The 40,593-nt window shown below is 69.3% G+C and carries 32 protein-coding genes and 1 pseudogene; 11 read left to right on the forward strand and 22 right to left on the reverse strand.

Going from position 1 to position 40,593, the window contains the following annotated elements; all coding sequences use genetic code 11:
* Positions 1 to 160: 160 nt before the first annotated feature.
* The 5 genes from ALI22I_RS06265 to ALI22I_RS06290 form a co-directional block, all read right to left on the reverse strand.
* On the reverse strand, positions 161 to 1,633 hold the full coding sequence (locus ALI22I_RS06265) for a leucine-rich repeat protein (protein WP_179118119.1): 1,473 nt from the start codon (positions 1,631 to 1,633) through the stop codon (positions 161 to 163).
* Complete coding sequence (locus ALI22I_RS06275; RefSeq protein ID WP_077004562.1) at positions 1,630 to 1,962, reverse strand: TetR family transcriptional regulator C-terminal domain-containing protein; 333 nt, start codon at positions 1,960 to 1,962, stop codon at positions 1,630 to 1,632. Before ALI22I_RS06275 ends, ALI22I_RS06265 begins: the two co-directional genes overlap by 4 nt.
* Positions 1,959 to 3,437 carry a cellulose binding domain-containing protein gene (locus tag ALI22I_RS06280; protein ID WP_077004563.1) on the reverse strand — a complete coding sequence of 493 codons (1,479 nt, stop codon included), beginning with the start codon at positions 3,435 to 3,437 and terminating at the stop codon, positions 1,959 to 1,961. Before ALI22I_RS06280 ends, ALI22I_RS06275 begins: the two co-directional genes overlap by 4 nt.
* A gap of 190 nt (positions 3,438 to 3,627) precedes the next feature.
* Complete coding sequence (locus ALI22I_RS50470; RefSeq protein WP_077004564.1) at positions 3,628 to 3,807, reverse strand: RICIN domain-containing protein; 180 nt, start codon at positions 3,805 to 3,807, stop codon at positions 3,628 to 3,630.
* Complete coding sequence (locus tag ALI22I_RS06290; RefSeq protein WP_077004565.1) at positions 3,804 to 4,490, reverse strand: glycoside hydrolase family 12 protein; 687 nt, start codon at positions 4,488 to 4,490, stop codon at positions 3,804 to 3,806. Before ALI22I_RS06290 ends, ALI22I_RS50470 begins: the two co-directional genes overlap by 4 nt.
* A 193-nt stretch (positions 4,491 to 4,683) precedes the next feature.
* On the opposite strand from ALI22I_RS06290, the gene ALI22I_RS50475 reads away from it, so the two are divergent.
* Positions 4,684 to 4,968, forward strand: coding sequence for a hypothetical protein (locus tag ALI22I_RS50475; protein WP_077004566.1), 285 nt, complete (start codon positions 4,684 to 4,686; stop codon positions 4,966 to 4,968).
* On the opposite strand, the gene ALI22I_RS06300 is transcribed toward ALI22I_RS50475, so the two are convergent.
* The gene (locus ALI22I_RS06300; protein WP_077004567.1) at positions 4,946 to 7,285 is read right to left on the reverse strand and encodes an ATP-binding protein; all 2,340 of its coding nucleotides are present in this window, start codon (positions 7,283 to 7,285) and stop codon (positions 4,946 to 4,948) included. The two genes, ALI22I_RS50475 and ALI22I_RS06300, sit on opposite strands and share 23 nt — an antisense overlap.
* Before the next feature lie 321 nt (positions 7,286 to 7,606).
* Between ALI22I_RS06300 and ALI22I_RS06305 the strand changes: the two genes are divergently transcribed.
* A complete protein-coding gene (locus ALI22I_RS06305; protein WP_179118120.1) occupies positions 7,607 to 9,940 on the forward strand; it encodes an ATP-binding protein in 2,334 nt (777 codons plus the stop codon).
* 150 nt (positions 9,941 to 10,090) lie between these two features.
* Here ALI22I_RS06305 and ALI22I_RS06310 read toward each other — a convergent pair whose 3' ends face one another.
* The 12 genes from ALI22I_RS06310 to ALI22I_RS06365 all read right to left on the reverse strand — a co-directional run bounded on the left by ALI22I_RS06310 (position 10,091) and on the right by ALI22I_RS06365 (position 25,233).
* Entirely contained in the window at positions 10,091 to 11,212 is a 1,122-nt protein-coding gene (locus tag ALI22I_RS06310) for an MSMEG_0565 family glycosyltransferase (RefSeq protein WP_077004569.1), read from the reverse strand.
* The gene (locus ALI22I_RS06315; protein ID WP_077004570.1) at positions 11,209 to 12,033 is read right to left on the reverse strand and encodes a carbon-nitrogen hydrolase family protein; all 825 of its coding nucleotides are present in this window, start codon (positions 12,031 to 12,033) and stop codon (positions 11,209 to 11,211) included. The genes ALI22I_RS06310 and ALI22I_RS06315 overlap by 4 nt, the downstream gene beginning before the upstream one ends.
* Positions 12,034 to 12,040: 7 nt before the next feature.
* Positions 12,041 to 12,886: a carbon-nitrogen hydrolase family protein gene (locus ALI22I_RS06320; protein WP_077004571.1), complete on the reverse strand. Its 846-nt coding sequence runs from the start codon at positions 12,884 to 12,886 to the stop codon at positions 12,041 to 12,043.
* Positions 12,883 to 14,409: an MSMEG_0567/sll0787 family protein gene (locus ALI22I_RS06325; RefSeq protein ID WP_083751476.1), complete on the reverse strand. Its 1,527-nt coding sequence runs from the start codon at positions 14,407 to 14,409 to the stop codon at positions 12,883 to 12,885. The genes ALI22I_RS06320 and ALI22I_RS06325 overlap by 4 nt, the downstream gene beginning before the upstream one ends.
* A complete protein-coding gene (locus ALI22I_RS06330; protein WP_077004572.1) occupies positions 14,406 to 15,479 on the reverse strand; it encodes an MSMEG_0568 family radical SAM protein in 1,074 nt (357 codons plus the stop codon). The genes ALI22I_RS06325 and ALI22I_RS06330 overlap by 4 nt, the downstream gene beginning before the upstream one ends.
* A 9-nt stretch (positions 15,480 to 15,488) precedes the next feature.
* Positions 15,489 to 16,001 carry an MSMEG_0572/Sll0783 family nitrogen starvation response protein gene (locus ALI22I_RS06335; protein WP_077004573.1) on the reverse strand — a complete coding sequence of 171 codons (513 nt, stop codon included), beginning with the start codon at positions 15,999 to 16,001 and terminating at the stop codon, positions 15,489 to 15,491.
* A 33-nt stretch (positions 16,002 to 16,034) separates the two neighbouring features.
* Positions 16,035 to 16,901 (reverse strand): amidohydrolase family protein, encoded by an 867-nt coding sequence (locus tag ALI22I_RS06340; protein ID WP_238598148.1) that lies wholly within the window; start codon positions 16,899 to 16,901, stop codon positions 16,035 to 16,037.
* Positions 16,864 to 18,198 carry an MSMEG_0569 family flavin-dependent oxidoreductase gene (locus tag ALI22I_RS06345; protein WP_238598149.1) on the reverse strand — a complete coding sequence of 445 codons (1,335 nt, stop codon included), beginning with the start codon at positions 18,196 to 18,198 and terminating at the stop codon, positions 16,864 to 16,866. Before ALI22I_RS06345 ends, ALI22I_RS06340 begins: the two co-directional genes overlap by 38 nt.
* Positions 18,199 to 18,623: 425 nt before the next feature.
* Complete coding sequence (locus ALI22I_RS53180; protein WP_238598150.1) at positions 18,624 to 21,362, reverse strand: ricin-type beta-trefoil lectin domain protein; 2,739 nt, start codon at positions 21,360 to 21,362, stop codon at positions 18,624 to 18,626.
* 1,008 nt (positions 21,363 to 22,370) lie between these two features.
* Positions 22,371 to 22,682, reverse strand: a complete 312-nt coding sequence (locus ALI22I_RS06355) for an AtuA-related protein (protein WP_077004575.1) — start codon at positions 22,680 to 22,682, stop codon at positions 22,371 to 22,373.
* Positions 22,669 to 23,940: an acyclic terpene utilization AtuA family protein gene (locus ALI22I_RS06360; protein ID WP_077004576.1), complete on the reverse strand. Its 1,272-nt coding sequence runs from the start codon at positions 23,938 to 23,940 to the stop codon at positions 22,669 to 22,671. The genes ALI22I_RS06355 and ALI22I_RS06360 overlap by 14 nt, the downstream gene beginning before the upstream one ends.
* Positions 23,941 to 23,949: 9 nt before the next feature.
* Positions 23,950 to 25,233: a CitMHS family transporter gene (locus ALI22I_RS06365; RefSeq protein WP_077004577.1), complete on the reverse strand. Its 1,284-nt coding sequence runs from the start codon at positions 25,231 to 25,233 to the stop codon at positions 23,950 to 23,952.
* An 84-nt stretch (positions 25,234 to 25,317) separates the two neighbouring features.
* Between ALI22I_RS06365 and ALI22I_RS06370 the strand changes: the two genes are divergently transcribed.
* Positions 25,318 to 26,262, forward strand: coding sequence for a LysR family transcriptional regulator (locus ALI22I_RS06370; protein ID WP_077004578.1), 945 nt, complete (start codon positions 25,318 to 25,320; stop codon positions 26,260 to 26,262).
* Positions 26,263 to 26,265: 3 nt separating this feature from the next.
* Here ALI22I_RS06370 and ALI22I_RS06375 read toward each other — a convergent pair whose 3' ends face one another.
* Entirely contained in the window at positions 26,266 to 27,636 is a 1,371-nt protein-coding gene (locus ALI22I_RS06375) for a phospholipase (RefSeq protein WP_077004579.1), read from the reverse strand.
* Positions 27,637 to 28,237: 601 nt separating this feature from the next.
* On the opposite strand from ALI22I_RS06375, the gene ALI22I_RS06380 reads away from it, so the two are divergent.
* From ALI22I_RS06380 to ALI22I_RS50480, 3 genes are all read left to right on the forward strand, one after another.
* Positions 28,238 to 30,295 (forward strand): PQQ-dependent sugar dehydrogenase, encoded by a 2,058-nt coding sequence (locus tag ALI22I_RS06380; protein ID WP_179118124.1) that lies wholly within the window; start codon positions 28,238 to 28,240, stop codon positions 30,293 to 30,295.
* Between the two features lie 109 nt (positions 30,296 to 30,404).
* Positions 30,405 to 31,376 carry an SMP-30/gluconolactonase/LRE family protein gene (locus ALI22I_RS06385; protein ID WP_238598151.1) on the forward strand — a complete coding sequence of 324 codons (972 nt, stop codon included), beginning with the start codon at positions 30,405 to 30,407 and terminating at the stop codon, positions 31,374 to 31,376.
* Between the two features lie 154 nt (positions 31,377 to 31,530).
* Positions 31,531 to 31,692, forward strand: coding sequence for a hypothetical protein (locus ALI22I_RS50480; RefSeq protein ID WP_179118122.1), 162 nt, complete (start codon positions 31,531 to 31,533; stop codon positions 31,690 to 31,692).
* Positions 31,693 to 31,741: 49 nt separating this feature from the next.
* On the opposite strand, the gene ALI22I_RS06395 is transcribed toward ALI22I_RS50480, so the two are convergent.
* Positions 31,742 to 32,764, reverse strand: a complete 1,023-nt coding sequence (locus tag ALI22I_RS06395; protein ID WP_077004583.1) for a S66 peptidase family protein — start codon at positions 32,762 to 32,764, stop codon at positions 31,742 to 31,744.
* Positions 32,765 to 33,277: 513 nt separating this feature from the next.
* Between ALI22I_RS06395 and ALI22I_RS06400 the strand changes: the two genes are divergently transcribed.
* The 3 genes from ALI22I_RS06400 to ALI22I_RS06410 all read left to right on the forward strand — a co-directional run bounded on the left by ALI22I_RS06400 (position 33,278) and on the right by ALI22I_RS06410 (position 34,851).
* Positions 33,278 to 33,637, forward strand: coding sequence for a hypothetical protein (locus ALI22I_RS06400; RefSeq protein ID WP_202970751.1), 360 nt, complete (start codon positions 33,278 to 33,280; stop codon positions 33,635 to 33,637).
* A gap of 44 nt (positions 33,638 to 33,681) precedes the next feature.
* The gene (locus ALI22I_RS48750) at positions 33,682 to 33,903 is read left to right on the forward strand and encodes a hypothetical protein (RefSeq protein WP_202970753.1); all 222 of its coding nucleotides are present in this window, start codon (positions 33,682 to 33,684) and stop codon (positions 33,901 to 33,903) included.
* Between the two features lie 204 nt (positions 33,904 to 34,107).
* Positions 34,108 to 34,851 (forward strand): aminoglycoside phosphotransferase family protein, encoded by a 744-nt coding sequence (locus tag ALI22I_RS06410; RefSeq protein WP_202970755.1) that lies wholly within the window; start codon positions 34,108 to 34,110, stop codon positions 34,849 to 34,851.
* A 160-nt stretch (positions 34,852 to 35,011) separates the two neighbouring features.
* On the opposite strand, the gene ALI22I_RS06415 is transcribed toward ALI22I_RS06410, so the two are convergent.
* Positions 35,012 to 35,581 carry a hypothetical protein gene (locus tag ALI22I_RS06415; RefSeq protein WP_143532002.1) on the reverse strand — a complete coding sequence of 190 codons (570 nt, stop codon included), beginning with the start codon at positions 35,579 to 35,581 and terminating at the stop codon, positions 35,012 to 35,014.
* A 180-nt stretch (positions 35,582 to 35,761) separates the two neighbouring features.
* Here ALI22I_RS06415 and ALI22I_RS55030 point away from each other — a divergent pair.
* Positions 35,762 to 36,436, forward strand: a pseudogene (locus ALI22I_RS55030) (AfsR/SARP family transcriptional regulator); the annotation flags it as partial.
* Positions 36,437 to 36,674: 238 nt separating this feature from the next.
* Positions 36,675 to 38,696 carry an ATP-binding protein gene (locus tag ALI22I_RS06430; RefSeq protein WP_338013466.1) on the forward strand — a complete coding sequence of 674 codons (2,022 nt, stop codon included), beginning with the start codon at positions 36,675 to 36,677 and terminating at the stop codon, positions 38,694 to 38,696.
* A 493-nt stretch (positions 38,697 to 39,189) separates the two neighbouring features.
* On the opposite strand, the gene ALI22I_RS06435 is transcribed toward ALI22I_RS06430, so the two are convergent.
* Positions 39,190 to 40,593 (reverse strand): RICIN domain-containing protein (locus ALI22I_RS06435; RefSeq protein ID WP_179118123.1); only part of this gene is annotated, 1,404 nt, incomplete at its 5' end.

Here is a 40,593-nt window from a genome sequence, read left to right on the forward strand (position 1 = left end):
CGGCCGGGGACGGGCATGTGCCGCACCTGGTCGACGGCATCAACGACCACCGCCGCGAAGAGTCACTTGGGCAGCCTGTGCCGCTCGAAAAGTCACCGTCGCCGGTAGAGCAGCGGGGCGCCACCGACGCGGGGACTGCTCCCCGGATCAGGGTGCGCGATCAGGGCTTGGGACGGACCGCGAGCCCGGGGTTGCCAGACGGCTTGAAGGTTGCCCACGCCACAGGATCGCCGGTGTGGTAGACCGTCGCCATCGGACTTCCGGTGAAGACGTCGGCCTCCTGCCTCGGCGGTGTCGAGCCCAGGTAGACCGCGGTCAGGGCCGGATTGCCCTGGACCGCGCCCGGTCCGAGCCGGGTGACGCCCGGTATGACCACTGTGGTCAGCTTCGCGTTGTTGGTGATGGCGTTGTGCCAGACCGTGGTCAGGCGAGGGGCGTGGACCCATCGCAGGTTCGAGAAGCCGGTGACCGCGTTCTTGTCCATCTCGGTGAGCGCGGGCAGGCGCAGCCCGATGAGCTTGTGGTTCAGGTCGAAGCAGTTGATGCCCAGGTACTCCAGCTTGGGCAGGTTGACCGATACCAGCTCGTGGCTGTCGTTCAACGCGTTGCGACCGAGCCGTCGCAGCTGAGGCGCGGTGAAGTACTGGAGACGGGAGGCGTCGTCGAACGCGAAGTCGTCGACTCGGGTCGCGTTCGGCAAGTTCACCTTGACCAGGTACTGGTTGCGGCGGAAGGCGTCGTGGGCGATGGTCTCGACGCTGGGCAGGTACAGGACGCTGAGCTTGGCGTACGGGGCGTGGCCGAAGGCCATGACGCCGATCGACCGGGCGCCGCGCAGGCTCACCTCGCTGAAGTTGTGGTTGCTGAACGCGCCGTCGGGCACTGCGTCCAGGTCGTCGAGGACGAGCTGCTTGACCCAGGTGTCCCACCAGCCGTTGTGCCAGAGGTAGGGGAACTTGCCGCCCCGGGCCTGCTGGCCCGCGCACGGCAGCCCGGATGCGGGAGTGCACTCCCGTCCACCCTGGATGCTGCGCAGGTTGTAGACGTAGAGCCGGCTGAGGTTGCCCAGGCCGAGGTCGCGGTGCACGCCCTGCAGTGCGGCGAGGTCGCCGTCGGAGAGCGCCGTGCCGCCGGTGAGGTACAGCGCGATCCCGGTCGCCTTGGCAAGTTCCGGTTTGCGTTCGGCCAGGCGGGCCTTGAGGGCGTTCGCGGTGACGTCGTACTGGAACGCGAGGGTCCCCTCGGCCAGTTGGTGGTCACCGGGTTTGCCGGCCCGATAGCTGTAACCGTCGTTGCGGCGCAGATCGGGGTCGTTGGCGAACACCGGATCCGGTCCGGGATCAGCGGTCGGATCCTCGGACAGCGCCCCTTCCGAGTACGGCAGGACTCCGTCTCGAACGGGTCCCCGCCCCACACCTGGAGTGGTGGATGTGGCGGAGACCTGCACCGACGTGCTCGTCGTGGTCGGTGCGCTCGATGCAGCGACATCGGGGGCGGGGGTGGCGAGGTCGTCGACGACGCCGACGGCGGCAGGCGGCTCGGACGAGGTTCCGCCCGAAATGAGGACGACCGCTCCGGCGCCCGAGACGGCGAGGACGGTTCCGACGACGGCAAGGATGGCTTTTCGCTTCACTTGAGCTTTTCCGCCCCTTGCGGTTGCGTGTCGCCGGGCTCGTCCGTCACACCCACGGGCGGCGTCAGCCAGGTTTCGTAGAAGGCGTCGAAGGCGGCGATCATGTCCACGTCGCGATTGTAGAGCCATTGGATCTGCAGGCCGTCCAGCAGCGCGAGAAGGACGGCGGCCGCTTGGCCGGGATCCCGGTCTGCGCGGATGCGGCCCTCCCGCTGGGCTCCACTCAGGTATTCGCCGACCTGCTTGCGCAGCCGTTCGTAGCGCTCGGTGACTCGGTGTGGTCGGAACCGGACCGAACCGGCCCGGTTCCGACCACCACCCCTGATCACCAGGCAAGCGGAAGAGCGGCGATGTAGTTGTTGAGCAATCCGGAGATGATCCGGTGGTCGCGGAGGGAGAAGTGCCAGTCACAGCCGAGCCGGTCGAAGCTCGGGTCTTCGTAGTACCAGTAGCGGACCCGGCTGTCGCCCTGGCTGTTGCGGTCCTTGACGACCTGTTCGGCGGCCTGCGCGAACGCCGGGGTGCTGGACCAGTTGAGGGCGCCGACCACGATGACCGTGTTGGAGCCGTAACGGGTGCGGAGCTTGTCGAGGAAGCCCTGGTACGCGGTCTTGTAAGCGGCGACCAGGCTCTCCGGGGTCCACCGCTCCCCCGGGTTGATGGCGGTCGAGAAGTCGTTGGTGCCCAAGGCGACCACGACCAGCTGCGGCCGCCACGTGCCGGGGTTCTGCCACACGTCGCCGGCGACGTGCTGCAAGCCCCGGTCGTAGAAGGTGCGGTAGTCCAGCTCCGGGCTGCCACCGTTGTAGTTGCGGACCATGCCGAGCCCGGACTGGGCGTTGATCTGGTAGTCGGCGTTGAGCGAACGCGCGGTGAGGGCGCCGAAGTTCTGACTGGCGTTGGTGTTCCGGGCGACCCCGCCGTTGTTCGAGCAGTCAGTCGTGGTGGACGTGTTGCCGTAGCCGACGGTGTTGGAGTCGCCGATGAACTCGATCTGCCGGGTGCGCGCGGTGGGCTTGGCGAGGATCTCGCCGCCCGTCGCGGCGACGAACCCGCCAAATTCGCCTGCGGCCCAGGTGCTTTCGGTGCGCTTGACCAGCCGGACGCTGTGCTCGGCGTTGGTCAGGTTGTTGACCCAGTGGGTGGTCCGGCCCGGCGTGACCAGGGTGGCTGCGGTCGTCCCGTCGATCTGGACTTCGTAGTCGTTGTTGGCGTCGTTGAGCACGACCCCGACCCCGGTGCCGCGGAAACGCCCTTCGAAGTAGACGCCGGGCCAGGTGTACTGCGCGGCGTTCGTGGTGGCCTTGACCCGGCCCGCCGTGTGCGCTCGGGCGAGCACGTCCGGCGGCGGTGTGGAAGTGGTCGTCGTGGTGGTCGTGGGGCCGACCGAACCGGTGCACACCGTGCCGTTGAGCGCGAAGTCGGTGGGCACCGGGTTCGACGCGTTGTTCCACGTGCTGTTGAAGCCGAACCCGGCGCTCGCGCCGGTGCCCAGGGCGCCGTTCCAGCTCACGTTGTCGGCCGTGACCTGCGCGCCGGACTGGGTCGCCTTGGTGTTCCAGTGCTGACCGATCGTCTGGCCCGCGGCGAACGACCAGGTCAACCGCCAGCTCGTGATCGGGTCGCCGAGGTTGGTGACGCTCACGTCCGCGCCGAACCCGCCCCACCACTGATTGGTCACCTTGTACGCGACCCGACACCCGGCAGCCGCCTGGGCGGGAACCGTGGTCGTGATGGCCGCGGCGGTCACCAGCGCGGTGACCGCGACGACGACCGCGGGCCGCACTTTGCCGATGGAGAGCATGAATACCGCCGCATCTGTGTTGATTGACGACAGGACTTTTACCGGACCGAAAGGCCGCGAGTCTCGGACCGCTCCCGGACGACTTTAACGAAGAGGTTGCGCGAGGTGAAGACCCGTTTGGGCCGCCGTATCAATTCGGGTATTCGGCAGCCGCCAAAGCGTCGGACGGTTGCCGAATACCCCGACCGAACTACACGTTCTTGCGTTGCCACTGCTGGTTGGTGCCACCGGTACAGGTCCACTGCACGAGCTTCACGCCGTCCGCGGTCGCGGCGTTGAGCGCGTCGAGGCACTTGCCGCTGTGCCGCGCCGCCGGACGACCCGGCGAAACCGTGCCGGCGGTGGCGACGACGGTGATCCGTGCCGTCACGTGGTGATCGAGAAGCTGTTGGAGACGAAGTCCATGCCACCCGACGCGGAGGTGATCTCGAACCCGAACTGCACGTCGCCGACCGTGACGTCGCCGTACCAGCCGCGTGCCTGGATCCACTTCAGCACCGCCAGCACGTCGACGGTGCCGGAGTTGGTGTTGCTCGTGCGCACGAACGAGAACACGGCGTTGGAGCCGTTCGAGCCCCGGTACACGTCCCACGTGTGGCCGCCGACGGTCGCCGTGGCCTCCTTGGAGCCGATCGGCCCGACCGCGCCCTGCTTGTTCACCCAGATCATGATCTCGTAGGCGTGGTTGTTCGCCCAGATGTCGTAGGCCGTCGCGTACGCGCCGCTACCGGGCCGGGACACGTTGAACGAACTGGAGAGCCTGCCCAGCGAACCGAGCGTGCGGTTGACCATCTTCGCCGAGTGGGGGTAGGACTTGATGCCGCCGGTGTTCGGGTGGTCGGCCCACACACCCCAGTTGCTGTAGGAGTTCGCCCAAATCGACTGCGGACCGACACCGGATCCCCAGACGTTGTTGCGCACGGTGTACCCGCCGTTGGACCACGTGCCCCATTTGTCATTGGACGACCAGGTCGCGGCCTGCGCGACCCCGCTCGTGCCGAGGAGGAATCCCACCAATGCGACCGCGATCGCGGCCGAACGCATCCTGTTCATGACGCTTCTTCCCGGGCGACGTTGCCCAAGTCACCGCACTCGCCCGTCGAAGCGCTTCGATGGCCGGGTGCGAATGTCCCTTGACATGATGTTGGCGTAGGGAACTATCGCAGCCCAATGGGCCGAAGGTCAACGATCGTCAGCCCATCCGGCCGAATGAGACGGACGTTCCCGCCGAAAGTGCGGGTATTCGATGAATTCGATCGCCCCATTCGACTGGCCATTCGACCGGCCATTCGACGGTCAGTCAGCCAGGATCGGCTGGCGCGAGTTCCTCACCGCCCAGGCCCAGGGCATCATCGCGGCGGACTTCCTCCGCCGCGACATCCTGGTCGGCCAACGGCTCCATGCGTCTGCCTTCCTCGAACACGGCACCAGGCGCTCGCGCATCACCGATGTCACCGCCCACCCGACGCGGGCCTGGGACAAGCCCACGCACGACACGTCCCCGCTCCCTAACTCTCTCGTTGTTCGGTGACCCATGTGGCCAGTTGGGTGCGTTTGGTGAAGCCGAGTTTGGTCATGATGTTCTTGACGTGGCTCTCGGCGGTGCGCTGGGAGATCACCAGCCGGGCGGCGATCCCCTTGTTGGTGAGGCCCTCGGCGACCAGGTCGGCAACCTGTTGCTCACGTTGGGTGAGAGTCGTCGTGGTGCCGGCGGGTGACCGCGCCGGCTGCGGCTTCTCGTCCAGGGCGTACCCGATCGCGTCTGTCAAGCCCAGGTCCACGCCGCGCTGGAAAGCGGCCTGGAATGCCTGCTCGCCCAGCGCGTGACGAGTCCGCTGCTCACACTCATCGTGGTAGCCGAGCAGGTGGGGGGACTTCGCCGGGGACGCGCCGATGGCCTGCCAGCACTCCTGCACGGCACCGAGGAGCGTGGCGGCGCGCCGGCGATCCGGCTCGCCGGCCGCGATCCAGGCCAGGGCCTCCAGACACCAGGCGAAGCCGAGCAGGTCGTTGAGCGGGAGTTTCAACCGCAGGCTCTCCCGCACCAACCCGGTCGCCCGCCGGAGGTCGCCCTGCTGCCACAGCGCCAGCCCGAGGACCCACAGCGAGATCGACCGGTACCAGACCTCGCCGCGGGGCTCGGTGATCGCCAGTGCTTCTTCGTGGCAGGCCAGCGCCCGGGCGGGGTCCCCGAGCCCTTCGCTGGCCAGCGCGAGCGCGAGGAGGGTTTCGAGCAGCCGGGGGATGTCGCCCTCGGCACGGTATGTGTCCAGGGCGGCGTCCAGCAGCGCGACCGCGTGGCGGAGGTCGCCCCGGTATATCGCCAGGTACCCGGAGGCGAGCGTGAACAGCGCGCGCATCGAGGCATCACCCAACTGCTCGGCGACCTGCTGTCCCTCGGCCACCAGGGTCGATGTGGCGGCGACGTCGCCCTGGTGCCCGGCCAGCATGCTGTCGACGTAGAGAGCCCGGCCCCGGTCCACGCAGGGCCGCGGCTGCTGGGCCAGGGCACGGTCGAGCCAGTGCCGGCCCTCGCTGAGCAGCCCCCGGCCGAACCAGTACAGGTACAACGATGTGGCCATCCGCAGCCCGACCCCGGCCTGGCCGGGTTCGGTGAGGCAGGACTCCAGTGCGGCCCGGATGTTCGGGTACTCCCGCTCCAGGCGGGCGAACCAGTCCACCTGCCGGGGGCTGATCCACTCGGCGTCCGCGCGCGCCACGAGCTCGGCGTACCAGTCCCGGTGCCGCCGGCGTGGTTCGGTGTTCTGGTCGGATTCCCGCAGCTTGTCCTGACCGTATTCGCGGATGGTGTCCAAGAGCCGGTACCGCACGACGGTGCCGTCGTCCTCGCAGACCAGGATCGACTTGTCCACCAGGGAGGTCATCAGCTCAAACACATCCTCCGACGCCAGGCCGTCCCCGGCGCAGATGCTCTCGGCCGCCACCGGCTCGAAGCTACCGACGAACACCGTCAGCCGAGCCCACAGCCGCTGTTCCGCGCGCGTGCACAGCTCGTAGCTCCACTCGATGCAGGCCCGCAGGGTCCGATGGCGGGCCTGCGTGCCGCGCAGACGAGTCTCCAAGAGCTGGAACCGGTCGGACAGGCGGCGCAGGATCTCCCCCGGCGACAGCACCGGCAACCGCGCCGCGGCCAGCTCGATCGCCAGCGGCAGCCCATCCAACCGGCGACAGATCTCCGCGACCGCGACATCGTTGTCGGCCGTGAGGCAGAACCCGGGCACCACCGCCACGGCCCGCTCCATGAACAGGGTCACCGCCTCGAACCGGGACAGCCCCGGCAGGCTGTGCGGCTGCCGGGGGTCCGGCACCGACAGCGGCGGCACCGGCAGCGTGATTTCCCCGCCGACACCCAGCCGCTCCCGGCTGGTGGCCAGCACCCGCAACCCCGGACAGGACCGCAGCAGCGCATCGACCAGCTTCGCGACCGCGTCCACCACGTGTCCGCAGTTGTCCAGCACCAGCAGCACCTGCCGGGCAGCGAGGTACTCCGTCAGCCTCGCGACCGGCGAGAGCTCCAGCTGCTCGCCCGGCCCCATCGTGGACTGCTCCCGCAACCCGAGGGTGTCGGCCACGGTGTGCGCCACCAGCTCCGGATCCTGCAGCTCGCCCAGCTCGACCAGCCACTCCCCGTCGTCGAACGCCCGCTGCACCTGCGTGGCCACCCGCAGCGCAAGCCGGGACTTGCCGACACCCCCGACCCCCGTCAACGTCACCAGACGGGAGGCCGACAGCACCCGCTTGGCCTCGGCCACCTCGCGCCGACGGCCGACAAAACTGGTCAGCTCCAGGGGCAGATTCCCGACCCTGCCCGGAGCGGTGAGTGACATGACACCTTCACACCGCAACCCACGGCTGCCGCTCGATCTTCAGTGCTCAACCGAACCCACGCTCTGCCACCACGTTAACCGCCGCAGCGCCGACGCACGAAGGGAAACTCCCAGCAGCGACCAAGCACTCCACTCATGTCGAGCCGGAACCATTCGGTTCCTGCATGATCGCGTAGCGGACGTGGCGAGCCTGGAAGTAGCCGCGGACGAGGTGCGGAATCTTGACGTCTCGCAAGTCGGCGCCGCTCCGGTGCCGGCGGTGGCCGAACCGTTGTGGGCACACCCTGCGCGGCGGAGCGCGTCGCACTACCGTTCGGTGGTGTGAGCTCCGTCGTTCGGCAGAGGACGTCGAGCCTTCCGCTGGAGCTGAGCAGCTTCGTCGGCCGTCGGCGCGAGGTGGACGAGGTCAGGCGCCTGCTGTCGTCATCCCGTCTGGTGACCCTCACCGGACCCGGTGGGGTGGGCAAGACGCGCCTCGCCCTGGAAGTGACCAACGCGGTGCGCAGGGCGTTCCCGGACGGCGTGGTGGTGGTCGAGCTGGACCAGCTGCGCGATCCCGAACTGGTGCCGAACTCGGTCGCGGTGGCCGTGGGCCTGCGGGAGAACGCGGACCGCACGACGGTCGAGCTGATGATCGAGTACTTGGCTTCGCGCCGGTTGCTGCTGGTCCTGGACAACTCGGAGCACCTGGTCGACGCGGTCGCCGAGCTGGCCGCCGAGTTGTTGCAGCGCTGTCGGGAGCTGCGGATCCTGGCGACCAGCCGGGAATGGCTGGGCATCCAGGGTGAGGTCGCCCTGCCGGTGCCGCCGCTGACGCTGCCCGACCCCGACCTGCCATTCGCCGACCAGGACCTGATCCGCGCCGAGGCGGTGGCCCTGTTCGTGGAACGGGCGGCGTCGATCCGGCCCGGTTTCACCGTCGGCGAGCACAACGGCGCGGCGATCGTGGAGATCTGCCAGCGCCTCGACGGCCTCCCGCTGGCGATCGAACTGGCCGCGGCACGCCTGCGCGCGCTGTCGGAGAAGGACATCCTCGCCAGGCTGGCCGATCAGCCGCACCTGCTGACCACCCGGCTGCGGCACGTGCCCGCGCGGCAGCAGACGTTGCGGGCGTGCATCGAGTGGAGCCACGGCCTGTGCTCCCCCGAGGAGCAGTTGCTGTGGGCGCGCCTGTCGGTGTTCGCGGGCGCGTTCGAGCTGGACGCCGTGGAAGAGGTCTGCGCGGGTGACGTGCTGGATGTCGGTGACGTGGTGGAGCTGCTGGCGTCCCTGATGGACAAGTCGATCCTGGTCAGGGAACAGCACGGCGACATCGTGCGGTACCGGATGCTGGAGACCATCCGCGAGTTCGGCATGGAGCAGCTGGAGCGGACCGGTGAGCGCGCCGACCTGCGCCGCCGGCACCGCGACTGGTACCTGGAGCTGGTGGAACGGGCCCAGGCGGACTGGGTCAGCCCCAAACAGGTCGAGTGGTTCGGCCGGCTGGACCGGGAGCACTCGAACATCCAAGCGGCCATGGCCTACTGCCTGGGCGAGCCCGGCGAGGTCGAACCCGCGATGCGAATGCTGGCGGCACTGTTCCACTTCTACTGGTGGGGCCGCGGCTGGACCAAGGAGGGCAGGTTGTGGCTGTCGCGCGCGCTCGACCAGCCGAGCCCGCCGACCGCCGTCCGCGCCAGGGCCCTGCTCACCGACGGCGCGCTGGCGCTGGGCGCCGGGGACATGGAGGGCGGCCTCCGGCGTCTGGAGGAGGCCGAGGGCATCGCCGGCGGCCTGGACGACCCCACCATCGACGCCCATGCGCGCTGGGTGTCCGGGTGCGCTGTGATGTACAGCGGTGACCTCCCCGGCTCGATCGAGATCCTCGAACGAGGGCTGGCCGTGCTGCCGCCCGGGGTCGACCTGCCGATGCGCCTCAACATGCTGCTGGGCTGTGCGATCTCCTCGGGACTGCTCGGCGACTCGGACCGCGCCAACGCCTGCCACGAGGAGTCACTGCGGATCACCGGTTCGGCCGGCGAGTGCTTCCACCGGTCCTGGGCCCTCTGGGCGCTCGGCCTGTTCGCGATGCAACAGGGCGACCACAACCGGTCCGCCGAGCTGTACCGGGAGAGCATCCGGCTGCGCCGGGACCTCCGCGACCTCACCGGGTTCGGTTGGTCGGTCGAGTCGCTGGCGTGGACGGAGGCGGCGTTCGCGCCTCCCGAGCGGGTGGCGACGCTGCTCGGCATCGCGGACCGGCTCTGGGAGATCATGGGTCGGCCGCTGGAGACCTACCAGCACCAGTACCCCCACCACGTGGACTGCGAGCGGGTCGCGCGGGAACGCCTCGGCCGCAAGCGGTTCGAGGCGGCGTTCGAGCGCGGGCGGGTGATGAGCACGGACGATGCCGTGGCGTTCGCCCTGGGCGAGGTTCCCCTGCAGACGGCGACCGTGCCGACACAGGCGCCGCGACTGCTGACCCGCCGCGAGTGGGAGATCGCCGAACTGATCGCCGAAGGCCTGACCAGCAAAAATATCGCCACCCGACTCGTCATCTCCGTGCGCACCGCGGAAACCCACACCGAGAACATCCTCACCAAACTCGGGTTCACCTCCCGCGCGCAGATCGCGACCTGGGTCGCCGAACAACGTGCCAAGCACGTGTCCGGGTAGGGCGGACCGCCCGTCACCGCTGCCCGACGGCGTGGTCCGGCCGCCCGTTCACCATCGGATTCGTGCTGCTCACCGTGGCGGACCCCTGGGTACTTCACGCCGCCGACGTGGCCGTATACACACTGCACAGCCGGCCCCAGGTCGTGTGTCCTACACCCGGAACGGGTGTGTCCTCCGTTCAGGCTCCCCGGGTTCAACGCTCAGAACGCCCTGGTCGAGTAGCGAGCGGTAGAACGTGAGGTGGTGTCGGGCCGCCTCCGCCCACGTGTGGCGGTCCGCCAGCGCCCTGCCGGCCTCGGTGAACGCCCCGCCGTCGGCCAACGCATCGGCCAACGCCTCCGCGAACCCGGACGGTGTGACGGCGAAACGCGCCGCACCGTCGAACACCTCCCGCAACACCGGCAGGTCACGCGCCACCAACGGCACACCGGCCGCCAACGCCTCCATGGCCGCCAGCCCGAACCCCTCCTTCGTGGACGGGAACGCGAACACCGCCGCCGACGCCACCAACGACGGCAAGGCGTCGTGGTCCACCGGCCCGAGCACGACCGGCTCCACGCCCGACTCCCGGGCCCGCTCCTCCCACCGGGCCCGGTAGTCCCGGTAGTCGAACAACGTCTCCCCGCCCGCGATCACCAACCGCACATCGGGATGCCGAGCCCGCAACAAGGCGTAAGCGTCCAGCAGGTCGAGAGACCCCTTGCGCGGCTCGATCCCACCCACCGCGAGCACATACCGCCCCAAGTGCTCCCACCCGCGCCGCTCCGCACGGGCGAACCGTGCCGCATCCACTCCGTTGGGGATCACCTCGGCCGAGATCCCCCACCCGTCCCGCAACTCCCCCGCCACCGCCGTGGACACGCACACGTGCGCGACCGGTGACGTCAGAGCCCGCTCGTGGCAGGCCGCCAACTCCGGCGTGGTGAAGTGGTCGATGTGGTGGACCGTCCGCACGCACACGTCCACCGCGTTGGCGCTGATGCAGTCCTGCGCGTGCACGACGTCGAACCCGGACGGGTCGAACGCCTCCCGCAGCACGGCGATCGACCGCAGTATCCGCGCCCCGACTTCCTCACCGTCCACCTCCGGGAACGGCACCACCCGCAACGCCACCCGCCGGTCCACCGGCCGGAAGAACCCGGTGTCCCCACCCCGCCCCAACGTCCACACCGTGACGTCCGCACCGGCGAGAGCCAACGCCTCCGCCAATGCCAACGTGTGCACCACCCCGCCACGCGGCTTGGACGAGTAGGTCAGCAGCGCGACCCTCACGCGTACGCCGCCGGTTTCCGCTCGGCCAGGTGGCTGAGCACCCGGCGCGCCTTGGCGATCTCGACCGGCGGATCGGTCTCCGCCACCGCGATCCCGGCCTTGGACCACGTGCGCGCCAGCACCTCACCACCCGGACCGACCACCTTGGCCTGGCCGAGGAACTTCATCCCGCCCAACGCGCCGGTCTGGTTGGACGACGCCAGCACGACCTGGTTCTCGGCCGCCCGCGCGCAGTCGTACAGGTCGAACAGCCGGGACTGCCGGTCCTGCGCCATCCGCGGCGCGCGGTTGGTGATGCTGGTCGGCCACGCGGACAAGCACGCCAGGATCTCCGCCCCGTCCAGCGCCAACGACCGGGCCGCCTCCGGGAACGTCTTGTCGTAGTCGATGAGCATCCCGAGCCGACCCACGGGCGTGTCGAACGCGGTGAACTCGTCGCCCGCCCGGTAGGCGATGGACTCGCCGGCGGGCTGGTGCACCTTGCGGTGCCTGCCGAGCACACCGTCGCCGTTGACGCACACCGCGCTGTTGTACCGGTCGTCGCCGTCGGCCTCGCAGTACCCCACGCACACCACCATCTCCGCCGCCATCCGCGCGACCTCCCCGATGAGCGGGCCGTCCGGGTCCAACGCGGGCGGCAACGCGTCGGGGTCCGGGTGCCGCAGGTCGGCCAGGTAGCCGCCGAGCGCGGCGTCGGGCAGCACCAGCAGCCCGACGCCGGACCGCCGGGCGTGGTCGATGAGAGTGCCGATGCGGCGCAGGTCGAAGTCGAGGTCGCGGCCGAACGCCGCCGCCGCGGCCCCGATGCGAAGGGTGCTCACGAGTGCATCATGCCCGGGCGAGATCGTCGTCCACCGGCTGGTAGGCCTCCGGCCTGCGGTCCCGCAGGTGACCCATCGACCGGCGGGCCGCCTCCAACGCCGCCGCCACGTCGATCTCCGCCACCGCCACGCCCGCCGCGACCCCGGTGGTGGCGAGCACGTCACCGCCGGGGTCGACCACCTTGGCGCTGGCCACGAACCGCAGCGAGCCGAACTCGCCGGACTGGTTCGCCGACACCCACACGACCTGGTTCTCCAACGCCCGCGCCCGGTCGAACAGGTCGAACCGGCGGGTCCACCGGTCCTCGGCCAGGTCGGTGGCGGCGTTCGTGCGGCTGCCCGGCCACGCCGACGCGCACACCACGATCTCGGCTCCGTCCAGCGCCAGCGCGCGGGCGGACTCGGGGAACGCCTTGTCGTAGCAGATCATCATGCCGAGCCGGCCGACCGGCGTGTCGAACGCGGCGAAACCGTCGCCCGCGCCGTAGCTGGCGTTCTCGTTCAACGGCTGGTGCACCTTGCGGTGGTTGCCGAGCACGCCGTCGCCGGTCACGCAGACGACGCTGTTGTAGCGCACGCCGTCGGCCAGCTCGCAGTACCCGGCGGTGACGACCAGGTCACCCGCGAGCGCCGCCAGCCTGGCGATCTCGGGACCGTCCAGCGCCAACGCGGGCGGACCGTCCGCGCTGCCATCCAGAGTGGACAGGTAGCCGCCGAGGCATGCCTCGGGCAGCGCGAGCAGACCGACCCCTGCCGCCTTCGCGCCCTCGATCAGCTCGGCCACCCGGCCGAAATCGGCTTCCAGATCGCGGTCGAACGGCGCCGCCGCGGCGGCCACGCGCAGGACGCTCATGCGATCCCCATTCCCGTCACGGCGTCCGTGACTGCTTCGGTGACGTCTCCGTCCGGCCAGCGCAACGCGACACCGCGCCCGGCGACCAGCTCGCCGCACACCGCGCTCTCGGCCGGTCCGGCGGGCGGGGCCGGGGTGCCCGGTTCGCCGGCGGTGAGCATGGCGAAGCCGGGGAAGCAGGTGAGCCAGTCCCCCGCGCTCGCCTCGCGTGGTCGTGGCACCGCGCCCACGTCGAGCACGGCGGCGCAGCCACTGGCCTCGGCGAGCATCCCGAGCGTGCCGACGACACCGGCCATGGACACGTCCTTGGCGGCTTTCGGGCGTGCGGCGGCCACCGAGCCGAGCATGGCGCGCAGTTCGGGCGTGCGGCGGGTGGACGTCGAGTCCCACTGGCGTCCCTGGTAGCCCGCCCGCCACCCACCTCCCAGATCAGCGGTGAGCCTGACGTGATGTCCCGGCTTCCCGCCGCCGGCCGGCACAGGGTGCGCGGTACGCCCCAGCGCCGTGACCGAGAGCGCGGCGGGCACACCCAGCTGGGTGTGCCCGCCCAGAACCGGCACGTCGTATGCGGTACACGCCATTCGAAGTCCGCTGAGGACCCGGGACGCGAACGACACGTCCCGCGCGCCCACCGCATCCAACAACCCGACGGGTTCCGCACCCATCGCGGCGAGGTCGTTCAGGTTGACCAGGACCGAGCACCACCCGGCCCACTCGGGTGAGCGCTCCACCATCGAGGGCACGATCGCGTCACACGCCGCCACGAGATCGCTGCCGGGCACGGGCGCGCCGTCGTCACCGACGAACCCGGCGCCACCCGGGTTCAGCCCGTGCAGCAGGCGCCCGAGGTCGCGCTTGGTGGCGGCGACCAACGCGGCGATGCGGCCGATCGGCCACCGCATCAACACGTGCGGCCGCCCGGCCACGACGACGTCCCGCACCCGCGTCCACCCCAACCGGCTGAACAACACCTCGTTGGACGCCTGCACGGTCGCGTCGAACCGCAACGCCCCGGTAGCCTCGGCATAAGCACAAGCCGCCCGAACCAGAGCCGACCCAACCCCGCCGACCGCACCCGCCCCAACCACGATCGGGTGATCTTGCCCGGACGACTCAAAGAAAACGGTGTTATCGCCAACCTCGAACGTCGGTTGAAACAACGAGGCCCCCGACCAACCGCCACCCGTGCCGCGACACGCCGGGTCGACCACCAGCCGTCCGCCCTGCCACCAGCCGATGTCCGGCCCGTCGACCCGCGCCGGGTGCAGGCGAACGCCGCCCAGCACCTGCCCGGACTCGTCCCGCGCCACCAGCACGACCGTGCGCGGATCGTCGTCGTGCTCGTCCAGATCGGTCCCGGAGAACAGCCCCTGCTCCTCCACGAACACCAGCCGCCGCAGCTCCCGGTACGCCGCGACGTCGTCCGCCGGTTCGATCCGGAACCCCGGTCGCACCGGCCGTTCACCCAGCAGCGCCACGACCTCCGACGCCGCCGGGCGGGGCGTGCCGTCGAAGGCGATCATCCGCCCGCCGCCTGCAACGCGCCGCACGCACCGCAAGCCGCGCAACCGGCCTCCTGTCCGACACCGGTCATCCCGGCCGCACGCAGCAGCTCGGCGATCCGCGACGTCACCGAGGCCACCAGCTCCACCGACGGTCCCGCCACCCCGTCCCGCCGCGCCAACGTGCCTGCCATCGGCCGGAACGGCACCGCGAACGGGTACACGCCGCGCTCGATCAGCGACGCGGCACCCGCCACGATCGAATCGGCGTCCTCACCGAGACCGATCAACAGGTAGGTGGACACCTTGTTCCACCCGAACACCCGCACCGCCTCGTCCCACGCCGCCCAGTACTCGGCCAGCGGCACGGTCGACTTGCCGGGCATCCACCGCCGGCGCACCTCGTCGTCCAACGACTCGACGTGGATGCCGATCGCCGTCGCACCTGCCGCACGCAGCTCGGCGAGCACACCCAGATCGCCCGGCGGCTCGATCTGCACCTGGATCGGCAGCCCCGGCACGGCCTCCAGCACCGCCCGCACGCTGCGCACCAGGTTCCGGGCACCGCGATCGGGACCGGCGGTCGTCCCGGTCGTCATCACCATCTGCCGGACGCCGTCCAGCCGGACGGCAGCCGACGCGACCTCGGCCAACTGCGCGGGCGTCTTGGCCGCGACCGTGGCGCCGGCCCGCAACGACTCCTCGATCGTGCAGAACCGGCACCGCTGGTCCTCGCCATACCGCATGCACGTCTGCACCACGGTCGTCGCCAACACGTCCTTGCCGTGCAACCGGGCGATCTGCTCGTACGGCACGCCGTCGGCGGTCACCAGGTCGTAGAACTTCGGCCGCCGCACGACCGTCAACGACAACCCGGTGTCCACCGCACCGTGAAAGATCCTCCCGTCCCGCACCTCGTAGGGGCTGTCGGGGTTGCGGGGTAGTGCGGCGTTGGCGCCGTCGACCAGGACGTGCCCGTCGTCGCTGGGACCCGCGCCCTGCGGCCGTCGCACGGGCGCGTCCACGCGCACCCCTTGCACGGCGATACCGACTCTCGCCGCGATCACGTCGTTCTCGATGCCAACGCGCACGACGACCCCCTAGAACATGTAGGTGGAGTTGATGATCGCGCCCTTGCGCGTGTAGTGGATCAACGCGTCCTGCACGTCCAACGGGTGCGTGGGGATGACGCCCTCGATGAGGTCTTCCTCCCTCGCGCCGTGCAGCGACAGGCCGAACCGGCAGCAGAACACCTTGCCGCCCTCGGCGATGAACGTCTTGAGCTGGTCGTTGATGTTCATCTCACCGGGGAACGCGGCGTTGCCGGTCGTCGGGAACCCACGGGTGGCCAGGCAGTTCAGCGAACCGGGCCCGTAGAAGTAGATCGCCGACTCGAAGCCCTTCCGCAACGCGCGGGTCGCCTGGAGGATCGCCACGAAGCTCACCGACGACTCGTGTGCGATGCCGTGGACCAGGGTGAAGTACGTTTCGCCCGCCTCGGCCTGGTAGTCGGGGAACACCTTGGTCCCGCCGTAGAGCGACGAGCCCTCGGGCAGCGACGGGTGCGGGATCTCGTCCAGGCTCTGCTTCTCGAGTTCGGTCAGGTCGGCCATCTCGACTCCTTGTCATCTCTTGAGCAGCTGGGGTCAGCCGTAGAGTTCTTCGAACGTGGCGCGGAAGACGAGGTCGGCGAGCTCGCCGTCCCCGACCGCCGCACGCAGGCGGGCGCACTCGCCGGGGTGGTCGCCCCACGGCTCGTCGCTGGCGAACAGGACGCGGTCGTGCCCCGTGCCGCGCTTGTCGATCTCGTCGGCGAGCCAGCGCGGCGCGAAGCCGATCGCCCACGACAGGTCGGTGTAGATGCGCTTGCCCCGGTCGATCCAGTCGAAGAAGCGCGAGCCGACCAGCTTGATGTGCCCGCTCATGCCGCCGCCGAAGTGCACCAGGTGCACCGCGACGCGGTCGCCGTACCAGTCGACGAGGTGACCGACCTCGTCGATGTCGGACGCGGCTCCGGGCGAGGTGTGCACGTGCACCACGAGGTGGTGTTCGGCCGCGACCGCGAAGATCCGGTCGAGGCCGGGGCGGCACGCCGGGTCGGTAGGCCTGCCGCCGAGCAGGAAGCTCAGTTTCAACGCCCGCACCCCCGGCTCGCCCGCCAGGCGCAACGCCGCCTCGGTGCGGTCCGCGTCGCGGGCCAGCGGTGACACCCACAGCCCGGCCCGGATGCGGTCGTCGGTGGCGGCCGCCTCGACGCACAACTCGTTGAAGGAGAAGGCGATCGCCGGGTCGGGCACGCCGTAGTTGGGTATCACCAGGGCGCGTTCGGTGCCCTCGGCGTCGAGGTCGGCGATCAGTTCGCGGATGGTGGCGCGGGCGTTGAGGTCGGGGTTCACGGCCGGGCCGCCGTAGAACGGGTGGGCGGGCAGCACGCCGAGGTGCCGGTGCGCGTCGTAGACCATGGTCACCTCCGGGTCAGGCCACGGTGCGCGGCGCGGTCCAGTCGTCGTCACGGGGCCAGGTGTCGGTGCGGGTGCCCGCGATCCAGCGGACCTCGGCGGGTGACGGCGCCGCCCGCGGCCGGGTGATCTCGCGGGCCAGGTGCTCGGCGTCGTCGGCGACACCGCAGAACCGGCCCGAGCCCCACGTGTGCTGCCAGGGCAGGCCCAGGAAGTACAGGCCGGGGCAGCTGGTCACACCGCGCACGTGCGTCGGGTAGCCCCTGCCGTCGAACACCGGCACCTCGATCCACCGGTGGTCGGTGCCGAACCCGGTGGCCCACACGACGGCGGAAAGCGTTGCCGCGTCCAGTTCTCCGGGACCGTCGGGTGGTGTCCACACCGGTGTGTAACGAGTCTCTTGCGGAGCGTCGATGCCCTGTCGGGCTATGTGGGCGTCGATGGAGTCCTTGATGCCCTCGGACACCGCGTCGGCGTGGTCGAGGTTGGCCTTCAGGTCGTCGGCGAGCCGCAGCACGCCCTGGCTGATCCCGGTGAGCCTGCCGTGCAGCCGCATCCCGTCCCGCGCGAACGCCCGCAGGTCGATGTCACGCCCGCCGTCCCGTCCGGTGACGTAGTGGTTGACCCGGAACCGCACCGCGTCGGCGTCGTCGAACTCTTCGATCCCGCGCCGGTAGTAGCCCATCTCGTCCAACCACGCGACGACGTCCCGGCCGCGGTAGAAGCGGGCGACGCGCGGCGCCGTGCCGACCGCCAGGTGCACACGGCGACCGGCCAGGTGCAGGTCTTCGGCGATCTGGCTGCCGGACTGCCCGCTGCCCACGACCAGCACCTCGCCGTCGGGCAGCTGTTCGGGGTTGCGGTAGGCCGAGGAGTGCACCTGGGTTACGGTCTCGGGCAGCCGTTCGGCCAGACGTGGGATGCGGGGCACCTGGTACGGGCCGGTGGCCAGGACGACCTGGTCGGCCGTGAGCACGCCGTTCGTCGTGGTGAGCCGGAATCCTTTGTCCGTGCGCCTCAGGCGGGTGACGGCGACGCCTTCGCGCAGCGGTGGTCCGAACGAGCGGATGTAGTCACGGATGTAGGCGACGATCTCGTCACGCCCCATGAACCCGTCCGGGTCGTCACCGGAGTACGGGAACCCGGGTAACCGGCACTGCCAGTTGGGCGTGACGAGGCAGAACGAATCCCATCGCCGGGCGGCCCACTCGCCACCCGCCTCGTCCTTCTCCAGCACCACGTGCTCGACGCCGCGTTCGCCGAGCCGGTGGCTCATCGACAGCCCGGCCTGCCCGCCTCCGACGACCACCACGGGCAGGTGCGCACCGTCCAACTCGTCGTGCTCGACCACGGTTCGATCCCTTCGGACAGCGCGGATTCCGCGTCGGGCCAGGGTTTCGAAGAAGTCCGCACCGCGTCGGCGGGATGCGATTCGATGGTTGAAGTACAGCGACGGATGATGTCGAACGTGTTTCATCCGGAACGCCACACGGTTACCTTGTGCTCACCGACAGTGTTCACGGGTCGAGAACCGTGTGCCTGCCGAGAACCTCATCCGTGCAGGTGACGGAGGGTTGCAGAGAAGGCGTGCGGAAGCGGTCGTGATCCTGGCGTTGCGACACCGGATCACCGTCCTGGAACGCCGGCGGGGTGAGGCCCGGCCGCAGTTCTCTCCCTGCGACCGGGCCTCCACGAACCCTGCGCTCGATCCGCCTCCTGGTGCTACGCCTGGCACGGGAGAACCCCTGGGGCGGTGGCACGGTGCCCCGGGCCGGTTCAGTTGCGCAGGCTCCATTGCTGGTTGGCGCCGCCGCCGCAGGACCACAGAATGATCTTGGTTCCGTTCGTGGTGCCGCCGCCGTAGGCGTCCAGGCACAACCCGGACTGCACGCCGGTGATCGTGCCGTTGGCGTTGACGTTCCACTGCTGGTTGGTCTGGCTGTTGCAGTCCCAGATCACCACCGTGGTGCCGTTGCTGGTGCCCCGGTTGTAGGCGTCCAGGCACTTGTTGCCCACCTGCAACTGCTTGCCCGAGGTGTAGGTGAAGCGCTGGTTGGTGCCGCCGTGGCAGTCCCACAGTTGAGCCTGGGTGCCATTTGTCGGGGTCGCGCCGCCGATGTCGACGCACCGGCCGGACTGACCTCCGACGATCGTGCCGTTCTGCTGACCGCCGCCGCCCTGTCGCCGAGCGATCGATTTCGACTCGGGCGACCGGTTCCCTTGTGCGTCCACGACGTAGAGCCGGTAGTCACCGGGTGACGTCGGCACGTCGATGGTCGCCGCGGTGCCGCTTGCCCTGGTCATCGTCGGGCCGACGGCGAAGTTGGTCGTACCCTGGGGAGCCAACCAGACCGTCTTGGTCGCGTCGCCGGCGCTTCGGATGGGAATTGACGCAGTCCCGGTACCGACGAACGTACTGGCCGGCAGGACGTGATCCGGCATGGAAAGATTACTCTGCGGGATGATGTCCCGGTATGAATCCTCCAGTCCGGAGTTCACGGCGATGCCGTAGGCCGGCGCCGGCCAGACATAATCGGGATAGGCAAGGATATCTTGGATAGTGCTGTTCGGCAAATTCTTTTCGGAGACCTTGTTGATCGGTCCGTACGTTTGCGTGATGCTCAGGTCGTGCTTGCGTCCGAAGTTGTCGGAGTTGATGAGCCACGTGATGTTCGGGTCCACGCTCAGGACGTTGTCGCGGAAGCTGATGTACGCCGAGCCCTCGTCCGGGTGAAGTCCGTACTTGTGGCCGGCCGGGACGCCTTGGAGGTAGTTGTTGCTGATCGTGGTTCCCGGCTGGCTGCCCAGCGTGTAGATGGGGGCCGTATCACTGAGGCGCTGCACCGTGTCGATGATGTGGTTGTAGCTGATGTTGTTGTTCTTCGCCGTGGTGGTCGGCCGGTTGGGAACGATCGAGCCTGACGATCCGTCGAAGTTCCACCACCCCCAGCCGAGCGTGATGCCCGACCACGGACTTTTCTCGATCCGGTTGCGCTGCACCGTGAGGGTGTCGGCGAAGTATGCCGAGATGGGGCTGTGCCCGTTGAACAGTACGGCGCTGTCGTAGATGTAGTTGTTCTTGATCTCGATGTTCTTGGGCAGCCCCTCGACCTGGGCGGAGTACTTCTCGCCATTGGTCGCCGTGTGGTCTCCGATGTAGACGTGCTGGGGATGGCCCACGGTGATGGCGGAGCCGGCGATGTCGTTGGTGTAGTTTCCGGTCAACTGCGTGTTCTGCACGTCGTTGACCATGTTGATCCCGTCGGCACCGGTGTGCTGGACCCGATTGCGCTGCAGGATCATCCCGTCGGCGTTCTGGATGTGAATGATGCCGGGCGTGACGTCGACATTGCGGTAGTAGTAGACGTGGAAATTACCCCGCGCGTACACGGTGTTGCCGAGGTTGCCCTGCTGCGCCTGCTTGAGCGCGGAGCCGGCCACGTTGAACAGGTTCCAGTCGGAGTGCTGGACCGTGAGCCCGGAGAACGTAATGTTCCGCACGTGGCTGCTCGTGGACGTGCCGGCGACCCGCAGCAGGGTCGACACGTTGTTCGGCGCGAAAACCGTGGCGGTGGTCATGTTCTCCGAGTTGGCCTTGTAGTAGTACACGGTCCGGCTGGCCTTGTCGAAGTAGAACTCGCCCGGCGTGTCCAGGAACTCGTAGGCGTTCATGACCTTATGGGTGCCGCCGACTTGGGCGTTGCCGTTGTACGCACCTTGGGCGATGGCCGCGCCTGGCTGCTGGAACAGCGCGACACGGCCCGTGCCGTCAGAACTCGTGGTGACCTGGCGGACTCCCACGATGGCCGTGGTCCAGGTCGTCCCTGTCTCGATTTCAAGGTCGTCTTGATTGCGGGCGATCGCGGGCAGATCGGCCATGTTGTACTTGGCCCCGTCACACTGCGAGCCCGATTCCCACGCCCAGGGGGCCTGCCCCGCGTTGATGTTGTACGTTCCGTAGCACCCTTGCGAGTTTATCGTCTTGGATGCCATGAACGCCCGCTTGTCATTGACGTAGAGCGCCCGCAGCTTGTTGTCGCGATTGAGCGGTGCCTTCCAGATGTTGCCGCTGTGCTGCGTCCAGTCGGTTACCTGGACACCACCGTTCAGCACCGGTGTCTCGTTCTGGTATGCGGCGTACACGACCCGGTGACCGTTCGTGCCCGAGTCGCTCGGCGTGAATTCTATGGTGTTGCTTACCGGATAGTTCCCGCCGCGAAGGTATACGTAGATGTCGCCGGACATGTTCGCGTTCGTCGTGCGAACGACGTCCCGCGCGCGCTGCAGGGTCTTGAACGGCGCCGTGATCGTCCCGGCATTGGCGTCGTTGCCGTCAGGGGCCACGTAGTACGTTGCCTGGGTGGCGGCCGAGGCCCGAACGGGGTCTGTGACGGACGGCAGCAGCGCAGCGGACACGAGCACCGCAAGGGCCACTAACGATCTTGCGGCGGTAATGGCTGATTTCACCTTCTTTTCCCTTTCGCTTGGTTCCGGATAGGCATGTTCGCCGCGCACGCTGTTGTGGCGTGCTTTGTGCGTCGATGGGGCACGCTGGGACGGAACAGGGGTTGGCTGGTGTCACCCACCCGAGGCACAAGAATTCCTTGGTGTCTGCGGTGCGCGAGGCCGGATACCGGAGCGGAACGCAGCGACCGATCCGGTGATCCCGCCTCGGGTGACATGGACGCAGTATGTCTAGCGGCGGCCCGCGGTCACCGGCAGTTCGTTGTGGTTATCGGTCCGGTCGCGACGCCGCAGTCGGTGGCCGTCCTCGTCATCCACGCGCCGACATACCCGGCGATCCGGCCTCTGCAGCGGGCCGGGCACCGCATCCCGCGCCGCATCTCCTCGCCCAGCCTCGGGTCACGGTCGAACTGGCACGTCAGGGTGCTGCCTCTGGTCCAGCGGAGCGGCTGCCACGCGAGTCGAATCCACCCACACCGCCGGCGTGCCGCCGGTCCGCAGCGCCGGGGTGACACCGTTCCGGGGGGTTCGCAGCACCGCCACCGCCCGCGACGCTCGCCAGAGCGAACGCACCGGCGACAGGCGCCACGCGCACTTCGCGATCCCGGCGCAGCGCTCTCCTGCCGATCGCGCGGATCCAGCCCCTCATGAGCACTCCACTTCGCTGTGGCACCTGCGTGGCACCTGCCCAGTCGAGCCGGACAGGCGAACCTCTGAAGGATGTGTGCTACTTATCTCGACCTGGTCGACCCGTACGCACGTCGAGCGACGTGACGTGCGAGCATCGCTGCTTGCCTTGGTACAGAGGAGATGTGGACGACCGACCCGGTAGTCTATGAGAGCAGCAGGGTCACTCGACGTCAAGGATAAGCGGGCTTATTTCGTAACCGACAGCGAAGGTCAACCGACCGCGTGAGGTCGACCCCTGGGCTCGGTGGTGGACTGAACGATGTCCTGCCACCACCGAGTCTCCGCGTCACCGCAGGGAGTAGGCCCGGATGACGGTCTCGGTCACTGCGTGTCACCGTGCCGACCCGACGACCCGACGCCCCGGCGCGGTCAACCCGGCCGCACGACTTCCAGTGAGAGCAGCCGGAAGCTCAACGACTTGCCGTGCGTGTCGAGAGCGAGGGAAGTGGTGACACCACCGTCGATGACCTGGTGGCACACGAAGTGCAGGGCGCACACACCCGGCAGTTCGTGGCGGACGACCTCACCGGCGACGTGGTCGGCCAGGTGGGCGCGGACCCGCTCGGCGGTCAGTTCGCGCACGAGCAGCGGGTAGTGGGCGTCGTCCCGGGGGAACACCGACAGGGTGGCCACGTTGCCCTTGTCCCCGGCCCGGCAGGTGGCCAGCTCATGGAGCAGCATCGGCGGCCTCCAGCAGGGTGACGGCGGGGCGCAGGGCCTCGCGGGGGATGAGGGTCGAGACGATGCCGATGACCTCGGTGACGTGTACGCGGACACCGCCGCCGCCGGCCGGGCCGTTGGTGTAGAGGGACTCCACCTCGTCGCCGACCCGGTCGAGCAGCGCTCCGTCGTGACTGATGGCGGCCACCCGGAGCCGGCAGTCGCGGTCGCCGCCGAGCACCTCTGCCCGCAGCGGCACCCCGGCGAGCCGCTTCGTGACGACCTCGGCGGCGAGCGCACCCCGTGCGGCGGCATTCGGGCCGACGTAGGAGATCTCGGCTTCCACCTTGGAGCCGGCCCGGTAGCCGACGCTCACCTTGAGCTCGTCGGGCCGGGAAAGCCCGCGGGCGCCGGACACCCGGACGTCGTCGGTGATGGTCACCTCCCTCAGGTCCAGCACGACGTCGGGCGTGCGGTACGCGGCGGGATCGGTGATCTCGTACAGCAGCTGCTCGCGGACGGTCGCCCGGGACAGCACGCCGCCGGTCCCCGGCAGTTTGCCGAGCCCGGCGGTCCCGTCGGCCGACACGTCCGCGTACGGGAAGCCCAATTTGTCGAGGTCGGGCACGTCCTGGTAGCCGGGGTCCGCGAAGTAGCCGCCCGTCAGCTGACCCGCGCACTCCAACAGGTGTCCGACCAAGGTGCCCGCGGCCACCCGCGGCACGTCGGCCAGGTCCCAGCCGAGCCGGTCCGCCACCGGCGCCACGAACAAGGACGGATCGGCCACCCGGCCGGTGATCACGACATCGGCTCCCAGCGCCGGCAGCACCGCGTCCGCGCCGAGGTAGGCGTTGGCGGACACGATTTCGCCGTGCGAGCGCAACGGGCGCCCGGTCTCCCAGGCGGGCGCGTCCAGGTCGACGGCGGCCAGGACGTCGTCGCCGGTGACGACCGCTACCGTGCCGCCGAGACCCAGCGAGTCCAGCAGTGCCCGCGTGACCCGTCCGGCCGCCAGGGGGTTCGCCGCACCCATGTTCGTGATCACCCGCACGCCGTGTCGGAAGGCCAACGGCAGCAGCCGGGTGAACCGGGAGTGCAGGCGGGTCTCGTAACCCAGCGACGGATCGGCGAGCCGACGGCGCTGGCCCTGCGCGACGGTCCGCTCGCCGAGGCACTCCAGGACCAGGTCGGCCAGGTCGCCCCGGCGCAGCAGGTCCTCCGCCGGCTCTATCCGATCGCCCGAGAACCCAGCCCCGCAACCGATCCTGGTGGTGCGCAAGCAGACCTCCTAGAACGAGATGGCGCCGGTCACCAGCGCGACGGCCGTCATGACCAACGTCGTGCCGAACGCCCATTTGAAGATGAACCGCTGGTGTGCGCCCAGGTCGACTCCGCTCGTGCCGAGCAGGATGAACGTGGACGCGGTCAGCGGACTCAGCGGGAATCCCGTGGTCATCTGGCCGAGGATCGCCGCCCTGCCGATCTCGGCCGAGCTGCCGCCGAACGCCGTCGAGGTCTCCGCGAGCACCGGCAGCACGCCGAAGTAGTAGGCGTCCGGGGTGAACACCAGAGACAGCGGCATGCTCGTGACCGCCACGAGCACGGGCAGCGCGCCGCCCGCGCCGTCGGGGATGACACCGACCAGCCAGCGCGCCATCGCCCCGATCATGCCGGTACCGCCGAGGATGCCGGTGAACACCCCGGCCGCGAAGATCATCGCGGTGACAAGCACGACGTTCCCGCCGTGCTTGGCGAAAAGCTCCTGCTGCCGCTCCCACGAAGGCAGGTTCACGATCAGCGCGAGGACGAACGCGACCACGAACACGACTTCGAGGGGGAACAGCTGTGCCAGCAGCACGCCGACGAGCGCGAGCGTCAGCACCACGTTGAACCAGAACCGGAAGCGGTCCCACCCGGTGCGCGGCTCCGGCGACGGCGTCACCTCGTCCAGTTCGACCACGCCGAGCCGCCTGCGTTCCGACCGGCCGATCAGGAACGCCGCGACCAGCACCCAGACGATCCCGGCGACCATCGCGGGGATCGCCGGCACGAACACCTCCGCCGCGCTGAGGTCCAGCGCGGCCATCGCCCGCGCGGTCGGCCCACCCCACGGGACCATGTTCATCACGCCCGCGCCGAGGCCGACCACACCTGCGAGCACGAGCCTGCGCATGCCGAGTCGCTTGTAGATCGGCAGCAGGGCCGACACGGTGATCAGGAAGGTCGAGGCGCCGTCCCCGTCGAGCGCCACCAGCAGTGTCAGCACGGCGGTGCCGACGGTGATCTTGAGCGGGTCGCCCTTGGCCCACCGCAGCACCCGCGCGACGGCCGGGTCGAACAAGCCGGCGTCGACCATCAGGCTGAAGTAGAGCACCGCGAACGTGATCATGATCGCGACCGGGGCTACCTTGGTCAGGCCGTCGCCGATGAGCTTGCCGAGGTCGTCCCCGAACCCGGTGAGCACCGCGACGAGGATCGGCAGCGCGGTCAGCGCGATGAGCACGGAGACCCGGCGGGACAACACCGCCAGCAGGAACAGCGCGATCGTGATGAATCCACCCGCGGCGAGCATCGTCGACCTCCTTTCGAGCGTGTGCCCACCCTCCCGGCGAGATCTATTGCAATCAAGCATTAATTGTCGATAGTTTCATTCCTCATGCGCATGGATCTGACGGTTCAGCAGCTGCGGGTCGTCCTGGCCGTGCACGACGCCGGGAGCTTCACCGCAGCCGCGGAGGTGTTGTTGCAGGCGCAGTCGTCGCTGTCGCGGACCGTGCTGGAGGTCGAACGCCGCCTCGGGGTGGCGTTGTTCGAGCGGACCACCCGTCGCCTGGAGCCGACCGCGGAGGGACGCGAGTTCGTCGCGATCGCGCGGTCCACGGTCGCCGTCTTCGAAGGGAACCTGCGTCATTTCGAAGGATTCCTGGACGGGTGCCGCGGCCGGGTGCGGGTCGCGACGTTGCCGTCACTCGCGGCGATCCTGCTGCCGCCCATCGTGTCCGCCTACCAGCACGGGCATCCGGCGGTCGAACTGTCCATAGAGGACGCGTTGGCGACCGAAGTCCTCGAACGCGTGCGCGCCGGAACGGTCGACTTCGCCGTCACGGTGGTGTCGGCGACCTCCGACCCGATCGACGACCTGCACGTCACGCCGGTGGCGGCGGACCGCTTCTGCTGCGTGTTCCCACCCGACCACGCGTTCGCCGACCGCTCCGAGGTCACCTGGTCGGACCTCGCGCGCGAGTCGTTCATCGCCTTCGACCGCACGACGAGCATCCGCCAGCACCTCGACCGCGCGTTCACCGAATCGGGCACCCACCCCCGCAACACGGTCGAGGCCCGCAACATCAGCGCCGTGGCCGGGCTCGTCGCCGCCGGCCTCGGCGTCTCGGCCGTGCCGGGGCTGGTGCTGCCGCTGACCGGGTTCGCCGGACTGGCGCACCGCCCGCTCGGCGAACCGCGAGCGGAACGCCGGATCGCGGTGGTGCGGGTGCCGCGCAGGCCGCTGTCACCGGCGGCCCGCGCGTTCCTGGAAGCCATCACCGACGCCAGACGATCCGGCGCCGCACTGCCACCGGAGGCGTCCTGGCTGCCGGCCTGACGATCAGCGGCGCCCGCGCGACTGGGCGAACAACCAGTCGACGACCACGTCGTTCTCGTAGGTCTGAGCCCAGGACAGGTGCGGGTTGACCGGCGTCGTCCCCCGTGTGTAGCTGGTGAACAGCACATGGCCGCCCGCCGCGTCCGCCGTGCGCAGCAGTGCCCGGGAACGCGACTCGAAGTCCGCCTTCGGCAGGTCGTTGGCCCACTCGCCACGGGTGACCTTCGCACCGGCGCTCTCCAGCGCGTTCATCAACGTCCACGTCCCCGGCCTGCCGAACCGGCCCTCGACGTACGGCACGATCGGGTCGTCGATCGAATGATCGGCCCAGATCGGGATGTGGGCGATGCGGGACATCGTCGACGGGTCGCCCCAACCCGCGGTGGGCAACGCCGCGGCGAACCGGTCGGGCAGCCTCGCCAACAAGCTGAAGATCCCGCGCGCACCCGAGGACGGACCGACCAGGTAGATCCGGTCGGTGTCGACCGGCCGGCCCGCCACGAAGGTGTCGATGAGTTCCACGGTCGCCGCCTGGACCCGCGCGTCGGTCCAGTCCGTGCCGTCGGGGCCCTCCATGGGGCGTGGCAGTGGGATCTGGGGGGAGAGCACGAACGCCGGGTTCCTCCGCCGGCGATCCGGCTTGGCGAAGGTGACCGCGAGCCGGTTGGCGGTCAGCTGGGTGGTGTTGTTGTCGGCGACCTCGCCGCCGCCGTGCAGGGTGACGACGAGCGGGTAGCGCGTGCGCCCGTCCGGGTCCCGGAGGAAACCGTCCGGCTGGTACAGCCGGAAATCGAGCTCGAAACCGGCGGAGTCGGTGTACGAGCCCGCGGTGAAGTCGTCGACCACCGGCGTGAGCACGCCACCGTTGCGGATCGCGAACGGGCTCGCCGCGAGAACCACCTCACCACGAGGCGTCGTCACGTCGCTCACCTGCCGCACCGCATAGGCACCGTCGAGGGGGAACGGGTCGGTGCCGGACGCACGGGCGTTGGCGTCGGCCGTGTCCAACTCGACGATCAGGTAGTTGCCCGTCCGGCCGCGCTCGGCCAGTTCGGGTGCGGCGTTCGGGTACACCCGGATCACGGTGCGCGGGGCCGTCGTCCCGTAGACGGTGGCCGTGACCCGGAACGCCGAGGGCGCGACGACACCGCCACGCAGATCGACGGGGTGGGCGTACCGGATCGCGACCGCGGCCACACGCCAGTTGTCCCGCGGCGTCACCGCGGTGACGAGATCGGCTCCGACCCTCGGGTTCCGCGCCGACACCACCGGCTGCTCGGGTGCTGCCGCGGCGACGTTCGGCGAGCCGACTATCGGGGCGGTGACCGCGCCGGCGGCCAGGCTGAGCGCCGCGCGTCTGTTGATCCCTGTCATGACCTCGCCTCACCGTTGAGTTCGGATTGGCTCCAAGTGTGTGAGCGAACGCGCCCGGCGGTCCAACACCGGTGTCCGATGCACCGATGCGTCCAACGCATTGATCGCCGGGAACCGGTCCGGGAAGCAGCATCAGGCCGTTCCGCCGTACTGCCATTGGGTGACTTCCGGAAATCCAGACCAGTACACATTGTTAGCGTTAACGGACATTGGGTACCCGCTCTGCGGTCTTGTCGGCAGCAAACGGCTTGCGCTACGGTTCTCTGGGAACGCTCCCAGTCGTGCCTGCCCGGCACCTGGCGACGACCAGTACGCACCCTGCTCGCAAGGAGGCGAAGCATGGCTCTACGTGCGCGAAAGGCCCTCGGATCATCATTGTTCCGCGCCAGACCCGGCTCAGCCCCCGCCGCGAGAGGCGACCGGCGCGTCTAGGAACGCCTTCACACGTTGGTGCAAGTCGACCGCCATCGACGTGACATGGTGCCGAATCACCTTTGTTAGCGATAACAAGGCGAGTTGCCTTGCATTACGTGAGAGGAACACCATGCGAGATCCCCTCGCGACCAGGAAGAGCACGGTCCCGCGCGCGCGCCTCCGAGCGGTGTGGACGGTGGTGCTGTTGGGCCTCGGTGTCGTGCTTCCGGTACCTGTCGCGTCGGCCGCCACCGTGGACACCAACGCCTCGTACGTGTTGGTCAACCGCAACAGCGGCAAGGTGCTGGAAGCATACGGACGCGCCACCTACGACGGCGCCAGGATCTCCCAGTACACCCGCAACGACGGCATCTGGCAGCAGTGGCAGTTCGTCGACTCCGGCGGAGGCTACTACCGCATCAAGTCCAAGCACAGCAACAAGGTCCTGAGTTTTCTGTCCACCGCCGACCGAGCCGGCCTGGTGCAGAGCACCGACGCCAACCGCACCGGCCAGCAGTTCCGGTTGGCCGACTCCGCCGGCGGCAACGTGCGCCTGCTCAACCGGGCCAGTGGCAAGGCCGTGGACGTGTTGGACTCCTCCACCGCCGACGGCGCGCGGGTCGTCCAGCTGCCCGACGTCGGCGGCGCCAACCAGCAGTGGCAGTTGGTCAGGCTCGGCACCGACACCACGCCACCGACCGTGCCGGCCAACCCCCGCACCTCGAACCTGACGTGCACCGGGGTGACGTTCTCGTGGTCGGCGTCGACCGATGACGTCGCAGTGGCGTTCTACGACGTCTACCACGACGGACAGCTCATGACCTCGGTGCCGGGCACGGCGCTGTCGGCCGACCTGACCGTCGCGCCGGGGGCCACCTGGGGCCTGTACGTCAACGCCCGCGACGCCGCGGGCAACGTCTCCCAGGCCAGCTCCACGGTCACCATCACCGTGCCGCAGTGCCAGGCCGACACCGAGCCGCCCACCACCCCCACCGGCGTGACGGCGACCGCGTCGGGCACCACGGTCGCGGTGCGCTGGACGCCGGCCACCGACAACGTCGGCGTCGCGGGCTACGAGGTGCTCCGCGACGGCGCCCAGGTCGGCTCGACCAGCGGCGCGGCCACGACCTCGTTCACCGACAGCGGCCTCGCCGCGAACACCCGCTACCAGTACCAGGTGCGGGCGCGCGACGCACAGGCCAACCGCTCGGCCGCGAGCGCGCCGGTCGCGGTCACCACGGGCGCCTCCTGCGCCACGGCGCTGTGCTCGGTCACCAGGGTCGCCACCGAGACCGACCTGCCCTGGGGCCTGACCACCCTGCCCGACGGGCAGGTGCTCTACGGCCGCCGCGACACCTTCGAGATCGTCCGCCTCGACCCGGCCACCGGCACGAAGACCAGCCTCGGGCGGGTACCGGGCGCGGCGGGGACCGACGGTGAGGGCGGGGTCCTGGGCATCGCCGTGGCCGCCGACTTCACGGCCGACCCGTGGCTGTACGTCATGCACACCAGCTCGACCGACAACCGGGTGGTGCGCATCCGCTACACCGGCGGCGCGCTCACGGGCACCCCACAGGTGCTGCTCACCGGCATCCCGCGCAACAAGTACCACAACGGCGGCCGACTGCGCTTCGGGCCCGACGGCAAGCTCTACATCGCGACCGGCGACGGCCAGAACGCCGACTGGGCCCAGGACCGCGCCAACCTCGCCGGCAAGGTGCTGCGCATCAACCGCGACGGCACCGTCCCCTCGGACAACCCGTTCGGCACCTCGGTGTGGAGCTACGGCCACCGCAACCCCCAGGGCCTGGCCTTCGACTCCCAGGGCCGGCTGTGGGAGCAGGAGTTCGGCAACTCCGTCATGGACGAGACCAACCTGATCGTCCGCGGCGGCAACTACGGCTGGCCCGTCTGCGAGGGCACCACCGGCAGCTGCGACGAACCCGGCTTCATCGCACCCAAGCGCACCTACCCCGTCGCCGAGGGTTCGTGCAGCGGCATCGCCGTGGTCCGCGACGCCCTCTACATCGCCTGCCTGCGCGGAGCACGGCTGTACCGGGCCGAGATCTCCGGTGACAGCCTGACCAACGTCGAGCAGTACCTCAACGGCACCTACGGGCGGCTGCGCACCGTGGAGCCGTCCGCCGACGGCGGCCTGTGGCTGACCACCAGCAACCGCGGCGACAAGGACAGCATCGCGAACAACAGCAACGAAAGCATCCTCAAGGTCGAGCTCGGACGGTGAACCGGCCGCGGGGCGGGCAACCGTCCCGCGGTCTTCCCTACCACGAAAGGGAGTCGCCATGACTCACCGCACGACACCACGTCACCGTCGCACGTGGACGCTGACAGCGGTGGCGATCGTCATCGCGGGCGCTGTGGCGCCCGCGGCGCCCGGCGCGTTCGCCGACGCCGCAACGGCCTCACCGTGCACACCGGGAGCGACCTACGGCCCGCCGTTGCCGACACAGTCGGTGGCGGCCCAGCTCGTCCGGGGAGGGTTCAACTTCCTGGAAGGCCCCACCTGGGACCAGCGAACGGGCACCCTGCTGCTGTCGCACATGCAGAACCCCACGGGCCCACAGGGTGTGCAACCGTCGTCGGTGCTCCGGTACACGCCACCAGCCACCTTCGACACGTTCATCGCCGCCTCCGGCAGCAACGGCCTGGCTGTCACCCCCGACGGCACGCGGCTGCTCGCCGCCACCCACGACAACCGCACCGTCTCCTCCTACAGCCTGACCGACCGCAGCCGCGCGACCGTCGCGGCCAACTACCTCGGCCGCGCGTTCAACTCCCCGAACGACCTGACCATCGGCCAGGACGGCACCACCTACTTCACCGACCCCAGCTTCCAGCGCGGCAACCGATATGACGAGCAAGGCGGTCGAACCGGCGTCTTCCGCGTCCGCGACGGCGTGGTCAGCCTCGTCGACAACACGCTGCCGCAGCCCAACGGCATCGTCCTGTCGCCCGACGGCAGGACGCTCTACGTGGGGGCCACCGCCGCCAACACGATCGTGAAGTACACCGTCTTCCCCGACGGCACCACCGGCAACCGCACGACGTTCGCGAGCATCCGGACGCCCGACGGCGCGACCGTCGACTGCGCGGGCAACCTGTACTGGGCCTCCTACGACGAAGGGCTCGTCCACGTCTTCTCCCCGTCAGGTGCACGGCTCGGCACCATCTCCGCCGGTCGCAACACCACCAACGCGGCGTTCGGCGGATCGGACGGGCGGACCCTGTACATCACCTCCGGTGGTTCCGGTGGCGGGTTCGGCCTCTACCAGACGCGCCTCAACGTGCCCGGCAACCCCTACTGAGCGAACCGGCGAGGTTCCCGGTACGCCGGAGGGTTCCGGACGCGATCCGACAGGGCCGGAGAGAGTCGTCCGTCCGTGGCGCCCTCGGAGAAGCACCCCGACGAGCTGAGCAACCGTGCGGTCGGGCTGTACCGGGAACGCCGGTGATCCGCGGTTGCGCAAGCTGAAGGTGGTTGCCGAACGCGGCGGCGACGCCATCGCCCTGCGTGCCGCGACGACGCGTAGAGGCGATCGGGACAAGGGCGTGAAGATCCTGGTGCTGCGGCACCAGGATACGTTCGTGGAACGACCCCAGGCGGCGATCACCAAAGCGTGAGTCGGCCCCCGGGTGCCGCCGAGGCCGTCGGCTCACTGATCCGCGTTGCTCAGCCGACCGGTCCCGTCATCGCGTGCGACCGTACCGCCGGTTCGAGCAGCGACAATGTCCGCTGCTGCGCATCGAGGGCGACACGGATGCCGACCGGCATCGGCAGATTCGGGCCGGCATGTCCGAACTCGACGTTGCCCAGGACCGGGATGTCACGGTCGCCGAGGACGTCGAGGACTATCTCGGGCAGGGTCGGGGACGCGTCAGGCGCTCCGAGCCCGTCGATCGCGTACGGGACGCCCACGACCATGCCGGAGATCCGATCGAGGATGCCGCAGTGCCGCAGCACCTGTAGATAGCTCCACACATACGATGCTTGGCCGCCCATCTCCTCCCAGAACAGCACCGCGCCGTCGAACCATTCGAGCGGCAGCGCGAAACGCGTCGCCTGCGCCAGCACGATGCGATTGATCACCCCGCCGATCAGCCGGCCTTCGGCACGACCGGCACGCCAGCACTCCCACGACGGGGTGGCCGGCAGCGCACCGATCGCCTCCGTGCCGGTCAGCAGCGTCCAGTAGAGCTTCTCAAGCTCCGCTTGGCGCGCCGCGGGCGCAGCCTGCCAGTGCCCGCCGAGTCCAGGGGTGGCCACGTCGGCATGGAAGCCGACCAGACCCGTGCGCGCATAGAGCACCAGATGCAGCAGCGAGATGTCGCTGTAGCCGAGGATCGGCTTGGGGTCGGCAGTGATCGCCTCGACGTCGATCAGGTCGAGGTAACCGAGCGCCGTCTGGCCGCCGTCATGCGCGATGATCGCGCGCACCTCGGGATCACGCAGTAGTCCATTGAACTCCTCGGCGATCTCCGCCGGCCGAGCCGCGCTCCACCAATGGTGCCGCCCTGCTTCGAGTAGCGGTGCCCGACGCACGCGGAATCCCATCCGCTCCAGCACGACCACCGCCTGCGCGAGGTCGGGCTCGTAAACGGCATGGAGCGGCCCGGACAGCGCTGCGATGACGACGAGATCTCCGGGCCTCAGGGCACGAGGTCGAAGCAGCTGAGGCAGTGCGGAACCGGTCACCGACGCAGTATCCCGACGCCCTCGGCACCACGCTACACATTTACCGATCGACCGCCCAGCAGGCCTTGTCCAAATACCCAGGGCTGGCCCCAATACGTGAGCCGACCCCGGGGAATTACATGAGCGCCCACAGTAGCGAGTACCTCAGAACTGAGCAGGACTTCGCGGCAATGAATTCCGACCCGCCCTCTGGTGAATCGTCGGGCTTCATGCGCGCTTGGCGATCTTGCCTGTGACGTCTACGGCGATCTCGATCGCCCGTGCCGCGAGTGGGGAGTGGGTGCGATTTGCGGCCGCACGCCGCGGCGTGCGAGCGCCTGCTCCATCCGGGCCTGGTCGCAGATCGGCGGGGGCGCCACCATCGGTGCGCCGTCGAGTTGGGCCAGGCGCACCGGCCGTCGGGGAACGTGCCGCGACGGGCCACCAGCAGGTAGGGATCGTCGAGCAGTTTGCGGTGTTCGACGTCGCCGTCGACGCGGCCGTCGAAGAACATCAGGTCGAGCTCATGGACTTGTGGCTGGTCGGCCTCCTCCGTCGTCGGACGAGCTCGCCAGCAACACCCCCGCCGACCCGGACCCCGCCGACCCCACCGCGGTAGTGGACTTCGTCGTCGCATCGGCAAAGGCGTACTCGGGCGGCTCGCCCTACTTCGACGAGACCGCCACGCGCGCGCTGGTCGCGCGGGACGTGGCCCGCACTCGCGACATCGCGTCCACCCTCGTCAACCACTACGCGATGACCTTCGACGGGGCGTCCCGCGATTTCGCCTCCATCAAGGCGCCGACCCTGGTGGTGCACGGCGACCACGACCCGGTTTCCCGCTCCCACACGGACAGGCGCTGCGCGACGCGATTCCCGGCGCGACGCTGCTGATCCTGGAAGGCGCCGGGCACGACCTGCCGAAGCCGCTGTGGGACGTGTTCGTCCCGGCTCTGCCCGTCTACTACGGCCCGGACAGCGCCACCGCCTACGACAACGTGCTCCGCCTACTGAAATTCCAGGACCTGCTTGCCAACCTCGACGCCGCGGCGGCCGAGCGAGCACGCACACGGCTACGCACCACCCTCGACGCCCACAACACCGACAGCGGCGTGTACTTCGACTCGCGTGCCTGGATCATCACAGCCCGCCGTCACTGACCACCGCACCCGCCCGGCGCCGACCTCACCGCCGTCGTGCCCGGCGTTCGAGCATTGTCGTCTGGTCAGCGCGGTGGTGCTCGCCTGCGGCCGGTGTGAGCGCGTCGAGCCGGGCGAGTTGCAGCCAGGAACGGTCCATGGCTCTGGCACTTCCAAGAACGCACCATGGGCCGGCCACCGACCGCAGAAGGAGAACAACAACACGTGACCGGCACACCTGATACCGAGGTCCTCCTAACCGGAGGACGCATCACGCCCGGCGTCGTTCGCGTCGGCGATACGGTCCGACGGCCCACCACGGCCTCATCGGCCTTCGTCGCCGAACTACTCACACAACTTGAGCGACTCCAGTTCACAGGCGCACCGCGTTACCTCGGACTCGACGAAGCCGGCCGCGACACCTTCAGCTATCTGCCCGGCTGGGTGCCGGCCAAGTTCCAACGCTGGGCCGATACCCAGGTCGCCGCAGCCGGAGCCCTCCTTCGCTCGCTGCACGACGCAACCCGCGACAGCGGCCTCACCGGAGGACATCCGGTCATCTGCCATCACGACCCCGGTCCGAACAACACCGTCTTCCAGGACGGCCGACCGGTCGGCTTCATCGACTTCGACACCGCCGCGCCCGGCGACCCGCTCGAAGACCTCGGATACATGGCCTGGACGTGGTGCGTCTCCTCGAAGACCAACGCACCCCCCGCCCCCGCCCAAGCCGCCCAGGTGAGAATCCTCGCTGACGCCTACGGCCTCACCGCCGCCGGCCGAGCCGACGTCGTCGACGCGATGCTCGACCGCCAGTCCCGCAACGCACGCTGGTGGGCAGAACGCCTGACCGACCCCAGCCATCGTGTTGCCGGTACCGAGCAGGTCACCTCCCGCATCTCCTGGTCCGAGCGTGAACACGCCTACACCAGCGCCAACCACGCCATCTTCGAAGCGGCATTGCGATGAGGTTCGAACCCACTCACTCGACGACCGGTGGTGCGGAGCGGCCATCGCCTGTGCGGTCTGCGGCAGCAGAGGGCGGTGCGGTCGTCACCAGGTGACGACCGCACCGCCAACGGTTAGTTCAACAAATCAAACACATCAAGGCGCTGAGTATTGCTTCCACTCAAGCCGGCGGATGGTTGTTGCAAACGTCGACACCATCAGCCCAAGTGAATCCATTGGAGCCTGCGCTCATCCATCCGCTCCAGTAGTAGGCGGTGTTGCCACCGACCCACTCCCACCTACTCCCAGTCCAGTTGTAGAACACCGCCCCTGTTCCCCGGCTCTGGTTATTCTCGATCCACCGGATCCGGTCAGACCAGCCCCGCGACCCGATGTTGACGAACTGACATTTGAAGAAGCTCCAGATGTTGGCGTCCTGGTCCGCGATGCACAAATGGAGATACTCGCAATCAATCCACGTGTCAGTATCTTTGAGCAAACGCCTCGACGCACTTGACGAAGCGGGGGTGAACGTGACCTCCGCACCGTTCGAGAAACGAATGGTGTCAGACGAGACCTGCTCCGCTCCGGGGTTCAGCATCAGCAGCCGGTCGACTTCGGCGGCGACGGTGCCGACCTCGTCCACCGCGTTGAGCGAGGAGGCACTCGCGTTCACCGATGGAGAGAAAGCGACAGCGGCAGCGATGACCACGCCGATCGCAGCGATTTTTGACAGAGATCTCCGCAGCATGAAGAACTACCTTTCACCTCTTGGATGTTTCCGATCGGCCCTGTCGAGGCCGTACCGATGACGTCGGGGTGGGCCGTGGTGAGGCGGCCTGCATCCTCGGTGTCGCCTCGGGTTTCCATGGTGGCCGGCCGTTCGGGTGAATCTTCGGCGTTTTCCTGTAAGCCGCAGGTCAGAGCCGCTATGAAGATCCACGGGGGTGTGGTGGTGAAGTTGCTTCTGCTCGGAGAGGTGGCCCTGCACGCGGACGGGCGGCGCGTCGACCTCGGGCCGGCCAGGCAACGGTGCGTGTGGGCGGCGTTGGCGGTGGACGCGGGTCGCGTGGTGTCGGTGGAGCGCCTGCTCGAGCGGGTCTGGGGTGAGGACCCGCCGCCGAGGACGCGGGCGACGCTGCTGACCTACCTGTCACGGTTGCGACAGGTGCTGACCGACGTGCAGACCGTGGAACTGGTCCGCCGCTCGGGCGGCTACCTGTTGGCGATCGAGCACACCGAGGTCGACCTGCACCTGTTCCGCGACCTGTGCGCCCGTGCCCGCGACACCGACGGCGTGCAGGCGGTGCGGTTGCTGACCGAGGCGTTGGGGTTGTGGCGCGGGGAGGCGCTGACCGGTCTGGAAGGCGATTGGGCAACAGCCGAACGCAGCCGGCTGGCGCGGGAGCGGCTGGCTGCCGAGCACGACCTGGTCGACGCCCGGCTGCGACTGGGCCACGGTGAGGAGTTGGTGGCCGAGTTGGCCGCTCGCGCGGTGGAACACCCGCTGGACGAGCGCGTGGCGGGCCAGTACATGCTGGCCCTGCACCGCGCCGGGCGGTCGGCGGACGCGCTGGAGCACCACCGACAGGTCCGGGAACGGCTGTCCGAGGAGTTGGGCACCGACCCCGGCGCGCCGCTGCGGGAGCTGCACCAGCGCATCCTCGAAGCCGACCCCGCGCTGACCGCCGCACCCGACACGGCGGCAGAGGCGGTGGCGGGTTCCCCGGCAGCTGCCCGCCGCGCCACGCCACTTCACCGGCCGCGACGCCGAACTCGCCGCGCTCACCGCCGTCCTGGGCGAGGCTCGGGCGGGGATCGCCGCGATCGCCGGAGCGGGCGGTATCGGCAAGACCTGGCTCGCCCTGACCTGGGCACACCGCCACGCCGACCGGTTCCCCGACGGCCAGTTGTTCGTCGACCTGCGCGGGTTCAGCCCCGACAGCGAACCGATGGACCCGGCGGCGGCGATCCGCGGGTTCCTCGACGCCCTCGGCGTCGAACCGTCCCGACTGCCGGTCGATCCGCACGCCCAAGCCGCCCTGTTCCGCAGCACGGTGGCCGGCAGGCGAATGCTGATCGTGGCCGACAACGCCACCGACGCCGCCCAGATCGCCCCGCTGCTGCCCGGCGGCGACTCCTGCACCGTGCTGGTCACCAGCCGCAGACGACTGCCCGGTCTGATCACCGGGCATGGCGCCGACCACCTCGCCCTCGACGTGCTGACCGACACCGAGGCCCGCACCCTGCTCACGTCCCGGCTGGGCGCCTCGCGGATCGCCGCGCAACCCTCGGCGGCGGACGGGATCATCGGGTTGTGCGGTGGGTTCCCGCTGGCGCTGAGCATCGTGGCCGGCCACGCCCACATGCGCCCCCATCTGCCGCTGGCAGCCCTGGCGGCCCAGCTGCGCGACCTCGGTCTGGACGCGCTGGACGACGAGGACCCCGCCGCCAGCCTGCCCGCCGTGCTGTCCTGGTCCTACCACGCGCTCGGCCCGGAGCAGGCCACCACGTTCGCCCTGCTCGGGATCGCGCCCGGTCCCGACATCGACCTCCCGGCCGCCGCCGCCCTCACCGGGTGGTCCACGGGCGAGACGAGGGTGGCACTGCGCGGACTGGAACAGGCATCACTGGTCGCCCAGGACACCTGGGGCCGTTACCGGATGCACGACCTCATCCGCGCCTACGCGGCGTCCGTCGCCCGTGACGACCTGACGGAACAGGAACGGGAAGCGGGACAGCGCCGAGTGCTCGACTTCTACACCCACACCGCGTATGCCGCCAACCGCCTCGTGGACCCCCACCGACCGGCGATGCGGCTCGACCCACCCGCACCGGGCGTCCACCCCGTCCCGCTGCCCGACGGTCCGGCTGCGCGGACGTGGTTGGACGCGGAGTACCGCAACCTGGTCGCGGCCCAGCGCACCGCCGCCACCCGCGCGTGGCACCACACGGTGTGGCAGCTGGCCTGGACCCTGACCACCTTCCAGCAGTGGCAGGGACACCTCCACGACCAGGTCGTCGTGTGGCGTGCCGGGCTGGACGCTGCCGAACACCTACCCGATCCGGCCGCACGCATCCTCGCGCACCGACTGCTCGGTCGCGTCCACTCCGACCTGCGGCGTGCCGTGGAGGCGACCGCGCACTTGGACAGCGCTCTCGCCCTCGCCGAACAGCACCACGACCCCACCGAACAGGCCCACACCCACATGCAGCTCGCGTTGATCTGGCAAAGGCGCGGTGACGACCGCCGTGCCTTGCACCACGGCGCCCAGGCCTTGAACCTGTTCCGTACCGTCGACCAGCCTGTGTCCGAAGCCCGCGCGCTCAACACGGTGGGGTGGTACGCCGCCCGCACCGGCGACCACGACACCGCGCTCGCCCGCTGCCGAGCCGCCCTCGCCCTGTTCCGGGAACACCACCACCCCCAAGGTGAGGCCGACACCCTGGACAGCCTCGGCTGGATCGCCCACCGGACCGGAAACCACGGCGACGCCGTCGACCACTACCGTGCCGCCCTCGCCCTGTTCCGCGAACTCGGCAACACCTACCAGTCCGCCGAGACCCTCGACCAACTCGGCGACCCCCACCTGGCCCTCGGACAGCAGGACGAAGCCCGCGCCGTGTGGCGGGAAGCGCTGGAGCTGTACCGACAACAAGGACGCGACAACGACATCGAACGGGTGCGGCGACAACTCGACGCCCTGGATCATCCCGACAAGCCCGGCCCCTCAGATAACCACGACAGCGACTCGATCAAGGTGTCGGACGATGAAAGCCACAACCCGGACTGGTACGTCGACCCGACGGCACACCACGACCGGGCGTCGATCGAACTGCCCGGCGGTGACGCCGCACCGGCTTGACTGGCCACGTTGGCGGCATGTTCAACTCGGGGGGTGCGGAGGACCCCGCCACCGACTTCGATCGGTGAGCGGCCTGAGAGTGTCTAAGGTGCCGCCATGATGCTCAAGCTCCGGCACCGCGTACATTCGCGATGGCTGGCGCGACTCGGACCTGTACGCCATCCTCGCCGACGACTGATGCCTGGCACAACGATGGTTCTGGTCGTCAGGCCGGCATCCGGTTGAGTTTGCGGACGCTCTTGTCGAAGAGCAGGAGACGACCCGGAAGCGAGAGTCTTCCGGAAGATTAAATTATGACTCTACTCTCATCCAGGTTGGACGGCGGCCAGCCTGGCTCGACGCGATCAGCCGCTGCGCCGACGCAACCAAGCGCCCGTACACCCGCGGCGCCGTCGGGCTGATCGCTGGAGGCGACCAGCCCGACGGTGCCGCAGGAGCGGTGCGCGTACGCGATGGAGGCGGGCCGTTACGAGCGCCCACGACTGCGGCAGGGTCAGATGAAGCGCCAGAGGTGGTCGTTGGTGCCGTTGTCGTCCCAGATGACGATTTGCGCGCCCCGTGCGGTGGAGGCGCCGTTGACGGCGAGCACGCGGCCGCCGTTGGCGGTCTGGATGCGGAAGTAGCCGTTGGTGCCGTAGCGCAGTCGCCACTTGTGGTCGGCGGTGCCGTTGTCCGCCCACTGCAGGACGCGGGCGCCGTTGCCGGTGGCCGCTCCTTCGACGCCGAGGACCTTGCCGCTGTTGCTGTTGCGCAGGCGGAAGTAGCCGTCGGGGTCGAGCAGGGCGGTCCACAGGTGGTCCGCGGTGCCGTTGTCGTCCCACTGGATCACCAGGCCACCGTCCGCGGTGGACATGTTCTGCACACCGAGGAGCAGTCCGCTGGCCAGGTTCTGGATGCGACGGGCACCGGTCGGCACGAACCGCCAGTTGTTGTCCGTGCTGCCGTTGTCCGGGTCCTGGACCGCCTGCGCGCCCTGCGCGGTCGAGCCGTTGAGGATGCCCAGCAGTTTGGAGCTGTTGGCGTTGCGGAGCTTGTGGGTTCCGTCGCCGTTGTCGACGATCGTCCAGCGGTGGTCGGCGGTGCCGTTGTCGGTCCATTGCAGCACGCGGGCGTTGTCGGCGGTGGACATGCCATCCACGCCGAGCACCTTGTTGCTGTTGAGGTTGCGCAGCCGGACCGCGGTGCCGTCGGGGACGAGTTGCCAGTTGTGGTCCGGTGTCCCCGTGTCGCCCCACTGCAGGGCCGAGCCGCCGTCCGCCGTGGACATGTCCCGGATGCCGAGCACCATGCCGCTGGCGGCGTTGAACAGCCGGTAACCCGCGTCGGTGCCGCCGCCGGTGTTCCAGTAGACGGTGTAGTTGTGCCCGTGCGCGTCGTAGAACGGGCCGAGGTTGACCGTCGCACCGTTCGCGGTCGCGGTGAACGCCAACGCCGAGGTGCTCGTGCGGGCGACGGAGGCGGGGTTGAGGAGCGGGAGCGTGCTGAAGACCGTGTCGCCGTAGTTGCCGGACAGCACGACCGGGCCGTAGGTCACCGCGGCGACCGCGGCGTTGTCGTTGGCGGGCTGCATGACGACCCGCATCGGCAGGCGCACGGTGACGACGTCACCGGAAGTCCACGACCGGGTCAGGTTCGCGTAGGTGCCCGGCGACGTGGTGATGTTCTGGGCGGTGCCGTTGACGCTCACCGTCGCGTTGCTCGTCCACGAGGGGATGCGCAGCCGCATGGTCCACGACCCGCCCGCGCTGCCGGTGACGGTCAGCGTGGTGGTGTCGCTGACCGGGAAGCCGGTGGTCTGGGTGACGGTGATGTTCCGCTCCGACCACGTGAGCACCGACGGCGTGTACAGGTTCACGGTCAGCGTGGTGCCGTTGTGGAAGTAGATCGAGTCGGCCAG

It is taken from the genome of Saccharothrix sp. ALI-22-I, assembly GCF_001984175.1.
GTDB lineage: Bacteria > Actinomycetota > Actinomycetes > Mycobacteriales > Pseudonocardiaceae > Actinosynnema.

Bases quoted from the DNA above. Each gene is read 5' to 3' on its own strand.
- ALI22I_RS06300 (WP_077004567.1), bottom strand. From the start codon at position 7,285: ATGTCACTCACCGCTCCGGGCAGGGTCGGGAATCTGCCCCTGGAGCTG.
- ALI22I_RS06355 (WP_077004575.1), bottom strand. From the start codon at position 22,682: ATGCTGCTCCATGAGCTGGCCACCTGCCGGGCCGGGGACAAGGGCAAC.
- ALI22I_RS06365 (WP_077004577.1), bottom strand. From the start codon at position 25,233: ATGCTCGCCGCGGGTGGATTCATCACGATCGCGCTGTTCCTGCTGGCG.
- ALI22I_RS06415 (WP_143532002.1), bottom strand. From the start codon at position 35,581: ATGCTGCGGAGATCTCTGTCAAAAATCGCTGCGATCGGCGTGGTCATC.
- ALI22I_RS06325 (WP_083751476.1), bottom strand. From the start codon at position 14,409: ATGATCGCCTTCGACGGCACGCCCCGCCCGGCGGCGTCGGAGGTCGTG.
- ALI22I_RS06290 (WP_077004565.1), bottom strand. From the start codon at position 4,490: ATGAACAGGATGCGTTCGGCCGCGATCGCGGTCGCATTGGTGGGATTC.
- ALI22I_RS06335 (WP_077004573.1), bottom strand. From the start codon at position 16,001: ATGGCCGACCTGACCGAACTCGAGAAGCAGAGCCTGGACGAGATCCCG.
- ALI22I_RS06375 (WP_077004579.1), bottom strand. From the start codon at position 27,636: ATGACAGGGATCAACAGACGCGCGGCGCTCAGCCTGGCCGCCGGCGCG.
- ALI22I_RS50475 (WP_077004566.1), top strand. From the start codon at position 4,684: ATGAATTCGATCGCCCCATTCGACTGGCCATTCGACCGGCCATTCGAC.
- ALI22I_RS06370 (WP_077004578.1), top strand. From the start codon at position 25,318: ATGCGCATGGATCTGACGGTTCAGCAGCTGCGGGTCGTCCTGGCCGTG.
- ALI22I_RS06280 (WP_077004563.1), bottom strand. From the start codon at position 3,437: ATGCTCTCCATCGGCAAAGTGCGGCCCGCGGTCGTCGTCGCGGTCACC.
- ALI22I_RS06320 (WP_077004571.1), bottom strand. From the start codon at position 12,886: ATGAGCGTCCTGCGCGTGGCCGCCGCGGCGGCGCCGTTCGACCGCGAT.